A 55540-nucleotide genomic window follows, 5' to 3' on the forward strand; every position below is an offset into this window, starting at 1 on the left:
GCCGGCCCGCGGAGGATGCGTCGGCGATCATGGGCGGCGAGGACTTCGCCTATATGCTCGAGGCCTGCCCCGGCGCCTACATCATGGTCGGCAATGGCGACACGGCCGACGTCCACCACCCGCTCTATAACTTCAACGACGATGCGATCCCGTTCGGCTCCTCCTATTGGGTGGAACTGGTCGAGAGCCGCATGCCGGCAGGCTGAGCGGCGATGGCTCCGACGACGATCGGCAAGGGCCGCGAGACGTGGACGGTCGGGCCGGACCGGGTCGACCTCGCCGGTGGCCGGCCGCCGGCGCGCTGCGTTGCGCTCGCGGCGGAGCCGGTGGAGATCGCCTTCGATCCGGGCCGGAGTGCGATCGTCGTCGTCGACATGCAGAACGCCTTCTGCGCGCCGGGCGGCCTCGCTCATTCCCTCGGCGCCGACCTCGCGCCGGTGCGGGCGCCGATCGCGCCGCTGCGCCGGCTGCTGCCGATCGCGCGGCGCGCCGGCCTCCCGGTCGTCTGGGTGAACTGGGGGCTGCGCCCGGACCAGGCCGACCTGCCCCCCGCGACGCTCTACCCCTTCCTCTATGGCGGCCGCGGCCCCGGCCTCGGCGGCGCCCTGCCGGAAGGGCGCGGGCCGGTGCTGGAAAAGGGCAGCTGGTCGGCCGCGGTCGTCGACGAACTCGCCCCTCAGCCGCAGGACATCGCGGTCGACAAGGTGCGCGTCTCCGGCTTCTGGAACACGCCGCTCGACGCGATCCTGCGCAATCTCGACATCCGCACGCTGTTCTTCGCCGGCGTCAATGTCGACATCTGCGTCTACCACACGCTCGCCGACGCGAGCTTCCTCGGCTATGGCTGCGTGCTCCTCGCCGATGGCTGCGGCGCGACCTCGCCCGATTTCTGCGTCGAGGCGACGCTCTTCAACGTCAAGCGTGCCTTCGGTTTCGTGGCCGCAACGGAGGCGCTCGCCGGGGCGCTCGAGGGGCAGGCCAGCGCCTGAGAACGCCGCGCGCCGGCCATCGCCCGGACGCCCCTTGCGATCGGCGCTCATGGCGATCGTGTTCGTCGTCTATAATCGGCGGGCGCGGGGGGCAGCGAGGCGATTCATGGATCCGATCTACGACGTGGCCATCATCGGCATGGGCTTCGCCGGCACGGCGCTGGCGGTCCAGCTGATGGCGCGCCTTCCGCAGGGAAGCCGGCTCGCCCTCGTCAGTGGCGACGGCGCGATCGGCGAGGGTCTCGCCTACGCGACCCGCAATCCGCTGCACCTTCTCAACGTGCCGGTCTACCGGATCAGCATGATGCCCGACGATCCGCACCACTTCATCCGCTGGCTCTGGTCGCGGCAGGACGAAGGCGGCGACGGCACGATTCCGGCCGCCGGCTATTCCTATGTCGAGCGCAGCCTCTACGCCGCCTATGTCCGCAGCACCTTCGACCGGGCCGTCGCCGAACGGAGCGGACGGATCGCGGTCCGGCCGGTGATGGCGCGCGCGGAGCGGATCGACAGGAGCGAGGAGGGCCTTCACCGCATCCGCCTCGCCGACGGCCGGACGATCGACAGCCGCTTCGTCGCGCTCTGCCTCGGCAACGGCATCGGGCCGCTGCCCCTGCCACCCGACCGCGTCGCGGCCGAGGCGCGCGGCCGCATCATCGACGACCCCTTCCACGATGCGCGGCTCGCCGAGATCGGGCCTGAGGCGCGCGTGCTGCTGGTCGGCACGGGGCTCACCATGGTGGACACCGCGCTCACCCTTGCCGAGCGGGGCGTCGGCGCGCTGACCGCGCTGTCGCGCCACGGCCTGCTGCCACAGGCGCAGGTCGAACCGCGACCCACCCCGGTGCAGCCGGTCGAGATCGATTCTCCTGTGCCGCTCACCGCCCTCTTCGCGATGGTCCGCGGCGCGGCGCGGCGTCTGATGGCGGAAGGCGGCGACTGGCGTGCGGTGATCGACGGGCTGCGGCCGAAGACGCAGCGGCTCTGGCAGAGCCTCTCCGCCGCCGACCGGCGCCGGTTCCTGCGCCATCTCAACGCCTATTGGACCATCCACCGCCACCGCATGGCGCCGGCCGTGTTCGAGCGGCTCGCGGCTTTGAAGGACGCGGGGCGGCTGCGCGTCGTCGCCGGCCGGGTCGGCGCGATCGGCATGGCGGACGGCCGCCCGGCCGTCTCGCTGCGGCGGCGCGGCACCGACGTGGCGGAGACGATCGCCTTCGACTGGGTGATCAACTGCGCCGCCCTCGACCGCGGCAATCTCATCGGCGCGCAGCCGCTCGTCGCCGCGCTCTATGACGCGGGGGCGGCGCGTCCGGACCCGATCGGCCTCGGCATCGATGTCGACGCCGCGAGCCGCCTCCTCGACGCGCAGGGGCGGCCCGGCCCGGGTCTCTTCGCCCTCGGACCGCCGACCGTCGGACGCTTCTTCGAGATCACGGCGGTCGCCGAAATTCGCGCGCAAGCGGCCGCCGTTGCAACGGAGATCGCCGCCGAAATCGCGCGGGCGAACGGCTCCGCCGAGGACGCGCGGGCGTTGTAGAGCGCTCCATTCCGCCGATGACATAATCTTATTCCCAAGAAGAGGGGTCCCGTGGAAGATCATTCCCGAGGTCCGGATCGGATTCGCCAAGCCATATGTCGACCGGAGAGGCCGACTTTGCTCCGATCGGGACCAGGGGGCGCTTCAGCGCCTGACACCATGCGCGGAGGAAAAGAATGGTCGGGACGGTATTCACGGGTGTGCGAGGCGTCGATCGCCGGCGCATCCTGAAGGCGGCAGCCGCGGGTCTTGCGATGCCCTATGTGGCACGGCTCGGCGTCGGCTCGGCCTTTGCGCAGGACAAGGCCTTTGCGGGCCAGGAGGTCAGCCTGCTGATCATCCAGCCGCATGTCGTCACCGGCCAGAAGCTCGCTGCGGATTTCGAGGCGGCGACGGGGGCGAAGGTCAAGGTCACCGTCGTCCCCTACGACCAGGTGCAGGCGAAGGCGACGCTCGACGTGCAGTCGGGCGCCAACGAGTTCGACGTGCTCGATTATTGGTATCCGACGGTGGGCCAGCTCGCCGACGAAGGCACGCTCGAGGACGTCACCGACCTCATCGAACGCGACAAGGCGGCGATCCAGCCGGACGACTACATCCCGCTGATCTATGACGCCTACACGCTGCATGGCGGCCGCCGCTACGGCCTGCCCTATGACGGCGACAGCCATCTTCTCTTCTACAACAAGGAGATTCTCGACCGGAACGGGCTGAAGCCGCCGGCGACCTGGGCGGACTATGAGGCGGCGATCAAGACGATCACCGAAGCCGAATCGAAGAACGGCATCTATGGCGCGGCGGTGCTCGGCGGCAAGGCGCCGATCATCATCGGCTCCTCCTACGCCAACCGGCTGGCGGGTTTCGGCGGCGCCTTCCTGAAGGAGGACGGCAGCTCGGCGCTCGACAGCGAGGCGGCGGTCGCCGCGGCGAAGGCGCTGCTCGATTCCGCGCCCTATGCCCTGCCGACCCCGCTCGAGACCCGGTTCGAAGAGGGGCTGCCCGCCTTCCTCGGCGGCAAGGTGGCCTTCATCGAGTTCTGGAGCGATCTCGGCGTCTATGCGCAGGACCCGAGCGGCTCGAAGATCGTCGACAAATGGGGCGCGGTGCGGGTGCCGGTCGGCGGCTCGAACACGACGCCGCGGCTGGCGCTCAATGCCGGCTTCGCCTTCGGCATCTCCTCGGGCTCGCAGAAGAAGGAGCTCGCCTGGGAGCTGATCAAGTTCGCCACCAAGGCGTCCTATCAGAAGGAGCTGCTGCTCCTCACTGGCAGCGGCATCGATCCGGACCGCACCTCGCTCCTCTATTCCGAGGAGTACAAGGCGTTCGCTCCGGCCGTGCAGGCGGGCCTCGCCGGCGGCCTCGAACAGGCGCTCGCCTGGCCGACGACGGCGGTCTCGCCGCAGTTGCAGCAGACGCTCGCCGACGAGCTGGCGCTGGTGCTCGCCGGGTCGAAGACGCCCGAGCAGGCTATCGCCGATGCGCACACCGCCTGGACCGGCATCATCGCCGGCTGACCGCCCGCATCCGCCGAACGAGACGGGCCGCTCGCGCTTGCGCGGGCGGCCTTCCCTGTGAGAAGGGCTTCTCCCCATGCCGTCGACGTCTCTTCCGATCGCCTCGCCGGGTTACCCGGCGCCGTGCCGTCCGCTCCGGCGGAGCGTGGCATGAGCGCCGTCGCCGAAGCGGCGCCGTCGGGCGTCCAGTCGATCGGACAGCTGGCGGGGGGCGGCACGGATCGCCTCCTCCGCTTCCTCTGGGTGGCGCCGCTCGTCTTCGCGCTCGTCGTGACGACGCTCTATCCGACCGTCTTCCTCATTGCGCTGTCGCTCTCGAAGAGCACGCTCGGCAAGCCCTTCTCGGCCTTTGTCGGGCTCGCGCAGATCCTGCGCGTGCTCGGCGACCCGCAATTCCAGCTCGCGCTCGCCCGCAGCGTGCTCTTCGCCGTCGTCGTCTCGGCCCTGCAGCTGGTGCTCGGCTTCGCGATCGCGCTGCTCTTCTCGCGCCTCCTCAAGGCCGGCCGCTTCCTCGTCAGCCTCGTGCTCCTGCCGCTGATGACGCCGCCGGTCGCGGTCGGCGTCGCCTGGAAGCTGATCCTCGCGCCGGCCGGCGGGCTCCTCAATGGCGTGCTCGCCGATCTCGGCCTGACCGACGCACCGCTCTCCTTCCTCGCGACGCCGTTCCTCGCCTGGGTCTCGCTGATCCTCGCCGATGTCTGGCAGTGGACGCCCTTCGTCGTCATTCTCTGCTTCGCGGCGCTGACGACCATCCCGGAAAGCGTCAACGAGGCGGCGGCGATCGACGGCGCCTCGCGCTGGCAGCGGCTGCGCCACGTCACCCTGCCGCTCGTCGCGGCGCCGCTCTCGGCGATCTTCCTCCTCAAGATGATCATCGCCTTCAAGCTGTTCGACCTCGTCTATGTGCTCACCTTCGGCGGGCCGGGCTTCGCCACCACGACGGCCGGCTTCTCGATCTGGCGGATGGCGCTCGAGCGCTTCGACGTCGGCGGCGCGGCGGCGCAGACGCTCGTCTTCTCGATCGTCATCGGCCTCGTCACGCTGCCGGTCGTCCGCTTCAACAAGGCGATGGAGGCGCGCGAGCGATGAACCGTCTCCCCGCCCGAGCGGGCGCCGCCGGCCTCGTCGGCCTCACCGCCGTCTTCTTCCTGCTGCCGATCGCCTATCTCGTCTCGGTCTCCTTCAAGACCAAGGACGACGTGCTGACCGGCAGCTTCCTCCCTCACGGGCCGACGCTCGCCAACTGGCCGGGCGCCTTCTCGGCGGCGCCGCTCGTCGGCTTCATCGGCAATTCCGTCCTCGTCGCGACCCTGTCGGCGCTCGTCACCGTCGCGCTCACCCTGCCGGCCGCCTATGCGATGATCCGGCTCAAGGTCGCCGAGGGCTGGCTGCCGCAGGCGACGCTCGCGAGCTATATGGCGCCGCCGGTCGTGGCGCTGCTGCCGCTGTTCTTCCTCCTGAAGTTCACCGGCCTCCTCAACTCCCAGCTCGGCCTCGCGCTCGTCTATGCCTTCGGCAATGTGCCGGTCGCCTTCTGGCTGCTCGCGCCGTTCCTGCGCCGTGTGCCGCTCGAGATCGAGCAGGCGGCGGCGATCGACGGCGCCGGGCCGGTGCGCACCCTCGTCTCGGTGGTCGCGCCGATGGTCGCGCCGGGCATCGCGGCGACGGCGATCATCTGCGGCGTGCTCGCCTATAACGAATTCCTGCTCGCCTCCGCCTTCACGCTGTCGGGCGAGACGCGGACGCTGCCGGTCGGGCTGTCGCTCTTCCAGGGCGACCGGCTGGTCAATTTCGGCCAGATCGCCGCCGCCTCGCTGGCGGCGATAGCGCCCGTCTATCTCATCGCGCTATTCATGCAGCGCTTTCTCGTCGAGGGGCTGGCGCATGGCGGCGTCAAGTAAACCGGAAACCAACAACAGGGGCGTCTGAACGCCCCGGAGGACACGACATTGGACAAGGCGCAGGACGGCCATCCCGAGGGCTACCGGGTCCTCACCCATGACGACATCCCGGCCTATATCGCGGGCGTGCCGGCGATCGTGGCGCAGCTCGGCGGCGGCCCGGCGGACTGGACGGTGCGCGACGTCGCCGACGGCAATCTCAATGCCGTCTATCTCGTCGACGGCCCGGCGGGGGGCGTCTGCGTCAAGCAGGCCCTCCCCTATGTCCGCGTCCATCACGACTGGCCGCTCGCCGTCGAGCGCGCGCTCTTCGAGCACGCCTATATGGTCCGGCTCGACCCCTTCGTCGGACGCGGCGCGCCGCAGCTCTATCACTTCGACCCGACGCTCTTCACGATCGTGATGGAGAAGCTCGAACCGCACATCATCCTGCGCAAGGGGCTGATCGAGGGCCGCCACCTGCCGAAGGCCGCGCCCGACACCGCGACCTTCATCGCCAACGCCACCTTCAACACCTCCGACCTCGCCGCCCCGTTCGAGCGGAAATTCGAGGACATCGCGCATTTCGCCCGCAATCAGGCGCTGCTGCGCATCACCATGGACCTCGTGCTGACCGACCCCTATCGCGAGGTCTGGCGCAACCGCTATGTCCGGCCGCACATGGAGGGCTGGGCCGCGTCGTTCCGGTCCGACATCGAACTGAAGACCGCCGTCGCCCGCCACCGCATCGGCTTCCTCACCAACACCCAGGCGCTGATCCATGGCGACCTGCATTCCGGCTCGGTGATGGTGACGGAGGACGACACCCGCGTCATCGACGGCGAGTTCGCGAGCTACGGCCCGATCGGGCTCGACACCGGCGCCTTCATCGCCAATCTGATCATGTCCTGGTATGCGCACGGCGCCTATGACCGGCCGGAGGCCGACCGCCGCGCCTATCGCGACTGGATCCTCGAGCAGATCGCGATCTTCTGGGCGACCTTCCGGGACCGCTTCCTGACGCTGTGGGAGAACGCGACCGAGGCGGGCGACGCCTATCCGGCCGACTATTTCACCGACACCGCCGGCAAGGCGCGCCTCGCCACGATCCGCCGCGACTACCTCGACGGCATCTTCGCCGACACGGTCGCCTTCGCCGCGCTCAAGATGAACCGCCGGATCATCGGCTATGCGCAGATCGCCGACTATCTGGTGATCGAGGACCTGGAGCGGCGGGCCCGCGCGCAGGCGCCGGCGCTCGCGCTCGCCCGCGCCCTACTGACCCGGCCGGAGCGCTTCGCCGACATCGCCGCCATCCTCGACGCCATCCCCCGCTTCGAGCGCGCCGGGCTCGACCCCGATGCCGCCCGGCATCTCTGAGGCCCCGCTCGATGACCGACGCGCTCACCTTCTCCCCCGATGTGGTTCTCCTCGACATCGAGGGCACGATCAGCTCGCAGTCCTATGTCGTCGACGTGATGTACCCGTACGTCCGCGACCATCTGCCGGGCTATCTCGCCGCCCGCCGCGGCGACCCGGTGATCGAGCGGATCCTCGCCGATGCCGCGGCGCTCGCCGGGCCGGGGGCCGATCCGGTCGAGGCGATGCTCGGCTGGCTCGCCGAGGACAAGAAGGCCCCGCCGCTCAAGAAGGCGCAGGGCCTGATCTGGGAGGCCGGCTATGCCGAGGGCGCCTTTCGCGGCCACATCTATGAGGACGCGCACGCCGCGCTCGTCCGCTGGCGGGCGGCGGGCGTGCCGCTCTTCATCTTCTCGTCGGGCTCGGTGCAGGCACAGGTTCAGTTCTTCGAGAACAATGCGGCGGGCGACCTGCGCGGCCTGTTCTCCGGCCATTTCGACACCGATATCGGCGCCAAGGTGGAGACCGAATCCTATCGCCGCATCGCCGCGGCGATCGGCGTCGCGCCGGACCGGCTGCTCTTCTTCTCCGACAATCCGCGCGAGCTCGTCGCCGCGACGGCGGCCGGCCTGCCGGTCGTGCACGTGCTGCGCGAGGACGTCGCCTCCGATCCGCGCTTCCCGGAGATCCGCTCCTTCGAGGAGGTGACGCTCCGGACCGCGCCGGCGGCGGAATGACACCGGCCGGCCCGGTGCTCGACCGGGTACGGATGACGGCCGAGATCGCCGCCGACGACCGGTTCGACGTGGTGGTGGTCGGCGGCGGCATCACCGGCGCCGGCACGTTCCGCGACCTCGCGCTGCAGGGCCTGCGCGTGCTCCTCGTCGAGGCGGGCGATTTCGCGAGCGGGGCGAGCGGCGCCCTGTCGCGCGTCGCGCATGGCGGCTTCCGCTATCTCGAGCGGGGCGATATCGGCCTGGTGCGCGACGCGGTGCGCGAGCGCGACCGGCTGGTCGCCGCCGCGCCGCATGCGGTGCGGCCGATCCGGGTGGTCATTCCCCTCACCTCGCGCTTCGGCGGACTGCTCGCCGCGCCGCTCCGCTTCTTCCGGCTCGCCTCCGGCCGCGGCCTGCCCGGCGTCGCGCCGATGGCGCTCGGCGTCGCACTCTATGGCGCGCTGTCGGGCGGCAGCGGCGCCCTGCCGGGAGGGGGCGCCGCCGCCGGGACTGCGGCACGCCGCCGCTTCCCCTATCTCGGCCGCCGGTTCGCGGGTGCGGTCTGGACCCATGAAGGCCGGATCGAGGCGCCGGAGCGGATCGCGGTCGAACTGATCGAGGAGGGCGTCGCGGCGGGCGGCCGGGCCGCGGCGCTGAACTACTGCCGGCTCGTGGCGGTCGAACACGGCCGGCTGGTGCTCGAAGACCGCCTTGCCGGCCGGAGCTTCCGCGCCGCGGCAGAGGTGGTGGTGAACGCCGCCGGCGCCCATGCCGACCGGGTGGCGGGTCTCTTCGGGATCGAACAGCGGATGACGGGCGGCGTCGCCGGCGCCCATCTGATCCTCGAGGCCGGCACGCTCGCGGCCCGGCTCGGCGACGATCTCCTCTTCTTCGAGGACGGCGCGGCCGATCCGGCCAAGCGTCGGCTCTGCGTTCTCTACCGTCTCGGCGGCGACCGTCTGCTGCTCGGCACCACCGAGACGCGCTGCGACGCGCCGGAGGCGGCGGACGTCGGCGAGGCGGACCGCACCTATCTGCTCGCCGCCCTCGCCGGCCTGTTCCCGGATGAAGCGTCCGGGGCGCGCGTGGTCGGCCATATGGTCGGCGTGCGACCCCTCGTCCATTCCGACGAGGCCGATCTCGCCCACCGCAGCCGCGACCATGCCGTGTTCCGCCACCGCCCGGGCGGCCTGCCGCTCGTCACCATCGTCGGCGGCAAATGGACCACCTTCCGCAAGATGGCCGAGGACGCCGCCGATGCGGCGCTCGATGCGCTCGGCCGGTCGCGGCGCGTCTCGACGGCCGATCGCGCGATCGGCGGCGGCGCAAACTTCCGCGACCGTCGCGACGGCATTGAGGCGGACCTCATCGGCCTCGGCCTCCCGCCCGACCTCGCCCGCCGCCTCACGGCGACCTATGGCACGCGGGCGCCGCGCGTCGCCCGTTACGTCGCGGCAAAGGGCGGCGCCGCGCCGCTCTCCGACGACGGTCGGCTGACCCGCGGCGAGGTCCGCTTCTTCGCCACCGAGGAGATGGCGACCTCTGCCGAGGACGTGGTCCGCCGGCGCTCCGACCAGTTCTTCCGCGCCGCGCGGCTCGATACCGTCACGGCGCGGGTCGCCGCGGAACTCGGCGTGAAGGGCGGCCCGGCCTCCTGAAGAAGGCCGGGCGCGAGGCACTACAGCAGCGTCCCGTTCAGCACGACGAGGGCGATGCTGAAATAGATGACGAGGCCGGTGACATCGACGAGCGTCGCGACGAAGGGCGCCGAGGCGCTCGCCGGGTCGAAGCCGAGCCGCTTCAGCACGAAGGGCAGCATCGAGCCGGCGAACGAGCCGAAGGTCACGACGCCGACGAGGCCGGCGGCGACCGTGACGGCGATCAGCGGCCAGTGCACGCCATAGTCATAGACGCCGAGCGTCTGCCACAGCGCGATCCGCGCCATGCCGATGACACCGAGAATGGCGCCGAGCGTCATCCCGGTCGGCAGTTCGCGGAGCGCGACGCGCCACCAGTCGCGCAGCCGCAGCTGGCCGAGGGCGAGCGCGCGGATGAGGAGCGAGGTGGCCTGCGAGCCGGAATTGCCGCCCGACGACATGATGAGCGGGATGAAGAGCGTCAGCACGACCGCCCGGGCGAGCTCGTCCTCGAAATGCTGCATCGCGCTCGCGGTCAGCATTTCGCCGATGAAGAGCGCGCAGAGCCAGCCGGCCCGCTTGCCGATCATCCGGGGAAAGCCGATCGCCAGATAGGGCTCCGCCGTGCCCTCGACACCGCCGAAGCGCTGCACGTCCTCCGTGCTCTCGGCGAGGATCGCATCGATCACATCGTCGACCGTGACGATGCCGAGCACCTGCCGCCGCTCGTTGAGCACGGGCACGGCGAGCAGATCGTGGATCGAGATCAGCCGCGCCACCTCCTCGCGATCGGTCGCCGCATCGACGGCGATCGGCTCGCGGTCCGGCCCGACCGCCATGATGGAGATGGCGGGATCGGCCGAGATCAGCTGGCGCAGCGTGACGACGCGCAGCAGCTCGCGGCGCGGACCGAGCACATGGATCGCGTAGATCGTCTCGCGGCTGCTCTCGACCTCGCGCAGATGGCGCAGCGTCTCCGCCGCCGTATAGGTGATCGGCACATGGACGAACTCGGTCGTCATCAGGCTGCCCGCCGTGCCGGGCGGATAGGCGAGCAGGTGCTTGAGGCCGGCCGCCGTCTCGAAATCGAGGCGGACGAGCAGCGTCGTGCGGTCGGCCCCGTCGAGCGTGCGCAGCGCCGCGGCCGCGCGGTCGGCCGACATGCCGGCGAGCACACGGCCGGAAAGCTCCTCCGGCAGTTCGAGCAGCAGCTCGCCCGCCCGGGCGAGCTCGGGCCGATCGAACACCTCCACGGTGCGGTCGATCGGCAGCAGCTGCAGCGCGCCGGCGGCGCGTTCCAGAGGCTCGTCATTCAACCGCTCGACAATGTCGGCGACATGCTCGTCGATCAGCTCGGCGAACAGGATGGGGTCCGCGGTCACGGCCGCGGGATCGAGAAGGTCGTGCATGGCTCACCTCCGCTCCGCCGCCACGGGCGGAACGGGGCGAGCCGACCCAGCCGGGTCAGGCCACGTTCGGCCGCGACGGCGCGAGCAATCGACTGTGACTGTCGCTGGGCATGGGCTTTCGGGGGTCCTATGATGTCCGGACGAAACATCGCCGGACATCGCCAGATGATCCTGCGCGCAGGCCCTGTCAAGGCGCCGCCGCGGGCGGGCGAAACGGTCGCAGGGGCGGCCGTTTCGGGGCGGCAACCCTCAGTCGAAGGCCTTCATTTCGGTGAGCACCTCGTTCGCCGCCTTGAAGGCGTCGAGGCCCGCCGGAATGCCGCAATAGACGGTGGCGTGCAGCAGCACCTCGCGGATCTCCTCCGGCGTCACGCCATTGTTGATCGCGCCGCGGACGTGCAGCCGGATTTCGGCAGGGCGGTTCAGCGCCGTCAGCATGGCGAGGTTGAGCATGCTGCGGGTCTTCAGATCGAGCGTGTCGCGGCCCCAGGCATAGCCCCAGCACCAGGTGGTGGTGATCTCCTGGAAAGCCATCATGAAATCATTGGCGCCGCCGATCGAGCGGTCGACATAATCCGCGCCGAGCACCCGACGGCGCAGCGCCAGGCCCTCCTCGAACAGCGCCTCGACGGTCTTGTCGGAGGTGGTCATGGTTTCTCTCCTTGTTCCCTGTCATACAAACCGACAAAATGCCGGAAAGCGCCGAAGCTCGGCGTGCGTCGCGGCCGCGCCGCGAAGGGGGTTCCATGGCAGCGGGCGGAGCAGTGGCGGACGATCTTTCGCTCCGGGTGCAGAGCTTGCCGGGGCTGCGCGAACAGGTGACCGAGCGTCTGCGGACGGCGATCGCGACGGGCCGCTTCCCGCCCGGTGCGCGGCTCGTCGAGCGCGAACTGTGCGCGCTGCTCGGCGTCTCGCGCACCTCGCTCCGCGAGGCGCTGCGCGAATTGCAGGCCGACGGCCTCGTCACCCTGCAGCCCAACAAGGGTCTCAGCGTTGCGATCGTCACCGCCGAGATCGCCCGCTCGATCTATGAGGTGCGGGCCATGCTCGAAGGCCTCGCCGCCCGCCTCTTCGCCCGCAATGCCAGCGCGGCGCAGATCGCGGCGATCGGCGCGAGCGTCGAGCGGCTCGCCGACATCTACGCCGCGTTCGATGCGGAAGCCTTCATTGCCGCCAAGGCGGAGTTCTACGAGATCCTGCTCGAGGGCGCCGGCAATCCGGTCGCCGCCGACATGCTCCGCCGCGTCCACACCCGGGTGTCGCAGCTCCGCGTCGTCTCGGTATCGAGCCCGGAGCGGGCGGCGCAGTCGCTCGCCGAGCTGCGCGCCTTCGTCGCCGCGCTCGCGGCCCGCGACGAGCAGCGCGCGTGGCAGCTCTGTCTCGCCCATGTCAAGGCGGCCGCGGAGGCCGCGCTCAAAGTCATCCGCGCCGGGCAGGCGTGAGCGCGGGGGCCGTCTCACCGCCATCCCTTCAGCCCTCCCCGTCCGACCCGTCTGCAAGGAGGCCGCCCTCGGCTTGAATCGCTAGACCGTCGTATTGTATGACAATCGACCAAAGCGGAGGCCGGCGCAAGCCGCGTCTCCAGCGGCGCAGCCCGGTCGCGCCGGGCGGCAAGGCGGTCCAGGGCAGACGGGCATTCGATGAGCACAAGGGAGAGCGCGATGCGCATCGGTTTCATCGGTCTCGGCGCCATGGGCGAACCGATGGCCGCCCGTCTCGCCGGCGCCGGCTACGCGCTCGCGGTGCACGACGCCGATCCGGTCCGAACGGCCCGCATCGCCGCGGCGCTCGGCGCGCGCGCGGCGGCGACGCCCGCCGAGGCGGCCGCGGATTCGGATTGCCTCGTCACCATGCTGCCGAGCAGCGCCGTCGTGGCCGCCGTGCTCGAGGGACCGGCGGGCGTTCTCGCAGGTCTTCCGCCGGGCGCGCTGATCGTCGAGATGTCGAGCGGCGTGCCGGAGGAGACGCGCAAGCTCGCCGGGCTGTGTGCGGAGAAAAGCGTGACATTGATCGATGCGCCGGTCTCGGGCGGCGTGCCGCGGGCGCGCACCGGCACGCTCACCATCATGGCCGGCGGCGATGCGGCGGCGATCGACCGCGCCGAGCCGATGCTGAACGCGATGGGCAATGCGATCCAGCGCACCGGCCCGGTCGGCAGCGCCCATGCGATGAAGGCGCTCAACAACCTCGTCAGCGCCGGTGGCTTCCTGATCGGCATCGAGGCGCTGCTGATCGGCGCGCGCTTCGGTCTCGATCCGGCGCTGATGGTCGACGTACTCAACGCTTCGACGGGCATGAACAATTCGACGCAGAAGAAGTTCAGGCAGTTCGTGCTGTCGCGCCGCTTCGATTCCGGCTTCGGGCTCGACCTGATGGTGAAGGATCTCGGCATCGCGCTCGGCGTCGCCGACGCGACCGCGACCCCAGCCCCGTTCGCGAGCCTCTGCCGCGCGCTGTGGGCCGGCGCGCAGGTCCATCTCGGACCCGGCCAGGACCATACGGCGATGGCGAAGCTCAGCGAGCTGATGGCCGGCACGATCCTCGCCGATGCCGCGGATGGCGCCGACGAGGCCTGAGGCGCGGCGTCAGATCACCCGGTCATTGCCGCCGTCGACCGGGATCTGCGCGCCGGTGGTGCGCGGAAACGTGCCGTCGACGAGCGCCACGACGGCGCGCGCAACGTCGGCCGAACGGATCTCGGCGCGCAGCAGGTTGCGGGATTTGTATTCCGCGATCGTGATGCCGTAGCGCCGGGCGGAGGTTTCGAGCGCCTCCTCGGTCCACAGCCGGGTGTCGAACACGGCATCGGGGTGCACCGCGTTGACGGTGACGCCCTCCGGCGCCAGTTCGAGCGCCGCGACCCGCATCAGCTGGGTGAGACCGGCCTTCGAGACCGAGTAGGCGGCCGCCCCCGGCCCCGGCGCCGCGACATTGCGCGAACCGATAAACACAACGCCCGGATCGAAGCCGTGGCGCAGGAACGGCACGGCCCGCTTGAGCAGCTTGCGGTGCGCCGTCAGGTTGACGGCGAGCGCCTCGTCCCAGATGCCGTCGGCGAGCGCCTCGATCGGCGCTCCGGCGCGGAACACCCCGGCGTTCGAGACGAGCACGTCGAGCCCGCCATAGTCCCGAACGACGGCCTCGAGCGCCGCGGCGACGGCCGGCTCGTCGGTCAGGTCGGCGACGATGCCGTCATGGCCCGGCCGGTTCATGTGTTCGCGGATCGACGGGTCGCGGTCGATGCCGAGGACGACGGCGCCGCGTTCGCGCAGCAGCTCGGCGCAGGCCCGACCGATACCGGCGGCGGCGCCCGTCACCACCGCGACCTTGCCGGCGAGCGGCGGCGGCGCGCCCTGCGCCCGGAGCTTCGCCTGTTCGAGCTCCCAATATTCGAGATCGCGCAGATCCTTCTCGGAAAGCCCCTGCCAGCCGCCCAGCTTGCCGGCGATGCGCAGCGCCCGGACGGTCGCCCGCGCGACATCCGCCGAGACGCGGGCGCGGGCGAGCGTCGGCCCGAAGGTGAGCACCGCGCCGTCGGGCAGGATCGCCCAGTGCGGATGCGGCGGCAGCGGGATCAGACCGGGATCGTCCGCCCGCGCGACATAGGCCCGATAGGCCTCTGCGAACCGGTCGAGCCCCGGCTCGGGATCGTCGCCGACGACGGCCGGAAACGGCTTGTTGTGGATGACGTGTTCGGGCGTCAGCGTGCCGTGACCCGCCCGCGCGGCGACGCCCGTGATCTCCTCGGGCGGCAGGGCCGTCGCGGCGCGCGCGATCACCGGCCGGCCGGCGCGTCGGCTCACGGCGGCACGCAACCGTGCGATCGCCACCGGGTCGGTCGCCGGCATGGCGGGCTCCGACGGCGCAGGCGCATTGATGGTGAGCCAGATCTCCGCCTCGCTGCAGATCTCGACCATGCGGTCATAGCTCTCGCGCGCGGTCGCCCCCCAGGTGAAGACGCCGTGATGTTCGAGCAGGATCGCCTCGTAGCGGCCGATCTCGACGGAACCGAGCGCGGCGCGGATCTGCCGGGCGAGGTCGAAGCCGGGCTTCACGTAAGGCAGGATCAGGACCCGCCCGCCATAGACCCGGTCGAGGAGGGCGCGGCCGCCGGCATTCGACAGGGTGAGCACGCCGTCGGCGTGCGAATGATCGACATAGGGAAACGGGATCAGCGCATGCACCATCGCCTCGATCGAGGCCGCGGCCGCCGAGGGATCGAAGCGGGCGCGCTTCACCTCGGCGACCATGTCTGCGTCGGACAGCCGCTCCAGCTCGGCGAGCCGCAGCACGGCCGGCAGAGACAGCGCCGTGAAGCCCTCGGCGCCCATCGTGCCGAGATCGAAGCCGCTCGCCTTGACCCAGATCGCCGCCTGCTCCTCGCCGAACCGGTCGATGATCGTCCCCTTCAGCGAGGTGTTGCCGCCGCCGTGCAGGACGAGGGCCGGGTCGCTGCCGATCAGGCGCGAGGAATAGGCGCGCCGATCGAGTTCGGTCGCCGCCTTCGCCGCCTCGCCTTCATCCCAGAGGTTCCGCATCCCTTCCCTCCCCGCGGGCACGACGGCCCGAGCGGTCCGCCGCGACCGGCGGACCGTCTTCCTCTCTCGCGCCGAAACGGCTCAGGCCGCCTGGCGCCGTTCCAGATCGCGGAACATCGTATAGGCCTCGGCGCCGGTGCGGCCTTCGTGCACCACCGCCGCGAGTGCCGTCAGCATCGCTTCCGGATCGGTCGACTGGAAGACGTTCCGGCCCATATCGACACCGGCCGCGCCCTGGTCGACGGCGCGATAGGCCATTTCGAGCGCATCGCGTTCCGGCAGCTTCTTGCCGCCGGCAATCACGATCGGCACCGGGCAACCGAGCGTGATCCGCTCGAAGCCCTCGTCGACATAGTAGGACTTGACGAATTGCGCGCCGATCTCGGCGGCGATGCGGGTCGCGAGGCCGAAATAGCGCGCGTCGCGCGCCATGTCCTTGCCGACGCCGGTGACGGCCATGGTCGGGATGCCGTAGCGCGTGCCGGTGTCGATCAGCTTGACGACATTGGCGATCGATTTGTGCTCGTATTCGGCGCCGATATAGACCTGCGCCGCCATCGCCGCCGCGCCGAGCCGGATCGCGTCGTCGATCTCGACGCCGACCAGTTCGTTCGACAACTCCGTGAGCACCGAATTGCCGGCCGAGCAGCGCAGCACGACGGGCTTCTTCACCTCCGGCGGGATGGTCGAGCGCAGCGCGCCGCGCGTGCACATCAGCACGTCGGTGTGCGCGGCGAGCGGCGCGATCGTCAGGTCGATGCGCTCGAGCCCGGTCGTCGGCCCCTGGAAATAGCCGTGGTCGAAGGCGAGCATCACCGTCCGCCCGGTGTCGGGCCGGAAGATCTGGGCGAGCCGCGCCTTCATGCCCCAGTCGTGATGCGCCGCGCCCTTCAGGAAGAAGCGGCTCGTATCGGCCGGACGGTCGCGGCCCCAGTCCTTGCCGTCCTTGATGTCGTCGAGATCTGCCATCTGATCCTCCCGCCGCCGCTCAGGCGGCCACAAAGTCCCGCATCGCGCCGAGAATGATCGAGAGCGAGATCGCCCCCGGATCGGGGTGGCCGAGGCTGCGCTCGCCGAGGCTGCGCGCCTTGCCGGTCGTCGCCACCATGCCCTTCGTCGCCTCGACGCCTTCGAGCGCCCCGTTCGCCGCGGCGCGGATCGCGGCTGCGAGGTCCGGCGCGCCGGCCGCCGCCCGCGCGGCATGGGCGAGCGCGTCGAGCATCGTTTTCTGCCCCTCGGTGACGCCGCCGCGTCGGGCCACGGCGGCCTGCGCGTCGTCGAGGAAGCGGCGGAAGCTCGCCGCAGAGATTTCCGCCTCGCCGGCGAAGGCCTTCGCCCCTGCGGTGAAAACGGTGCCGAACACCGCGCCGGCGGCGCCGCCGGTGTTCGCCATGATCGCCATGCCGGTCGCGCGGAAGGCGCCATCGATACCCGGCGGCGGCGCGTCGAGCGCGACGAGCGCCGCCTCGAAGCCGCGCCGCATGCCAATGCCGTGATCGCCGTCGCCGATCGCGAGGTCGGCATCGGTCAGCCGGTCGGTGTTGGCGATGACGGCGTGCGCCACGGCGCGCAGCATCGCGGCGGCGGCGGCCGCATCCAGTCCGGTCGTCGCGAGCATCAGCGCGTCCCCCAATGGCTGAAACCGACCGAACGGCACGGCATGTCGAGATAGCGCTTCAGCTCGTCGTCGAGCCGCATCAGGGTGACCGAGAACCCGGCCATCTCCTGCACCGTCAGCCAGGTGCCGACATCGGTGCGGTGAACGGCGATGCCGCGCTCGGCGAGCGTCGCGCGGATCCGCCGATTGACGACGAGCATCTCCATCATGGTCGTGGCGCCCAGATTGTTGAGGAGCAGCGCCACCTCGTCGCCGGCCGAGAACGGCAGGTCGGGCAGGATGCGGCTCATCAGCTGGTCGGCGACCTCGTCGGCCGGGGCGAGCTTCTGCCGGGCGATGCCGGCCTCGCCATGGGCGCCCATCCCCACCTCGATCTCGTCGTCGGCGAGTTCGAAGGTCGGCTTGCCGGTCTCGGGGATCGAGCCGGCGGAGACCGCGACACCCATCGAACGAACGTTCGCGGCGGCCTTGCGCGCCACGCGCTCGACCTCGTCGAGGCTGTCGAGCGTCGCCGCCGCGGCGCCGGCGATCTTGATCATCAGCACGTCGCCCGCGATGCCGCGGCGGTCCTCCATCCGCTCCGGCGGCGCCGCGGCGACGTCGTCACGGACCCGCACGGTGCGCACGTCGATGCCTTCGTCGGTCAGCATCTCGGCGGCGATGTCGAAGTTCATGTTGTCGCCGGCGTAGTTGCCATAGAGGAACAGGATCCCCTTGCCGCGATGCACCGCCTTTGCCGTCTCGTAGATGATGTGCGGCGCCGGCGCGGCGAAGAACTGGCCGCAGGCCGCGCCGTCGCCGAGATTGTCGCCGACGAGGCCGTGGAAGATCGGCTCGTGGCCGGAGCCGCCGCCGATCAGGAGCGCCACCTTGTCGTCCGGGATCTCGGTCTTGACGATCGCATCGAGCCCGTCGAGCCGGCGGGTGCGCCCGTCGCTCGCGAGCACGAGGCCATCGATCATCTGGCTCACCGCGCGGCGCGGATCGTTCAGGATTTTCTTCGCTGCTTTAGCCATGGGTCTCCTCCTCCCCAGGACGACGGTCCGGTATGTGATCCAGGATCATGAACAGGACCACGCCGCACAGTAGGACCGGAAAGCCCCAGACGAACAGTTCGTGCGTCAGCGGCTGGCAGAGCATGACGAATCCGAGAATGATCAGCCCGCTCGCGATGCGGTAGGCGTTGCTCATGCCCGCTCCCCCTGATGCGAGACACGCGCGCCGGAGGTGGCGTCGAACAGGAAGCCGGCGCCCTCTCCGATGCGGACGCGGATCGTGTCGCCCTGCCCGACCGGCCGGCGGCCTTCGAGCACCTTGCGGAACGAGCCGGCCGGCGTCTCGATCTGGATCGCCACCTCGTAGCCGCGATTGTCGACGGCATAGACGCGGCCGGGCTCGCCTTCCTCGCCGACCACGATGTCCTCCGGCCAGACGCCGAGCGTGACCGGCCCGTTCGCGGCGGCGAGCCGGCCGAAGCGCGACAGCGCGAGCGGCGCGCCGAACCCCTTTACGAGGAGCCCGCCGTCGCGCAGCTCCGCCTCGAAAAAGGCCATGGACGGGCTGCCGACCAGCCGTCCGACGAAGGCCTCGGCCGGCCGGGCATAGATCGCCTCGATCGTCCCGGTCTGCAGGATCCGCCCCTCGTCGATGATCGCGATGCGGTCGGCGATGGCGATCGCGCCGTGATAGTCGTGCGTCGCGTAAAGCATGGTGGTGCCGTGCTCGCGGTGGATCTGGCGCAGCTCCGCCCGCAGCCCCTCGCGCAGCTTCAGGTCGAGCGCGGAGAGCGGCTCGTCGAGCAGATAGAGGAGCGGCCGGCGGACGAGCGCGCGGGCGATCGAGACCCGCTGCCGCTCGCCGCCCGACAGCGTGCCGGTGTCGCGGTCGAGCAGATGCGCGATCCGCAGCAGTTCGGCCGTCCGCCCGACGCGGCGGGCGATCTCGGCCTCGGCCTCGCGGTATTTCGGCGAGCGGAGCGCGAAGGCGATGTTGTCCCGGACGTTGAGCACGGGCAGCAGGTTGAAGCCCTCGAAGACGATCGAGACGTCGCGGCTCGAAGCCTCTGCGCCCGTCACGTCGCGCCCGGCGAGCCGGATCGTGCCGGCGTCCGGCTCGACGAGGCCCGCGGCGGCGAGAAGCGTCGAGCTCTTGCCGGCGCCGGTCGGCCCGAGCAGGGCCAGGATCTCGTGCTCCTCGACCGCCAGATCGATGCCGCGCAGCGCCGCCTTGCGGCGATAGGCCTTCTTCAGGCCGCGTATGTCGAGCATCGCGCTCATGCCGGCCTCCCGCCGCCCGCGATGCGCAGGCCGCTCTCCGCGTCGAAGAACATCAGCCCCTCCGGCACGAAGCGCACGCGCCCCTCCCCTCCCCCGGCACGGCGATGGTCGGTGCCCTGTAGGATCGCCTCGCCGATGCGGAAGGTGAAGAAGCGCTCGCGACCGACCGCGAAGGTGTCGTCGACCGCGAGCGCATGGCCCTCGCCGTCGACGAGGCGCAGGTCGCGCGGCCGCACGCCGAGCCGCACCGGACGGCCGTGCCCGGCGATGCCCGACGGGAGCTCCGCCGCGCCGAGCACCACCGTGCTGTCGCCGAGGCGCAGCCCGCCCGCGACGGGCACGAGATCGACGAGGTTCATCGACGGCGAGCCGATGAACTGCCCCGCGAAAACGCTCGCCGGCTCGAAGAAGATGCGGTCCGGTTCGGCGACCTGGACGATCTTCGAGTGGTTCATCAGCACGATGCGGTCGGCGAGCGACATCGCCTCGCGCTGGTCGTGGGTGACGTAGATCGTCGTCACGCCGAGCTCGCGTTGCAGATGGCCGAGTTCCCAGCGCATCTCCTCGCGGAACTGCTCGTCGATCGCCGAGAGCGGCTCGTCGAGGAGGAGCACCGCCGGATCGCGGATCACGGCCCGGGCGAGCGCCACCTTCTGGCGCGCGCCGGGCGGCAGGGCGCCGGGATACCGGCGCAGCTCGTCGCCGAGCCGGAACACGCCGGTCACCCAGTCGAGCTTGCGGGCGATCTCGGCCCGCGCGACACCGCGCGCCCGGAGCGGGAAGACGATGTTCTCGGCGATCGTCAGATGCGGATAGAGCGAGACGAACTGGAACACCATGGCGATGTTGCGCTCGCTCGGCCGCAGTTCGTTGACCCGCCTTCCGTCGAACAGGATGTCGCCGGAGGTGGCGTCGACGAGACCGGCGATCGCCCGCAGCGTCGTCGTCTTGCCGCAGCCGGACGGCCCCAGATAGACGACGAACTCGCCGTCGCCGATCGACAGATTGACGTCGTCCACGGCCTTGAAGGCGCCGAACCGGATCGACAGATTGCGCAGCTCGATCCGGGCCATCAGTGCCGCGCCCCCATGTTCGAGAGGTGGCGGACGAGGATCATCGCGAGCCCCATGATGATGCAGAGCAGGATCACCGCCAGCGCCGACGCCTCGCCGGTGTAGAAATAGCTGAAGGCGGTCTTGGCGACGGCGAAGGAGACGGTCTCGGTCGAGGAGCCCGGCCCGCCGCCGGTCAGGGCGACGAAGAGGTCGTACTGCTTGAAGCTGTCGATCAGGCGCAGGATCAGCGCGATGAACAGCACCGGCGCCGACATCGGCAGGGTGATGCGGAAGAAGACATAGGCGGCGCTCGCCCCGTCGACCTCGGCCGCCTCGTAGATCGTCTCGGGAATGCCGCGGAAGGCGGCGGTGGCGAGGAGGATGATGAAGGGCGTCCACATCCAGGTGTCGACGACGGCCGCAGCCCACAGGGCCGGTCCGGCCTGGCCGAGCCAGTCGACCTTCGCGAAGCCGAACAGGCTGACGAGGAAGTTCACGACGCCCCATTCCGAATTGAGCATGTAGCGCCACAGGAAGCCGGCCACCACGGGCGACAGCATCATCGGCAGCATCAGCGCCGTGAAGAGCAGGTCCCGGCCGCGAAACGTCTTCTGCAGGCGGTAGCCGACGAAGATGCCGAGGATCATCTGCATCGTCACGCAGAGGAAGACGAACTTGCCCGTAAAGACGAAGCGCTTCCAGATGCCGCTGTCGGAGAGCAGATATTCGTAGTTCGACAGGCCGGCCCAATCCATGCCCTTGTCGGGATTGAGGGCGGAAAAATTGTAGAAGCTGTAGTGGACGAGCGAGAAGATCGGGTAGGCGACCATGAAGAGCAGCAGGAGGACGGTCGGCGACAGGAAGCCGACGATCATCAGGCGGCCGGTCGAGCGGGGCTTGAGCGCGGTATCCATTGCTCACCTCCGTCCCAGCACGCCGAACGTCATCCCCATCAGGAGATGGCGGCGGATCAGATAGAAGAAGACGAGCACCGGGATGATCAGCACGACGCCGGCGGCGCAGATCTGCGTCCACTCGATGCCGGTGGCACCCGATGCGGTCGAGATCTTGACCGGCAGGGTTTTCGCGCGGGTCGTCGTCAGGATCGAGGCGAAGGCGAACTCGTTCCAGGCGAAGATGAAGCAGAAGCCGGCCGTCGCCGCGATGCCGCCCTTCACCATCGGCAGCACGAGCCGCAGGAAGGCGTAGATCCGGCTATAGCCGTTGACGATCGCGATCTGCTCGACCTCCTTCGGCACGCCGTCGAAGAAGCCCTTCATGATCCAGGTGGCGAGACCGACATTGACGAAGACGGCGATCAGCACGAGCCCGAGCCAGGTATCGGCGAGGCCGAGGCGGGCGAACATCATGTGATAGAAGACGAGCACGGCGACCGGCGGCAGCATGCGGGTCGACAGGACGAAGAACATGAAGTCGCCCTTGCCGCGGAATTCGAAGCGCGAGCAGACATAGCCGGCGAGCGTGCCGAGGAAGACGGCGACCGTTGTGCCGACCGTCGACACGAAGACGCTCGTCATGAGCGAGTCGAATACGCCGACCGAGGAGGCGCTGTCGCGCGCCGCGCCGACACCGAAGACGCTCTGATAGCCGCTGAAATCCGGCTCGAAGACGAGTTTGGGCGGCATGGCGAAGAGATCGGCGCGGCTCTTCAGCGACGAGATCATCAGCCAGAGGATCGGGCCGAGATTGTAGATCGTGTAGAGACCGAGCAGCACGAGCAGGATCCACCGGCTCAGATGCGCATAGGCCTGGTTGCGCGTTGCGGTCATGGCGTCCTCGGAGACGGAGGAACGGGGCCGCCGCGGGCGGCCCCGTCGCGATGGCGGCGTCAGCCGTTGACCGGCACGATGGCGTCCTGGCCGACCGGCGAGATCACCGTGTCGGGCACGTCCGGCGCATCGCCCTTGTGCTCGATCGTGTAGCCGGCGCGCTCGAGCGTCCGCTCCTGGCGCTTGGCGGCGTCGCCGAGCGCTTCCTCGACGGTCTTCGAGCCGGAGATGGCGTTCGACACCTCCTCCTGCAGGATGTCGAGCAGAACCGGGTATTCCGGCAGGTGCCAATAGTCGTTCAGATACTGCAGCGCGTTGGCGAACTGCGCATTGTAGCTGTTGAGGCCCTGCCAGTCGGGGCTCTCGAGCACGGCGCGCAGGCCGGTCTGGCAGACGGCGGCATAGCGCTTCTGCTGCTCGGGCTGGAAATACCACTCCATGAACTTGACGAGCTCGGGCAGCTTCTTCGAATACTTGTTGATGCCCATGCCCTGACCGCCGACCGAGAACTGGCGGCGGAACTTGCCGTCACGTCCCACCGCACCCGGCAGGATGCCGAAGCCGGTGACGCCGGCGAATTTGTTCACCTTCGGGTCGGCATTCGAGCCGTTGAAGTAGAACCACTGCATCGCCATGGCGAGCTGGCCCTGCTGGAACGAGGCGTTGACCTCGTCGAAGCCCCAATTGCCGCTGCCCGGCGGGCCGAACTTGAACATGTCGACATAGGCCTGGACGCCGTCGATCGAGGCGGGCGAGTTGAGATAGCCCGCGATCTCGTTGGTCTTCGGGTTGTAGAGCTCGCCGCCGAACGACCACAGGAAGCTGTTCGAGGCGGTGGTCGCGAAATCATAGTCGCGGCCGCCCATCTGGCCCCAGCCATAGAGCCCCTTGTCCGGCCGGGTGAAGAACTCCGCGACCTCCTTCGCCTCCTGATAGGTCTCCGGCACGCGCAGCTCACGGCCGTATTTCGCCTTGAAGGCGGCCTTCTCCTCGGCGCTCTCGAACAGGTCCTTGCGGTACATCAGGCCGTAGGCGTCCTGGTTCGCCGGCAGGCCGTAGAACTGGCCGGAACCGTCGGGATACTCGCCGTACTGCGACAGCGAGGCCGGCGGAAACAGGTCGGCCTTCAGGTAGCTCGACTGCGCGAAGATGTCGTTCATCTTCACGACGTGGCCACCGCCCGCGAACTCGGCGGTCGACTGGCTGTCCCACATGGCGAAGTCGAAGGCGTCACCCTTGATCGCGAACTCGGAGGCGATCTTGTTGTGCCACTCCGGGCCATAGGGGACGAGCGCCGGGACGATCTTCACCGACTTGTCGGGATAGTCCTTGGCGATGCCGACCAGCGCGTCGGCGCAGGTGCCGGCGTGCCAGACGAATGTCAGCGTCGTCTCCGCCGCGGCGACCGAGGCCGCGCCGAGAAACCCGGCGAGCGTGGCCGACGCCAGAAGCGTGCTCCGAAACTTCATGTCTCTCCTCCCTGGACGTGGGCGAAGGACCCCTCTCCGGTCGACCGCCCCGAGGCCCAGACTTAACGCCAGCCTGTCACATCAATCAAGAAAAATGTTATAACTATCAGAAAAGATGTCACAGGCGCAGCGCCGCAACCGGAGCGACACGAATGCACCGCAGCAGGAAAGCGGCAGCAGGAAGCGGGATTTCGTAGGCTTTCCGGCGAGTTGGTCGTGATTTTGGCGCTGCAGCGAGAGCGCCAGCGATGTTAAGATCGCGCTGGACTTATCAATCGCGATCGTGCTTCAATGCACAAAATGTTACGTTTCACAGCGAGTCCGGCGATGGATTCCAACATTCCCGACGACGGCGAGTCGCTCTCCAAGTCGGAGCGGCGGCGGACGCGGATCCTGCAGATGCTGATGAGCGGGGCGACGGCGCAGATCCGCGACCTCGCCGAGGCGCTCGGCGTCAGCCTGATGACGGTGCACCGCGATCTCGCCGCGCTCGAGAAGGAGGGCCTCGTGCGGCGGCTGCGCGGCGCCGTGTCCGCGGAGAAGTCCCTGCTCTTCGAGAGCAGCTACAATTACCGCGGCCGCAAGCAGGTCGAGGAGAAGCGGCGCCTCGCCCGCGCCGCGGTCGCGCGGCTCGAGCCCGGCAATGCCGTCGTCTGCGACGACAGCACGACGACCTATTACATCTGCGACTTCATCGAGGAGATGACGCCGCTCACCGTCATCACCAACGCCGTGCCGATCCTCGAGCGGCTGAAGACCGTTCCGGAGATCGACCTGATCGCCGCCGGCGGGCGCTACCATGCGGGCTATAACGGCTATTTCGGCGCCGTCTGCGAGCGCACGCTGCGCTCCTTCCATGTCGACGTGGCGATCATGTCGACCACCACCATCCAGGGCCTGTCCCTGTTCACGCCGGACGAGATCGTCGTCCGCGCCAAGCAGGCGATGATGGAGATCGCGCGGCGCAAGATCCTGCTCGCCGACGCGACCAAGTTCCAGTTCACCGCGCTCAACTATGTGGCGCAGATCACCGATTTCGACCTCGTCCTGCTCACCGGCGACGTGCCGGCGGCCAATCTCGAGCAGTTGCGCAAGGCCGGAGTGGCATTCGAACTGGTCTGACGCAACGGACGCCGGACCACACAGGGAGGAAAGAATGACGGCAATCGGCAAAGCGCGCCGCATGGCTCGGCTGTTTCGCAAATCGTCGGGGCGCATGCTGTGCCTGCCGATCGACCACGGCATGATGGTCGGTCCGATCCCCGGCCTCGCCGATCCCGGGCCGGTGCTCGACGCGATGGAGGCGGCCGGCGTCGACGCCGTGATCGTCAATCCGGGCATGCTGATGCGCCATCACAAGCGCTTCGAGGGCGGGCCGGCGATCATCCTGCGCCTCGATCAGACGACGATGTGGCGGACCGGCTCGGCGACCGGCTATCCCGATACCCACACGCGCCAGCTGGTGACGGTCGAAGAGGCGGTGCAGCTCGGCGCCGAGGCGGTGATCACCTATCTCTTCACCTGCAACAACGATCCCGCGCAGGAGACGGAGTGCTTCCGGATCTGCGCCGATGTGGCGCGCGAGGCGCGGCGATTCGGCATCGTCCACTTCATGGAGGCGATGGCGGCGAAGGGCGGCTTCGCGAATGCCGAGGATCCGGAAATCGTCGCCCTCAACTGCCGCATGGCGGGCGAACTCGGCGCCGACGTGCTGAAGACGGACTGGTGCGGCGCGGAAGGTTTCGCAAAGGTCGCCGCGCAATCGCTCGCGCCGGTGGCGGTCGCGGGCGGGGCGAGTTCGGGCGACGAGGCGGCGCTCTTCGCTTTCGCCGGGGAAGCGGTGGCGGCCGGTGCCGCCGGCCTGATGTTCGGGCGGAACGTCTTCCAGCGCGCCGACATCACCGGCACGCTGAAGGAACTCGTCTCGATCGTCCACCGCTGAGCGGCGGGCCGGCGGCCTCCCACCGCCGGCCTCCCTTTCGAATCCGGCATGCGGTGCTCGCGACCGGCCCCGTGAGCCCCCTGCCCGATCGACCCCGACCGCCTCAGGCGGTTTCGCCCTCGATGATGTCGTAGCCGGTGTCGCGAATCACCGGTCGGGCGTCGGCGCCGCGCGGCTCGAGGATCATCTCTGCGGCCGTGCGCCCGATCAGGAAGCGGTGCGAGCGGAGCGTCGACAAGGGCTGCGGCAGCGCCTGACCGATATCGAGCCCGTTGAAGCCGAACAGCGCGAGCTCGTCACGGAGCCGGATCCCGGCGGCGAAGCAGTGGAACGCGCCGCCGACCGCCATGTCGTCGTTCGAGAACACCACCACGTCGAGATCGCGATGCGCGGCGAGCAACTGGCCGAGCAGTTCGCGGCCGGCCGAGGTCGAGCTCGGCGCCGCGGCGGCGATCTCGCCTTCGAGCGACAGGCCGGCCTCGGCGAGCCCCTGGCGCAGCCCCTCATAGCGTCGCGCGGCGCGCAGGTCGCGGCTGCGGTCATGGCCGACATAGCCGAATCGCCGGTAACCGCGGCCGTGGAGATAGCGGGCGGTGTCGATGCCCGCCCGATGATGCGACATGCCGACCGCGATATCGAGCGGCGTCGCGTCGATGTCCATCAGCTCCGCGATCCGCACCCCGGCGCGGCGCAGCATCTCGACGGTGTAGGATGTGTGATGCAGGCCGGAGAGGATCATCGCCGCCGGCTGCCAGGAGAGGAGCGAGGCGACGAGCTGCTCCTCGATCTCCTGGTCGTAATCGGTAACGCCGACCACCGGCTGGTAGCCCGAGGGCGCGAGCGCGGCATGAATGCCGCGCAGCACGTCGGGAAACACGATGTTCGACAGCGACGGCAGGACGACGCCGACGAGGTTCGAGCCCGACGAGGCGAGCGTGCCGGCGACGCGGTTCGGCACGTAACCCATCTCGCGGACCACGGCGAGCACGCGCTCGCGCGTCTTCTCCGCCACCGACGCCTTGTTGCGCAGCACCCGCGAGACCGTGATCTCGCTGACGCCCGCCCGTGTCGCCACGTCGGCCAGTGTGTAGGAGATCCGCGCCGTCACCGTTCGAGCCTTTCCCGTCCCGAGCCCCCCGGCGAGGCCGGACCGGGCTCAGTATCACGGATTCCGGCCGTCCCGTCTGCCGGCCCGCTCAGGTCCAGCCGGCGTCCGCGACATAGGCCTGATTGGTGCAGACGCCCGATTCGTCGGAGGCGAAGAAGAGGATGACGCGGGCGATGTCGGCCGGCTGGATCTTCCGCTTCAGGCACTGCCGCTCATAGATCGTCTTCTCCACCTCGGGCGTCACCCAGAGATCGAGCTGGCGCTTCGTCATCACGAAGCCGGGCATGACGCAATTGACGCGGATGCCGTGCACGCCGAGTTCGCGCGCCAGACCGCGGGTGAGGCCGATCACGCCGGACTTCGCCGCCAGATAGGGCGTCAGGTTCTCGACGCCCGCGACATAGGCGAAGGAGCCGATGTTGACGATCGAGCCGGCGCCGCGCGCCACCATGTCCTTGTAGACCGCCTGGGCGCAGAAGAACTGGTGCTTGAGGTTCACCGCCTGACGCGAATCCCAGAACTCCGGCGTCACGTCGTCGATCGAGGCCCGCTCGTCATGCGCCGCGTTGTTGATCAGGACGGCGATCGGGCCGATCGCAGCCCGGATGCGCTCGATCGCGCCGCGCGTCGCCTCGATATCGGTGAGGTCGGCGCGCTCGAACACCACCTCGTGCCCCTCCGCCCGCATCTCCGCCACCAGAGCCCGCGACGGCTCCTCGATGATGTCGATGAAGGCGGTCCGGGCGCCCTGGCGCGCGAAACTGCGGACGATCTCCTCGCCGATGCCGCTGCCGCCGCCGGTGATCAGCACGGTGGTGCCGGCGAGGCTCGGATAGACCGCGCCGTGGCGCGGCGTATAGGCGGGGGCGGAACTCATACGGTCGGTCCTTTCAGGCTGTTCCGATTCGCGGCCGCGATCCTCAACCGCCCTGCGCCCGTTCCACGGTGCGGATGTTCTGCACGTAGACGTTGACGATCAGGGCGGCGAGCAGGATCAGGCCGCGGATCAGGATCTTGAGGAAGCTGTCGATCTGGATGTGGTCGAGGCCGTTGTTGAGCACGCCGAGCACGCACAGGCCGACGATCGTGTTGCCGATGCCGCCACGGCCGCCGAACAGGCTGGTGCCGCCGACGACCACCGCGGCGATCGCGTCGAGCAGATAGCCGTCGAACTCGTTCTGCTGCGCGCTGCCGAAATGCGCCACGCCGAGCATGCCGGCGACGCCCGAGCAGACGGCGCAGATGACGAGCGCCGCACCGAGCACGACCTTGACGTTGACGCCGGAGTATTCCGCCGCCTCACGGTTGCCGCCGACCATGAAGATGTAACGGCCGAAGCGCGTGTAGCGCAGCGTGACATGGCCGACGACGAGGAAGGCGATGAGCACGAGGCCGATCGTCGGGAAGCCGTAGATGCGGCCGGCGCCGAGCGTGTTGACGAGATCGGGCACCGCATAGGCGATCTGGCCGCGCACGAGCAGCGCGCAGATGCCGGCGCCGATCTGCATCATGGCGAGCGTCATGATGAAGGACGGAATGCCGACCACCGTCGTCCCGACCGCGTTGACGAGACCGAGCGCCAGGCAGGAGGCGAGCGCGAGCACGATCGCCAGCCAGCCGGGAAGCGGCACGTTGGCGATGTTCACATAGGCTTCCTGCATCGTGAAGAAGGCGACGACGATGCCGGTCGCATTGGCGACCGAGGCGACCGAGAGATCGATCTCGCCGCACAGGATGACGAAGGTGAGCCCGACCGCCATGATCCCGGCGACCGAGATCTGGGTCAGGATGTTCGCCGCATTGTCGATCGTGGCGAAGGACGGGCTCGCGAAGCTGAAGAAGACGATGAGCAGGATCAGCGTCGCGAAGGGCGCGATGTTGCGCATCTGGCTCCGCAGAAAGACGCCGGTCCGCGGCATGGCGGCGGCATTGCTTTGCTGAAGCGTCATGTCGGGTCCTCTTCAGGCGGCGGCCAAGAGCCGGTCCTTGCTGATCGTCTCATTGGCGAATTCGTGCACGATCCGCCCCTTCTTCATCACGAGCACACGGTCGGCGAGCGACAGCACGGTCTCGGGCTCCGCCGAGACGACGACGACGGCGAGCCCCTCGTCGGCGAGCGCCCGCACGATCTTGACGACGTCGTCCTTGGCGCCGACGTCCATGCCGCGCGTCGGCTCGCTCAGCACCAGCACCTTCGGCCGGTGGGTCAACCATTTGGCGAGCGCGACCTTCTGCTGATTGCCGCCCGACAGCGCGCCGAGCGCGACGTCCGCCCGCGGCGGCCGGATGTGCAGGCTCTCGACATGGCGGCGGGCGATCTCGCGCTCCTTCTCGGGCCTCAGCCAGAGCCGCGAGATGCGGGCGAGAATGCTGATCGAGACGTTCTTGTAGACCGGCTGCTCGTAAAAGAGCATCGAGCGTCGGTTCTCGGGCACGAAGGCGATGCCCGCCTCGCGCGCCTGCGTCGTGTTGCGCAGCCGCCGCCGGCGCCCGGCGATCGACAGCCCGCCGCGATCCGGCCGGAGCTTGCCGAACAGGGTCCGGGCGAGCTCGATCTGGCCGCAGCCCATGAAGCCGTAGATGCCGAGGATCTCGCCCGCCTTCGCCTCGAAGGAGATGTCGGCATAGGCGCGACCATAGGTCAGCCCTTCGGCGGCGAGCACGACCGGCGCGTCCGGCTTCGAGGCGAGCGCGATGTTGCCGAGATAGCTCTCCTCGAGATCCTCGTGGCCGGCACCGATCATCTTGTCGATCAGCCAGCCCTTGTCGATGCCCTCGACGCCGTGCGTCACGACGAGCCGGCCGTTGCGGAACACGGTGACCGTGTCGGAGATCGACAGGATGTCGTCGAGGAAATGCGAGATGAAGACGATGCTGCGGCCGCTTGCGCGGACGCCCTTCAGCACGTCGAAGAGGAGCTGCACCTCCGGCGGCGACAGCGCCGAGGTCGGCTCGTCGAGAATGATGATGCGGGCACCCGAGAAGAGCACGCGCGCGAGCTCGATCAGCTGCTGCAGGCCGATCGGCAGGTCGCCCATCCGCGTCTTCGGATCGACATCGATGCCGAGGCTCTTCAACTGCGCGCGGGCGCCGGTCGTCATCGCCGGCCAGTCGACGAGCCCCGCGGCGTTCACCGGCTGCTTGCCGAGATAGACGTTTTCCGCGACCGTCAGGTCGGGCATGATGCTCAGTTCCTGATGCACCATGCCGATGCCGGCGGCGAGCGCGTCGCGCGCCGAGCGGAAATGCACCTCGCGGCCGTCGATCAGCATCCGGCCCTCATAGCCGGTGTGCACGCCCGCGATGATCTTCATCATCGTCGATTTGCCGGCGCCGTTCTCGCCGACGAGGCCGTGGATCTCCCCGGCGCGCAGCGTGAAATCGACATCGCGCAGCGCCGCGACGCCGCCGAACGACTTCGAGATTCCGCGCATCTGCAGGCGCGGCGTATCGCTCGCCGGAGCGGGGTTTTCGGACGTCATGACGGTCACCGGTGGGACGGTAGAAAACAGCCCCCTCACCCGCCGACGACCGTCCCGGGGAGCGGATGGGCCGCACCCCCGGAACGGACGCCGCGCAGGACGCGCGGGGCGTGATGCGCCGGATCAGATGAGGAAGTGATCCTGCATCCACTGCATGCCGGCAGCATTGTCCTTCGTCACGACCGGCCCGTCGGTGACGACGTTCTTCGGAATGCCGGCGCCGCTCTTCTCGCCCGACACCACCGCGGCCACGCCGGCGACGATGGCGCCGCCGTGGATGCGGGAGGACGGGTTGCGGACGGTCGCGAACATCCGGCCGTCGGCGACCGCCGCGATCGCCGGGGGCATGGCGTCGACGCCGCCGATCAGGATGTCGGTGCGGCCGCGCGACTTCATGACGTTGTAGGCGGCGAGCGCCATGTCGTCATTGTGGAAGAAGGCCGCATCGATCTGCGGATATTTGGTCAGATAGGTGTCCCACAGGCGCGAGGCCTTGGTGACGTCCCAGTCCGCCGGCTGGTCGTCGAGCACTTCCATGCCCGGATTGGCGTCGATCACCGACTTGAAGCCGCGCGCACGGCCCTGGGCGCCGGTATGGCCGAGCGCACCCTGCGTCATGATGATCTTGCCCTTGCCGCCGAGCTTGGCGACGAGCGCCTGGGTCACCGCGGCGCCCATGAACTCGTTGTCGGGGGCGAGGAAGGAGTGCACGTTGATCTTGTCGAGCGGCGCGATCAGCGTGTCCATGTCGATCACCGGAATGCCGGCGTCGATCATCTTCTGCACCGGCTGGATCAGCGTGCCGATGCCGAAGGCCTGGATCGCCACGAAGTCCCAGGACTGCGAGGCCATGTTGTCGATCGCGGCGCGCTGCTTGACCGCGTCGAGCTGACCGTCGAACCAGGTCACCTCGACGTTGAACAGCTTGCCCCAATACTCGGCCGCCTGCTTGCCCTGGGCGCACCAGGTCGCCTGCAGGCCGGCATTCGAGAACGCCGCCTTGAGCGGCTTCTCGGAGCGGCCGGCAGCGGCCATCTCCTGGGCCAGCGCAGGGCTGACGCCGAAGCCGCCGAGCATGGCCGCCGCGCCGCCGGCCGCAGACAGGCTGGCGACGCGCAGAAAGTCGCGGCGGGACCGCGACTGCATGTCTTCCGTCATGATTTCCTCCCTCACGGCCCGTCGGAACGCGAGCCTTGACCGGACTATGACAGCGCTGTCAAATTAGTCAAGGCGAGGTGGACAGGGAGGATTGCCCATCGATTGGCGCTTGACGGCGCTATTCATCACACCATAGCGTAGGAGCCGTCGCGTGTGAGTGTTCGGAGGGGGAGCATGGCGTCGGATCGCGGCAGGGTGGAAACTTAGCACGATCATACGCTTGCGAATGTATGGCCGCATTATACTCGTTTCCGCGAGTATTTGCTTCGTACTTTCTTTCGACATATCGGGTTGCCGGAACGGCAGATCGGCTGTCCGGGACTCGAGGACGACGCGCCGTCGGCGTCCGAACACGGATCGACAGTCATTTGCATTCGGACCCGCCGGCATCGGGGAGATGTCTCCGCCGGGCCCGATGGAATGATCTCATCAACGAGAACAACTTTGGCGAGGAACCCCACATGAAGAGCTTCACCAGGCGCAGCCTGATCATCGCGTCGTCGGCGATCGCCATGGCGCTGACCGCGGCCCATCCGTCCTTCGCACAGGACAAGAAGACGCTCGCCTTCGTGGTGAACGTCCCGGCCGATTTCTGGACGATCGCCCGCCGCGGCACCGAGAAGGCCCAGGCCGAGCTGCCGAACTACAACATCGAGTTCTACATCCCCGGCGAAATGTCGGCCGCGGCGCAGAAGAAGATCCTCGAGGATCTGCTCGCCAAGGGCGTCGCGGGCGTCGCGATCAGCCCGGTCAACCCGGACGATTCGACCGCCATCCTCAACGAGGTCGCCTCGAAGGCGGTTCTCATCACCCACGACGCCGACGCGCCGAAGTCCAACCGTCTGATGTATATCGGCACGGACAACGTCGCCGCCGGCCGTCAGGCGGGCGAGCTGATGAAGAAGGCGCTGCCGAATGGCGGCAAGGCCATGCTCTTCGTCGGCACGATGGATGCGGCGAACGCCCGCGAGCGCACGCAGGGCATCCGCGAGGCGATCGAAGGCACCAAGATCGAGATCATCGACATCCGCACCGACGGCGGCGATCAGGCGAAGGCGAAGGCGAACGTCGAGGACACGCTGACCAAATATCCGGACATCGACCTCCTCGTCGGCCTCTGGGCCTACAACACGCCGCAGATCTACAATGCCGTGAAGGCGCTCGGTAAGGCCGGCTCGGTCAAGATCGTCGGCTTCGACGAGGACCAGCAGACCCTGAAGGGCATCGCCGACGGCACGATCGACGGCACCGTCGTGCAGCAGCCCTACGAGTTCGGCTATCAGTCGATGATCAAGATGGCGAAGCTGATCGAGGGCGACAAGTCCGTCATCCCCGAGAACAAGCTCGACATCGTCTCGACCCAGATCGTCGACGCCTCGAACGTCGAGGACTTCGCGAAGAAGATCAAGGAACTGCTCGCGAAGTGAGCCGCCGAAGCGGCGCGGGGTCCTCGGGCTCCCGCCGCCCAGAGCAGTCCGAGACGAAGCCGGAGCGCCCCTCGCGCTCCGGCGATTTTCCGCGGGCGAGATGACCGATACCCTCCTCGAACTGAAGAAGATCTCCAAGACCTATCCCGGCGTCACCGCGCTCGACGGCGTCGACCTTTCGGTCGGCCGCGGCGAGGTGATCGGGCTGATCGGAGAGAACGGCGCCGGCAAATCGACGCTGATGAAGGTTCTCGGCGGCGTCGTCGCCCCGAGCGCCGGCACGATCGTCATCGACGGCGTCGAGCACGGCGAGCTGACCGTCAAGAGCTCGACCAAGGCGGGTATCGCCTTCGTCCATCAGGAGCTCAACCTCTTCGAGAATCTCGACGTCGCGAGCAATGTGTTCATCGGGCGCGAGCCCCGCTTCGGCGGGTTCATGAACCTGATCGACCAGGCGACGCTGCGGGCGCGGGTCAAACCCCTGCTCGACCGGCTGGGCGTCGATTTCGGGCCGAACGACCTCGTCGAGGACCTGTCGATCGCGCAGCGCCAGATGGTCGAGATCGCCAAGGCCCTCTCGATCGACGCGCGCGTCATCATCATGGACGAGCCGACCTCGAGCCTCACCATCACCGAGACCGAGCGGCTGCTCGCCGTGATCGCCGAGCTGCGGCGCTCCGGCGTCAGCGTCATCTACATCTCGCACCGCCTGTCCGAGGTGATCGCCTGCGCCGACCGCGTCGTGGTGCTGCGCGACGGCAAGCGGGTCGGCGAACTCGCCAAGGGCGCGATCACCCATGACGCGATGATCCGGCTGATGATCGGCCGCGATCTGAAGGCGCTCTACATCCCGCCGCAGGCGCCGCCGCAACAGGGCGGCCTGCGCGTCGAGGACCTCGTCACCACCGCCTTCCCCGACCGCAAGGTGTCGTTCGAGATCCGCCGCGGCGAGATCGTCGGCCTCGCCGGGCTGGTCGGCTGCGGCCGCACCTCGGTGGCGCAGGCCGTGTTCGGCGTCGACCCGCCGATCGCCGGCCGCGTCCTGATCGACGGCCGTTCGATCCGCACCGGCAGCGTCGGCGCGGCGATCGACGAGGGCATCTATCTGGCGCCGGAGGACCGCAAGAAGTCCGGCCTCGTGCTCGACCTGCCGATCGTCGAGAACATCACCCTCGCCAATCTCGTCCACTATGCGCGCGGCGGCCTCGTCAATGCGGGCGCCGAGAAGGTGGCGGCCGAGGAGCAGCGGCGGAAGCTCTCGATCAAGGCGCCCTCGGTCGACACCATCGCGGTGACGCTGTCGGGCGGCAACCAGCAGAAGATCGTGCTCGGCAAATGGATGTCGATGCGGCCGAACATCGTCATCTTCGACGAGCCGACCCGCGGCATCGACGTCGGCGCGAAGAGCGAGATCTACGCCCTGATGCGCAAGCTCGCCGATGCCGGCGTCGCGATCCTGATGATCTCGAGCGACATGGAAGAGGTGCTCGGCGTCAGCGACCGCATCATCGTCATGCACGAGGGCGCGGTGTCGGGCCTGCTCGAGCGCGCCCAATTCTCCGAACACAACGTGCTGACCCTCGCCGTCGGCGGCACGATCCCTGAGAAAGCCCACGCCCATGCTTAAAAAGGAACTCGGCCTCTTCGTGCTGATCATCGTGATCGGCACGATCACGGCGGCGATCAACCCGCAGTTCATCTCGATCATCAACCTCTCGAACCTCGCCAACCAGATCGGCCTGTTCGGCCTGTTCGCGCTCGGCCTCGGCTTCGTGATCATCACCGGCGGCATCGAGCTGTCGGTCGGCTCGATGCTGGCGCTGCTCGGCATCATCTTCCTCGACATGCTCGTCAATCACGAGTGGTCCTGGCCGATCGCGCTGATCGTCACCGTCGCCGGCGGCACGGCGCTCGGCACGATCCACGGCCTGCTCGTCACGCAGCTGCGGCTGCAGCCCTTCGTGGTGACGCTCTGCGGCCTGCTGATCTATCGCGGCGTGGCGCGCTACTACACGGCCGATTCGACCATGGGCTTCGGCTATGGCAGCGGCTACGAGACGCTCGAATGGCTCGTCTCGGGCCGCACCGGCATCGTGCCGAACACCTTCATCTTCTTCGTCGCGGTGTCGATCGTGATGGCGATCATCCTGCACAAATCGGTGTTCGGCCGTTACCTCTATGCGGTCGGCAAGAACGAGGAGGCGGCGCGCTATTCGGGCATCCCGACCAAGCTCGTCATCACCGCGGCCTATTCGATCGCCGGCTTCCTGACCGGCCTGTCGGCGATCTATTTCGTGTTCTACACCCAGTCGGTCTCGCCCTCGGCGCACGGCAATTTCTACGAGCTCTACGCGATCGCCGCGGCGGTGCTCGGCGGCTGTTCGCTGCGCGGCGGCGAAGGCTCGATCGTCGGCATCTTCCTCGGCACGGTGCTGCTGCAGGTGCTGCAGAACCTCGTCAACATGCTCGGCATTCCGAGCTCGCTCAACTTCGCCGTGATGGGCGCGGTGATCCTGTTCGGCGTGATCGCCGACCGCGAGTTCCAGCGCCGCCGCATGCGCAAGATCATGATCGCCACCCGCACCCCGACGAAGCCCGCGCAGGCGGTCCCCGCCGGGTAGGCGGCCCATCGGGGGTCAGGAGAGCAAGCCGGCGGGCGGCCGATCGCCCGCCGGCTTTTTTGTGTGGCGATGCTTCAGTGACGCAACCCGAGGCGATGGCCGAGCCCGTTGTGCGACCTTGGGAAAGCTCCCGAACCCCTCTCTTCACGCCGCGCGCGAAAGACGCCGGCGGCTTCGACAACCGCACCCGAAGGTTAGTCTTCGTCGGTTGCCTTAGCGCCTTGTCCCATTGTCACGAAGACCGGGAGTCTGACCTTGCTTGGGGAGGGCGCGTCCAGAACCTCTATATCGGTTCTCTCGCCGCCTTCGAGGTCCCGGCCGAGGACCTGTTCGAGGAGGGCCTTGATCAGTCCGTAGAGGACGAGGTGAATGTGCTTGTTCGCATTCCGGACGTCATCGAAAACGCGCTGGGACCCGTCAGTGACCAGCTCCTCATAAGTGGCCTCCGCCTTTGCGCCTGCCTCCCGCGCGATCATGGCGAACAGACTTCTGAACACGACCGCCGAGCCCACAAAGTAGAGAGAATTGGCGGGATGATCTGCGAGATAGACGTGGTTCTCGCCATCGCCAAGGTTGCCAATCGCCTGCTGGAGATCGAGGCCCCCATAGTGAAAGGCGGTGGTATCCCGGACCAGCTTGATCGGGCTGCGCCGGTGATTTTTCTCACCGAAGTAGGATCGCAGCCAGGCTAGGCTGTCGGAGTGTTCCGCGGAAAGACCGGCAACGATCGCCTCGGGCGGCTTTCGCGAAACGATGCGATCCTTCACAATCAGCCAGGTCTCGAACAACTTGCCGGCGAGGATCTGGAGGAGGAGCCACATCTGGACGTCATCAGCGTGATTGTAATGCGCTCCCTTACCAGTCTCGTTCTTGCTGAAGAGAAGAAGCCGATTGACAACGCTCAGTTCGTTGTGAGCATGCATGCACCCGATCAGCTGGTTGCGCGAGCACGCATCGAGCTTGGCGAGCAGAGCAGGATCGATGGTGAGATCGACGATCTTCATGAGAGTTACTCGAGAGCCGGATTGCTCACCCGCGAGCGTAATCGCTCTTAGACGAGTTCGACCCGCAGGGTGCGCCCTACGGCCGCCGCGGCGCGCCGCAGAGTCATCAGGGTGACGGAGGAATAACCGGGGTCGAGCAACCGGTCGAGCTGGCGCCGGCTGGTCTTCATCCGCGCCGCCATGTCGGTCTTTGAGAGCCCTTCCGTCTGCATCGCCGCCTTGATCTGGTCGGCGATGACTTGCTTCAGAGCAGCCTCCTCAGTCTCGGCGAGGATGCCCTCGGAGGCGAGGAATTCGTCGAAGGTCTCGCTGCGGTCGACACGGCCTTTCTTGTGTTCCATCATTCCACCTCTCGTTTACGCCTGAGCGCGATGTCGATCTCCCGGTCCGGCGTCTTCTGCGTCTTCTTCTCGAAGGCATGCAGGAGCACCATCTCCCCGTCCTTGATAAAGAAGATCACACGGGCGATGCGGCCACTGGTGAGGTCGCTCCGCACTTCCCACAGCTCGTGCCCCAAGGGACGGCAATAGGGCATGCCCAGCGGCCAGCCGAACTCGACCTTCTGAATGTCTCGCCCGACCAGGCGACGGTCATCGTCGGAGAGGTCGACTATCCACTCCCTTACGGGACGTCGCCCGCTCGGCGCTTCGTAGAACCGCGCGGCTAATTTTTTCAGACGCTCGATCATGGAGGAGGCATCCGTGCCAAAATTGGCACGCCTCGTCAAGGCAAAAAGCCCGCCGCGAGCGGGTACTAAGCGAACCCGATCCTATGCCATCCATGCGCCGTCCACGGTACATGGAACGTTTCGGAACCCTCGGGAACGGCTGACAGATTCCGCTAAGACACCGATCTAGATACGGACTCTATGAAGCACGATGGGAGCCGGGGGCAAGACATGAAAAAGCCCGCCAAACCGAAGCCTAGGCTCTAGTTTGGCGGGCTATTTTGGTTGCGGGAAGAGGATTTGAACCTCTGACCTTCAGGTTATGAGCCTGACGAGCTACCGGGCTGCTCCATCCCGCGTCAAGCGCGTCGGCCGTGGCCGTCGCGCAGTCGTCATATAGACGCCCACCCTCCGGATGAGAAGCCCTGCGGGCGATTATTTTCAGTCATCCACAGGCTTCGTCATGCGGAAGGCCGCCGTCCCGCCCCCGCTATTGCGGCGGGTTGAGGCGGATGTGCAGCTCGCGGAGCTGCTTCGGCGTCGGGTCGGAGGGCGCGCCCATCAGGAGGTCCTGTGCCTGCTGGTTCATCGGGAACAGCGTGATCTCGCGCAGGTTCTCGGCGCCGCACAGCAGCATGACGACGCGGTCGATGCCGGCCGCCATGCCGCCATGCGGCGGCGCGCCATACTGGAAGGCGCGATACATGCCGCCGAAGCGCTCCTCGACATCGGCCTGCGACAGGCCGACCAGCTCGAAGGCCTTCACCATCGTCTCCGGCTTCTGGTTACGGATCGAACCCGAGGCGATCTCGTAGCCGTTGCAGACGGCGTCGTACTGGAAGGCCTTGATGGTGAGCGGGTCCTCGTTCTCGAGCGCCTCGAGGCCGCCCTGCGGCATCGAGAAGGGGTTGTGCGCGAAGTCGAGCTTCTTCTCCTCCTCGCTCCACTCATAGAAGGGGAAGTCGACGATCCAGCAGAGCGCGAAGCGGTCCTTGTCGACGAGGCCGAGCTCGGAGCCGACGCGGTTCCGCGCCTCGCCGGCGAATCTGTAGAACTTCGCCGGATCGCCGGCGACGAAGAAGACGGCGTCGCCCTCGGCGAGGCCGAGCTGGGTGCGGATCGCCTCGGTGCGGTCCTCGCCGATGTTCTTGGCGAGCGGGCCGGCGCCTTCGAGCGCGCCGTTCTCGGCGCGCCAGAAGATATAGCCGAGGCCCGGCTGGCCCTGGCTCTGCGCCCAGGCGTTCATCCGGTCGCAGAAGGCGCGGGAACCGCCCGTCTTCGCCGGGATCGCCCAGATCTCGGCCTTCGGATCGGCTTCGATCATCCGGGCGAACACCTTGAAGCCCGAACCGGCGAAATGCCCGGTGACGGCCTGCATCTCGATCGGGTTGCGGAGGTCCGGCTTGTCCGAGCCGTAGGTGCGGATCGCCGTGTCGTAGGGGATGCGCGGGAAGCGCTGCGTCACCGGCTTGCCGTCGGCGAACTCCTCGAACACGCCGCGGATCACCGGCTCCATCGTGTCCCAGACGTCCTCCTGGGTGACGAAGCTCATTTCGAGGTCGAGCTGGTAGAACTCGCCGGGCAGACGGTCGGCGCGCGGGTCCTCGTCGCGGAAGCAGGGCGCGATCTGGAAATAGCGGTCGAAGCCGGCGACCATCAGCAACTGCTTGAACTGCTGCGGCGCCTGCGGCAGGGCGTAGAACTTGCCGGGATGGATGCGCGAGGGAACGAGGAAGTCGCGCGCGCCCTCGGGCGAGGAGGCGGTGAGGATCGGCGTCGTGTATTCGGAGAAGCCGATCTCGGTCATACGCCGCCGCATCGAGGCGATGATCCGCGTCCGCTTGACGATGTTGGCGTGCAGCGTCTCGCGGCGCAGGTCGAGGAAGCGGTATTTGAGGCGGGTGTCCTCGGGATAGTCCGGCTCGCCGAAAACCGGCAGCGGCAGTTCCTTCGCCGCGCCGAGCACCTCGATCTCCTGCGCGAACACCTCCACGCCACCGGTCGGGATGTTGGCGTTCACCGTCTCGGGCGTCCGCTTCTTCACCACGCCGTCGATCCGCACGCACCATTCGGCGCGCAGCGTCTCGGCCGTCTTGAAGGCCGGAGAATCCGGATCGGCGACGATCTGGGTCAGGCCGTAATGGTCGCGCAGGTCGATGAACAGGAGGCCGCCGTGATCGCGCACGCGATTGACCCACCCCGACAGACGAACGGTCTCGCCGGCATGGGTGTCACGGAGTTCGCCGCAGGTGTGGGAGCGATAGCGGTGCATGGCCGGTTCCGGGAACGAATGTTGCTCGATGTCGATTTTCGCGTGCGACAACGCCGTACACGATGGACACGCGGTCGGAAAGCGCATGGGCCGGACACCTTGTCAAGAACGGCCCGGATGGTCGCCTTCGCGCGCGACAAGCCTGCTCGTCCTGCGCTAGAACGGGTGCCATGACGCATATCATTACGACCACCGAAGACCTTGCCGCCGCCTGCGATCGCCTCGCCCGCTTCGACTGGATCACCATCGATACGGAGTTCATGCGCGAGACCACCTATTGGCCGAAGCTCTGCGTGATCCAGCTCGCCAGTCCGGACGAGGCGGTGGTGGTCGACGCCGAGGCGCCGGGTCTCGATCTCGCACCCTTCTTCGCGCTGATGGCGAACGAGCGGGTTCTGAAGGTCTTTCACGCCGCGCGGCAGGACATCGAGATCATCTGGCATCTCGGCGGCACGATCCCGCATCCGGTCTTCGACAGCCAGGTCGCGGCGATGGTGTGCGGCTTCGGCGAGTCGATCAGCTATGACCAGTTGGTCTCGCGCATCACCGGTCACGGCATCGACAAATCCTCCCGCTTCACCGATTGGAGCCGGCGCCCCCTCACCCCGCAGCAGGTCGAATACGCCGTCGCCGACGTGACGCATCTGCGCGACGTCTACCGTTTCCTGCAGGAGCACATCGACAGGAAGGGCCGCGGCGACTGGGTCGCCGAGGAGATGACGGTGCTGACCTCGGTCTCGACCTACAAGGTCGAGCCGGAGGATGCCTGGAAGCGGCTGAAGATGCGGATCCGCAAGCCCATCCAGCTCGCCGTGCTCGCCGAGATCGCCGCCTGGCGCGAGCGCGAGGCGCAGGAGCGCGACGTGCCGCGCGGCCGCGTCGTCAAGGACGAGGCGCTCTACGAGATCGCCGAGCAGCAGCCGGCCTCCGCCGAGGCGCTCGCCCGGCTGCGCACCATCCCGAAGGGCTTCGAGCGCTCGCGGGCCGGAGAGGAGCTCGTCGCGGCCGTCAAGCGCGCCCTCGCCATTCCGAAGGACCAGTTGCCGAAGCTCCCGAAGCACAAGCCGATGGCCGAGAATACCGGCGCCGCGGTCGACCTGCTCAAGGTGCTGCTCAAGATGGCGAGCGAGGAGCACGGCGTCGCGCCGCGGCTGATCGCGACCATCGACGACCTCGAGGCGATCGCCGCCGACGACCGCGCCGATGTGCCGGCGCTCTGCGGCTGGCGGCGCGAGCTGTTCGGGGCGCTCGCGCTCCGCCTCAAGCACGGCGAGGTCGCGCTGCGGCTCGAGGGCCGCCGGGTTGCGCTGGTCGAGTCGGCTCCGGCCGAGACCGCGGCCGTCGCCTGAGGCGGGCCGCGCGCTACTCGATCACCACCACCGGCTCCAGGCCGCCGAGCTTTGCGAAGGCGCCGAGCCGGCGCATCAGCCGCGTGCCGCCGAGATCGGCGAGATCGGCCGGCAGCACGAGCCGCATCGCGCGCTCGCGCGTCTCGATCCGGGTACGCGGCAGCACGCCGGGCATCGCGCCCGTGATCAGATAGGCGACGCGGAGCGCCGCGCCGAGCGCCCTCGCCCGCTCCATCAGCCGCGTCGTGGCGAGCTCGCGGATGCGCGAGGAGAGATTCTCCTCGCCGATGCCCTCGTGCCGGTAATAGTTCGACAGCGCGAGATAGGCGCGGCTCGGATGGTCGATTCCGATGAAGGCGCCGTGCGCGATCAGATTGAGGCTCTGCTCGCCGCGATAGTCGGGATGGCCGCGCCAGCCGATATCGGCGAGCAGGCAGGCGGCGATCCGCAGCCGCTGCTCCTCGGGCGTCTCCTCGAGCCCGAGCGCGGCGATCGCCTGGCCGGTCCAGGGCCCCAGTTCGCGGACGTGGCGCGGCGAGCGGGAGCGCAGCGTCGCGAGCTCCTCGGCCGCGGCGATCAGGGGGTCCTGGCGGCGCGTCTCCCTGTCGAGCAGGTCGTAGAGCAGCCCCTCGCGGACGCCGAGCGCCGAGACGACGATCGCGGAGGGCCGCGCGATGCGGATCAGCTCGCCGAGCACGATCGCGCCATAGGGCAGCAGTGTCCGGCGGTTGCGCGACACCGCCTCGATCGAATCGAGCGAGTCCGCGTCGCGCCGGGCGACCATGCGGCAGAACTCGAGCGCCTCATCGGCCGGGATGGCGTATTCGTGCATGATGTGCAGCGGATAGGCCTTCTGCCGCATGTGCAGCCGGGCGAGCGAACGCCATGTACCGCCGATCGCATAGAAGGGCCGGCCGGCGCCGCGGCGCAGCACCGCCGAGGCGGCGAGCACATCGGCGGCGATCTTCTCGGCCTTCTTGACGCTCTTCTCCGCCGTCTCCTCGAGTCGCAGGCCGCCGAGGGGGAAGGTCTCGCCGATACCGATCTTCTGGCCCTTGACGTCGACCACTTCGAGGCTGCCGCCGCCGAGATCGCCGGCGATGCCGTTCGGCAGATGGATGCCCGACATGACGCCGAGCGCCGACAGCCGCGCCTCTTCCGGACCGCTGAGCAGTCGCGTCTCGACCCCGGTCAGCGCCTCGACGGCGGCGAGGAAATCCGCCCCGTTCGTGGCCTCGCGCGCCGCCGCCGTGGCGAGCACGTGCACCGCCGTCACCCGCGCCTGCCGGCACAGCGCCATGAAGCGGCGGATCGAGGCGAGCGAGGTGGCGATCGCCTCGTCGCTCAGCCGCCCGGTCGAGCCGACGCCGCGGCCGAGGCCGGCGAGCTCCTTTTCGTTGAAGAGCGGCATGGGCGAGCGGCTGTTGCGCTCATAGATGACGAGACGGACCGAGTTCGATCCGATGTCGATGATCGCGACCGGCCCCGAGCCGTTCAGCCGGCCCGGGGCGTAGTCTTCGGCCTCGGATGGGTTCACGCGCTGCGGCTCACCGCTTCGGGGAGCGGCTGCCGATCGACCGCGGGGAGTTCTTCTTGAGGGATTTGCCACGCCCTGAAAGGCTCGGATTGGTCATGAAATATTGATGGGCGTTGAACGGTTCGACGCCCTTGGCCGGAACGATCCTGCGCGACGTACCGTCGGGCAGGACCTCCCAGCTCTGCTGGTTGTCCATCAGGTTCGCGACCATGATCTGGTCGAGCACCTGCTCGTGGACCGTCGGATTGAGCATCGGAACGAGTGCTTCCACCCGGCGGTCGAGATTGCGCGGCATCATGTCCGCCGAGCCGATATAGACGATGGCCTGCGGCGAAGGAAGGCCATGGCCGTTGCCGAAGCAGAAGATGCGGGCGTGTTCGAGGAACCGGCCGACGATCGACTTGACCTTGATGTTCTCCGACAGCCCGGGAACGCCCGGCCGCAGGCAGCATATGCCGCGCGCCACGACATTGACCATCACGCCCGCGCGGCTCGCGTCATAGAGCGCGTCGATGATCTGGGCGTCGACGAGGGCGTTGCACTTGATCCAGATCGAACCCGGCTTGCCGGCCTTCACGTGGTCGATCTCGGCATAGATGAGATCGAGGATGCGCTTGCGCATGAAATGCGGCGAGGTGGCGAGCTTTTCGAGATCGGTCGGCTCGGAATAGCCGGTGATGTAGTTGAACACCCGCGCCACGTCGCGGGCGATCGCCGGGTCGGCCGAGAAGAAGGAGAGGTCGGTATAGATCCGCGCGGTGATCGGGTGGTAATTGCCCGTGCCGATATGGACATAGGTGGTCAGCCCGCCATTCTCGCGGCGGACGACGAGCGACAGCTTGGCGTGCGTCTTCAGCTCGATGAAGCCGTAGACGACCTGGACGCCGGCACGTTCCAGATTGCGCGCCCATTTGATGTTCGCTTCCTCGTCGAAGCGCGCCTTCAGTTCGACGAGCGCCGTCACCGACTTGCCGGCCTCCGCCGCCTCGGCGAGGGCGTGCACGATCGGGCTGTCCTTCGAGGTGCGGTAGAGCGTCTGCTTGATCGCGACCACATCGGGGTCGAGCGCCGCCTGCCGCAGATACTGCACCACCACGTCGAAGGACTCATACGGGTGGTGGACGAGCAGGTCCTTCTGGCGGATCGCCGCGAAGCAGTCGCCGCCATTCTCGCGGATGCGCTCGGGGAAGCGTGCGGAATAGGGCTGGAATTTCAGCGCCGGCCGGTCGAGCCCGACGAGCTGGTTCAGATCGTTGAGCGCGAGCATGCCGTCGACGAGGAAGGTCTCCTCCGGCAGCACGCCGAGTGCGGCGGCGACGAAGGCGCGCAGCGGCTCGGGCGTCGCGCTCTCGATCTCGAGCCGGATCACCGAGCCGCGGCGGCGGCGCTTCAGGGCCGTCTCGAAGAACTGGACGAGGTCCTCCGCCTCTTCCTCGACCTCGATGTCCGAGTCGCGGATGATCCGGAACGAGCCCTGCGCCTCGACCGAATAGCCGGGGAAGAGATGGCCGGTAAAGAGCGAGACGGCCTGTTCGAGGCCGATGAAGCGGGCGGCGCTCGTCTCGTCCGCCGGCAGGCGGATGAAGCGGTCGAGCGTCATCGGCACGCGCAGAAGCGCCGTCATGGCCGCGCCCGTGCTCTTGCGCACCAGCGACAGGGCGAGGCTGAAGCCGAGATTGGGAATGAAGGGGAAGGGATGCGCCGGATCGATTGCGAGCGGCGTCAGGACGGGAAAGATCGAATCGAGGAAATAGGCCTCGAGCCAGGCGAACTCCGCCTTGGTCAGACGACCGCCGTCGACGATGACGATGTCGTTCGCGCCGAGTTCCTCGCGCAGCTCCACCCAGCGCAGCTGCTGCTCGCTCGCCAGCCGCGACACCGCCTCGCCGATCCGGACGAGCTGCTCGGTGGCGGACAGCCCGTCGTCGCTGTGCATGCTGACGCCCTGCCGCTGCTGTCCCCGCAGGCCGGCGACGCGGACCATGAAGAACTCGTCGAGATTGTTCGCCGAGATCGACAGGAAGCGCAGCCGCTCGAGCAGCGGATGGTTCGGATTGCCCGACTCCTCCAGCACGCGGCGATTGAAGTCGAGCCAGGAGATCTCCCGGTTGATGAACCGGCTCGGGGAGTGGCGCAGATCCTCCTCACCCCTGTTCACGCTCTCGACGGCGATCACCGCCGCACTGTCCGGGTTCTTCTGGTCCATGGCCCTGCTTCGCTTCGTTCCGCGCGCCAGATTAGCCATGGATTGTGACAATCTCTCTCATTTCACGCACTATTCTTTGTGATCCGGCATCGGATCGTCGGGCACGGACGTGTCGTCCCGCAGCGCCTCGGCGGCGAGCGCGCGACTGACCGGCCGATGGGCGGCGAGCGCGGTCCGGTCGAGCCGCTCGACGAGCGCCACGGCCGCACCGAGCGACCGCTCCATACGCCGGGTGAGGAAGTCGACCACGGCCGGGTCGACGGTGAGCTGGCGGTCGGCGAAGAGCTTGGTCAGCACCCGTTCGAGGAGCGCGTCGTCCGGCTCGGCCAGCGCGACGGGCTGCGCGGCGCGCAGGCGGGACAGAAGGTCGGCCAGGCCGATGCCGAGCACCGCAGGCATCACCCGGCTCGTCATCAGCACGGCCGCGTTCGCTTCGCGCGCGATATTGAGGAGGTGAAAGAGCGCCGTCTCGTCGCGCCCCGGCGCGTGGAGATCCTCGATGAGCACCGCCCCGGCGGCGACGAGCCGTTCGAGATCGGCGGTGCCGAGCCGGTCGGCGCGACACTCCGCGGCATGGCTCGCCGTCGCCCAGGCACGGCCGAGATGGCTCTTGCCGGAGCCCGGCGGCCCGACGAGCAGCACCGTGCGGCTCGGCCAGTCAGGCCAGGCGTCGACGAGCGCCGCGGCCTCGCCATTCGCCGCGCCGACGATGAAATCGGCGCGCGTCATCGCCGGCTCGTGCGGCAGATCGAGCGGCAGTTGCGAAGGCTCCGGAACCAGGGAGGCCGTCTCAGATGTCGTCATCGGGCTCGTCGTGGACGCCGCGATAGATCGCGCTCGTCAGATATTTGGTCATGCCGAACCGCATCACGACGCCGATGGCCGCCGCCGCCGGCACGGCGATCAGCAGGCCGACGAAGCCGAACAGCACGCCGAAAGCGAACAGGGCGAACATCAGCCAGACCGGATGCAGCCCGACGCTCGCCCCGACGAGCTTGGGCTGCAGGATGTTGCCCTCGATGAACTGGCCGAGCGCAAAGATGATCACCGTCGCGACGATCCAGATCCAGTCCGGCCAGAACTGGACGAGCGCGACGCCGACCGAGACGACGAAGCCGATCGTCGAGCCGACATAGGGGATGAAGGAAAGCACACCGGCGCCGAAGCCGATCAGGAAGCCGAAATTGAGTCCGATCGCGCCGAGCAGCAGCGCATAGAAGAGGCCGAGCACGACGCAGACGAGCCCCTGCCCCCGCACGAAGCCGGCGACCGCGGCGTCGATATCGCGAGCGATCGCACGGATGTCCTCGACATGGTTGCGCGGCAGCCAGGAATCGACCCGCGCCACCATCCGGTCCCAGTCGAGCAGCATGTAGAAGGCGACGACGGGCGTGATGACGAAGAGCGACAGGATGCTCAGAAGCGTCTGGCCGCCGCTCCAGATCGATTGCAGGAGGCTCGTCAGCCAGCTCGCGCCCTCGCTCATCAGCTGGCCCATCGAGCCGCGCAGCGCCTCGGTATCGATCTCGAGGAATTTCATCACCCGGCTGCCGAGCATCGTCGTCGCGAGGAACTGCAGCCGCTCGACATAGCCGGGCAGCCGCTCGATGAAGCCGGCGAGCTGGTTGGCGAGCACCGGCACGACGAGGATCAGTGCGAGCACGAAGATCAGCACGAACAGGACGAGGATGGTGAGCGAGGCCATCAGCCGGCTCATGCCGCGCCGCTCGAACCAGTCGGCGATCGGATCGAGCCCGTAGGCGACGGCCATGCCGGCGACGAAGGGCAGCAGAATGCTGCTGAACAAGAGCAGGAAGACGAGGAACACCACGAGCGCGGCGAGCCAGAAGCCGATCTGACGCTGGAGAGTCACGTCCGCCGCCTTCCCTTGGCCACTCGTATCATTCGACGAGATAGGACCGCCGCCGCGCTGCCGTCAAGAAAACGGCAGCGGCGCTTTCGTTCCGGCGACTTGCAATCCCCAATGTTTGCCGTTAGCGAGCGGCGAAACGCGAGGATCCCGATGAGCGAGCACGCGGCGGCGAAGAACGGCCTCTCCTATGCCGATGCGGGCGTCGACATCGACGCCGGCAACCGGCTGGTCGAGATGATCAAGCCGCTGGTGCGGGCGACCCGCCGGCCGGGCGCCGACGCCGAGATCGGCGGCTTCGGCGGCGTGTTCGATCTCGCCCGGCTCGGCTATCGCGATCCGCTCCTCGTCGCCGCCAATGACGGCGTCGGCACCAAGCTGCGGGTGGCGATCGAGACGGGGCTCCATGCGACCGTCGGCATCGATCTCGTCGCGATGTGCGTCAACGATCTCGTCGTGCAGGGCGCCGAGCCGCTCTTCTTCCTCGACTATTTCGCGACCGGCAAGCTCGCGCCCGAAGAGGCGGCGACGGTGATCGGCGGCATCGCGGAAGGCTGCCGGCAGGCCGGCGCGGCGCTGATCGGCGGCGAGACCGCCGAGATGCCGGGCATGTATGCCGAGGGCGATTACGATCTCGCCGGCTTCGCGGTCGGGATCGTCGAGCGCACCCGGCTGCTGCCGCGCGGCGACGTGGCGGAGGGCGACGTCCTTCTCGGCCTCGCCTCCTCGGGCGTCCATTCGAACGGCTTCTCGCTCGTCCGCCGCATCGTCGCGGCGAGCGGGCTCGCTTACGAGGACGCCGCCCCCTTCGCGCCGGAGACGCCGCTCGGCGCCGCGCTGCTCGCCCCGACGCGCATCTATGTGAAGCCGCTCCTCGCCGCGCTCGCCGGCTCGGATGGCATCAAGGCGATGGCGCACATCACCGGCGGCGGCTTCGTCGACAACATCCCGCGCGTCCTTCCCGACGCCGTCGCGGCCACCGTCGATCTCGACCGGATCGCGGTCCCGCCGGTGTTCGGCTGGCTCGCCCGCGCGGGCGGCGTCGCCGAGCGCGAGATGCTGCGGACCTTCAACTGCGGCATCGGCATGGTGCTCGTCGTCGATCCCGCCGGCGAGGCCGCCGTGACCGAGGCGCTCGTCGGGGCCGGCGAGACGGTGACGCCGCTCGGCCGCATCGTGCCGCGGACCGGCGAGCCGGTCGTCTTCACCGGGGCGCTCGCGCTGTGAGCGCCAAGCTCAGGGTCGCCGTCCTGATCTCCGGCCGCGGTTCGAACATGGCCGCGCTGATCGAGGCGGCGGCCGATCCCGATTATCCGGCCGAGATCGGCCTCGTCCTGTCGAACCGGCCGGACGCCGCCGGCCTCGCCCGGGCGGCGGAAGCCGGCCTCGCCACCGCGGTGGTCGATCATCGCGCCTATGCCGACCGCGCGGCCTTCGAGGCGGCGCTCGACGCCCGCCTCGTGGAAGCCGGCATCGAATTCGTCTGCCTCGCCGGCTTCATGCGGCTGCTGACCGACGGCTTCGTCGAACGCTGGCGCGACCGGATGATCAACATCCACCCCTCGCTGCTGCCGTCCTTCCCGGGCCTCCACACCCATGAGCGGGCGATCGCGGCCGGCGTCAAGCTGCACGGCTGCACGGTGCATTTCGTCCGCACCGAGATGGATTCCGGCCCGATCATCGCGCAGGCGGCGGTGCCCGTCGCGCCCGGCGATACACCCGACACGCTCGGCGCCCGGGTGCTGAAGGCCGAGCACGGCCTCTACCCGCTCGCCCTCGCCCTCGTCGCCGGCGGTCTGGTCGAAGTCCGTGGCGACGTCACAACGGTGATCGAGGGCCTGCCGGTCGCGACCGAGGAGATCCTCGTCGCGCCGACGATCGACCTGCGCGGCTGACGGGTCAGAGGCCGCGTTCGGCCCGGCTTTCGCCGCGCTGCAGCGCGCGGGAGAGCGGCACGATCTGCCAGAGCGCCGAAAGCCCGACCAGGATGTAGACCACCCGGGAGAGCGCGCTCGTCTGTCCGCCGAAGATCGCCGCGACGAGATCGAACTGGAAGAGGCCGACGAGGCCCCAGTTGAGTCCGCCGACGATCAGGAGGACGAGCGTGATGATGTTGAGCGCGTGCATGAGCATCCGGTTCCGGTTGGCGATGGCCCCGAACCGGCGGATGCCGCGCTTGTTCCACAGCCGGCCCGGCGAAGACCGCCGGTCCTCACGCCTTTTCGAGCCACACCTTGTTGTCGTGGAAGGCGGCGCCGCCGAAGGGGGCGGCCGGATCGGCGCCGGTCAGCACGTTGATGCCCTCGCCGTCGACGAAGGCGTCGTTCGCCCACAGGCCTTCGGCGACGAGCACGCCGCGTCTGAGCCCGTCGAAGAGCCGGGCGTGCAGACGGACCGTGCCGCGTCGATTGCCGATCCGCACCAGATCGCCCGCCGCGACGCCCGCCGTGGCGGCGTCCTCCGGATGGATCATCACCTCGGGCCGGCCGCCCTCCTTGGCGCGCGAGGACGGCGTCTCGTTGAAGCTCGAATTCAGGAAGGAGCGCGCCGGCGAGGTGGCGAGCCGGAACGGATGCGCCGCATCGGCCGCCTCGATGACCGACCACTGATCGGGAAACTCGGGCATGTCCGGCCACGGGCCCATCGGCCCGTTATTGCCGACCGGCACGCGCGGCCAGTCGGGCGCGAAGCGGTATTTGCCGTCGGGCCAGGCGAAGCCGGAGAGGAAATGCGCCGTCTCGAATTCCGGCTGCAGGTCGACCCAGCGTCCAGCCTCGACGGACGCGAAGCTGCCATAGCCGGCGCGGGCGAACATCCAGTCGATGTGCTCGCGCTCGGTCATCGCGAAGCCCGGATGCTCGAAGCCGAGCCGCTGTGCGAGGCCGGCATGGACCTGATGGTTGGTGCGGCATTCGCCCGGCGGGTCGACGAGCTTCGGCCCGACCATCAGATATTGGTGGCCGCCGCCCTTGTAGACGTCGTCGTGCTCGAGGAACATCGTGGCGGGGAGCACGATATCGGCGAGCCGGGCGGTGTCGGTCATCACCTGCTCGTGCACGGTGAGGAAGAGGTCCGGCCTGAGGAAGCCCTCGCGCACCCGCCGCTGGTCGGGCGCCACCGAGGCCGGATTGGTGTTCTGGATCAGCATCGCCGTGACCGGCGGGCCGCCGAACAGCGCCTCGCGGTCGCCCGCGAGGATCGCGCCGATCCGCGACTGGTCGAGCTGGCGGATCGACGGGTCGCGCAGGCTGTGACCCTCGATCATCGCCTTGTCGAGCCGGAAGATGCCACTGTTGCTGTGGAAGGCACCGCCGCCCTCATACTGCCAGGCGCCGGTGACGGCCGGGATCGAGGCGGCCGCATGCATCGCCACCGCGCCGTTCCGCTGGCGCGAGAAGCCGTAGCCGAGCCGGAAGAAGCTGCGTTTGGTGCGGCCGATCAGGCCCGCGAAAGCCTCGATCTCGGCCGCGGACAGGCCGGTGATCGCCGCCGCCCATTCGGGTGTGCGGCTCTTCAGATGCGCTTCGAGATCGGCCGGCCGGTCGGTGTAGCGGTCGAGATAGGCGCGGTCGGCATGACCGTCGCGGAAGAGCACGTGCATGATCGCGCAGGCGAGCGCGGCGTCGGTGCCGGGCTTCAGGCAGAGCGCGATGTCGGCCTGTTCCATCGTCGCGGTGCGATAGACGTCGACGACCGCGATCTTGGCGCCGCGCTCCTTCCGCGCCCGCACCGCGTGCGTCATCACGTTCACCTGCGTCGCCACCGCATTGGTGCCCCAGATGACGACGAGGTCGGATTTCGCCATCTCGCGCGGGTCGGCGCCGGCGAGCCGGCCGGTGCCGGCGATCCAGCCGGTCCAGGCCATGTTGGTGCAGATCGTGTCGTAGAAGCCGGAGTAGCGGCCGGCATGGCGCAGCCGGTTGATGCCGTCGCGCTGCACGAGGCCCATCGTGCCGGCGTAGTAGTAGGGCCAGACCGCCTCCGAGCCGTGCCGCGCCGTCTCGCGGACGAAGGCCTCGGCGATCGCGTCGAGCGCATCGTCCCACGAGATCGGCTCCCATTCGCCGGAGCCCTTCTCGCCCTTCCGCCGCAGCGGATGCAGCAGCCGGTTCGGATTGTGCACCCGCTCGGCATAACGCGCGACCTTGGCGCAGATCACGCCCGCCGTGTAATCGTTCTCCCTCGCGCCGCGCACCCGGCCGATCGTCCGCCCGTCGAGGATCTCGATATCGAGCGCGCAGGTGGACGGGCAGTCGTGCGGACAGGCGGAATGTCCGATGCGCGGGGAGACGGGAGCGTTCATGGCGGGCCTCGTGGTGCCGGTCCGTTATCGCGCCGGGCCGGCGCGGCGTAAAGCGCCGCCATTGCGGGCTTGCCAGCGGCGCGCCGCGGTGGCACCGCCTTCGTCATGAACTATCGTCACGCCTATCACGCCGGCAATTTCGCCGATGTCATGAAGCACGCCGTGCTCGCCCGCATCGTCGAGCACCTGAAGGCGAAGGAGAAGCCGTTCCGGGTGATCGACACCCATGCCGGCGTCGGCCTCTACGATCTTTCCGCCGGCGAGGCGCTGAAGACCGGCGAGTGGCGGGACGGGATCGGCCGGCTGCTCGACGCCCGGGGCCGCGCGAAGCCCCTGCCCGCCCCGCTCGCTGCGCTGCTCTCGCCCTATCTCGAGGCGGTCGCGGCGGCGAATGGCGGCGGCCGGCTCGCCGCCTATCCGGGCTCGCCCTCGATCGTGCGCCATCTGCTGCGCCGTACCGACCGGCTGACGGCGGTCGAACTGCACCCGCAGGACCATGCGGCGCTCGCCGCGCTCTTCGCCGGCGATATCCAGACCAAGGCGATCGCGCTCGACGGCTGGCTGGCGCTCGGCTCCTTCGTGCCGCCGAAGGAGCGGCGCGGCCTCGTCCTCGTCGACCCGCCCTTCGAGGAGCGCGACGAGTTCGAGCGGCTGGCCGACGGCTTCCTCGGCGCCTACAGAAAATGGCCGACCGGCCTCTATGCGCTCTGGTATCCGATCAAGAACACGGCGGCCGTCGCCGCCTTCCGCCGCCGGCTGCGCGATTCGGGCGTCCAGAAGCTCCTCGCCGCCGAGCTCTGGGTGCGCGACCGCACGACGCCGGACCGCTTCAACGGCTCGGGCCTCGTGCTCTGCAATCCGCCCTATCAGCTCGAGGCCGAGCTGCGCGCCCTCCTCCCCGGCCTCCTCCCCCTCCTCGCCGACGCGCCGGGCGCCGGCTGGGCGGTCGACTGGCTGCGCGGCGAATCCTGACCGCGACCGGCCGGCGGGCGGCTTGACCGCGGCGAGGCGCCGCAGCATCGTCGGCGCCGCCCGGGGGCCTTCGTGGAGAACAGCGATGAAGCGCGTGCTGACGGCTCTCTTCCTCTCCCTTGGTACACTCGGCGCCGCCGAGGCGGCTCCCTTCGATCGAGGCGTCCCGTTCTGCGACGCGCCGGGCGTGCTGTCGCGGGTCGCCGATCGCTTCGCCTATGCGAGCAACGGCGCCTACGGCACCTTCGTCGCGATCGAGGGGATCGAGCGGGTCCGCGAATCGGCGTTCCGCCCGGGCTATCCCGGCCTGATCGAGCGGCGCTACTGCCGCGCCGACGCCTTCCTCTCGGACGGCAGCCGGTCGGCCGTCTACTATCTGATCGAAGCGGAACAGGGCTTCGCCTCGATCGGCGCCAATGTCGAGTTCTGCCTGCCGGGCCATGACCGCTGGAGGGTCCATGACGCCTGGTGCCGGACCGTCCGGCCCTGATCGGCGATGGCCGGCCGTCTCCTCCGCGTCGCGCTCGCCGCCGCGACCCTCTTCGCCGCGGCGCTGCTCGTCCCGCCGGCGGGCGGCGCGCGCGCGGACACGGCCGGCCTGTTCGATTTCTACGTCCTGTCGCTGTCCTGGTCGCCGAGCTATTGCGCCTCCCGCCGCGACGGCGACCCGCTGCAATGTGGTGCCGGCCGCCCCTTCGCGTTCATCGTGCACGGCCTCTGGCCGCAATATGAGCGCGGCTATCCGCAATCCTGCGCCACCGGGGGGCGGGCCGCGCCTTCGCGCCGCGAGATCGACGGCATGCTCGACATCATGCCGAGCCGCGCCCTCGTCCGCCATCAATGGCGCAAGCACGGCAGCTGCTCCGGCCTCGATCCGGCCGGCTATTTCGCTCTGACGCGCAAGGCGCGCGAGCGGATCGCCATTCCCGACGGCTTCGAGCGGCTCGACGAAGACCGGTCGGTCGCGCCGGTCGCGGTCGAGGCGGCCTTCGTCGCCGCCAATCCGGGACTTCCCGCCGAGGCGATCGCCGTCACGTGCAGCGACCGGCGCCTCGCCGAGGTGCGCGTCTGCCTCACCCGCGATCTCGCCGCCTTCCGCCCCTGCCCCGAGGTCGACCGGCGCGCCTGCCGCGCCGCCTCGGTCGCCATGCCCCCTGTTCGCCGCTAACCTCCGAAAGCCCCGCAATGCTCGTCCTGCACAGTTCCCCGGCCTCGCCCTTCGGCCGGAAGGTGAAGATCGCCGCCGCCTTTCTCGGCCTCTCCGACCGAATTGAAGTCGTCACCGCCGACACCGGCAACCCGGCCGATCCGATCCGCCAGGTGAACCCGCTCGGCAAGATCCCGGCGCTGGTTCTGGAAGATGGTTCCGTGCTTTTCGATTCCCGCGTGATCGTCGAATGGCTCGACCACGAGGCCGGCGGCGGCCGGATCGTCCCGGCCGAGCCGGCCGCCCGCTTCGCCGCCCTGCGGCTGCAGGCGCTCGCCGACGGCATGACCGACGCGGCGCTGCTGCAGGTCTATGAGGGCCGCTGGCGCGAGGCGGACCAGCGCAGCGACGCCTGGCTCGGCCATCAGCGCGGCAAGGTCGAGCGGGCGCTCGCCGCGCTCGAGGCGAGCCCGCCCGGCGGGGCCGTGACGGTCGGCACCATCGCGCTCGCCTGCGGACTCGGCTATCTCGATCTCCGCTTCGAAGGGCGCTGGCGGGCGGATCATCCCCGTCTGGTCGCCTGGCTCGACCGCTTCGCAGACGCCGTGCCGGCCTTCGCCACCACGCGGCCGCAGACCTGAGGAATGCCGATGACCTTCACCAACGCCCAGGCGCACACGCTCCTCGATCTGATGCGGGAAGCCGCCCGCACCGAAATCATGCCGCGCTTCCGCAAGCTCGGCCCCGGCATGGTGCGCGCCAAAACCTCGGCCGAGGACCTCGTGACGGATGCCGACGAGGCAGCCGAGCGGCGCATCACGGCCGGCCTCGAACGCGCCTTCCCGGGCGTGCTCGTCATCGGCGAGGAGGCGGTCGCCGCCGACCCGGCCCTCCTCGACAGGCTCGACGGCGCCGATCTCGCGATCGCGCTCGATCCGGTCGACGGCACCAAGAATTTCGCGGCCGGCCTGCCGCTCTTCGGCGTGATGGCGGCGGTGATCGCCCGCGGCGAGATCGTCGCCGGCCTCATCTACGATCCGGTCGGCGACGACACCGCGATCGCGCTGCGCGGCGAAGGCGCCTGGATGGAGGCGGCCGACGGCACCACCTCCGACCTCAAGGTCGCGGCGCCGGCGCCGGTCGACCAGATGTCCGGCATGATCTCGTGGAGCTATCTCGACGAGCCGGTGCGCTCGACCGTCACGGGCAATTTCTGGCGGCTCGGCTCGGGCGCGGCGCTCCGCAACGCGGCGCACGAATACCGCCTCGCCGCCGCGGGCCACTGCCATTTCGTCATGTATGCGAAACTCGCCGTCTGGGACCACGCGCCCGGCTGGCTGATCCATCGCGAGGCCGGCGGCTATTCGGCGCGCTTCGACGGCTCCGCCTACTCGCCGCTCCACCGCGACGGCGGCCTTCTCTGCGCGCCGGACGAGACGAGCTGGCACGCGGTGCGCGACGCGCTCTTCGCCCCGCGCCGCTGAGCCGGTCGAGAAAAAGCGAGGCCGCCGGGGATCGCTCCGCCGGCGGCCGCGCGAGGCCCGGTCCCTCCAGGACCAGGACCGGGTCGATCAGAACTTCAGGCCGATGCCGGCGCGGATCGAATGGGTGCTGTAGTCCACATCGGTCGCCGTCGTCAGGTCGTAGGTCTCTTTGCCGTAGTCCTGGTACTGGTACTCGATCTTGGCGATCACGTTGTTGGTGATCGCCGCCTCGGCGCCGGCGCCGACGACCCAGCCGACATGCGTGTTGCTGTCGGAGGCGCCGAGATCGTCCTCGACCTTGGCGTGCGACACCGCGAGACCGCCGGTGCCGTAGAACATATAGCGGTCGACCGCATAGCCGGCGCGGGCGCGCAGCGTCGAGTTGAAGTCCTCTTCCGCCTTGCCGTCCGAGGGATCGCCCTCGACGCCCGACCACAGGATGTCGCCCTCGACGCCGAGCACGACCTGATTGCCGAGGTCCATGTTGTAGCCGCCATAGACGCCGGCCTGGAAGCCGTCGACGTCGACGTCACCGGGCGTGGCATCGGCGTCGACCGTGCCGGAGCCATAGCCGATCACCGCGCCCATATAGGGGCCGGTCCAGCTGAAGCCGGCAGCCGGGGCATAGGCGTTGCTGGCGGCCGGCGGCGCCTCATAGGTGAGGTCGGCGGCGAAGGCCGGCGCGGCGAAGGCGAGCGCCGCGGAGGACAGAAGAAGGGCGCGGAAGGCGTTCATGGCGTGCTCCTGGATACGCGGAACGGAACTGTCTGGAAGACGGAACCAGCCGTCTTTCGATGATCCGGATTTCATCCCCCCATTGCGGCGGAAGAAGACAGGAATCGTGGCGAGGGCGTGGAGGGATCGACTGTTGCGCCGAAGTCGCGCCCGTCGCACAACGGCTTGGTGCCGCTACGCTTTTTCACGGGTCCGATGATCCGCCCGCGATCGCCCGCCGAACATTCGCCAAAGGCCTTAGCGCCGGTTTACCATGATGGATGCCCGAGCGCCGATCTTTCCGGCGCGATGGCCGCGAACTACATTCGAAGGGGGCCATGGGGACGAGGCGGATGAAGACGCTGAAACTGCGGGACGCGGAGACGCGCCTCTCCGACGTGATCGACGACGCGCTGGCCGGAGAACCCTCGCTGATCACCCGGGACGGCAGGCCGGAGGCCGTCGTCGTATCGGTGGAGGTCTGGGA

53 protein-coding genes, 1 tRNA gene and 1 pseudogene (2 of these 55 only partly in view) are annotated in these 55540 nt (G+C 68.8%); 26 read left to right on the top strand and 29 right to left on the bottom strand.

Annotated features, from left to right (window positions below):
* The 9 genes from GGQ63_RS02295 to GGQ63_RS02335 form a co-directional block, all read left to right on the top strand.
* On the top strand, window positions 1–206 hold the 3' portion of the coding sequence (locus GGQ63_RS02295) for a M20 aminoacylase family protein (RefSeq protein ID WP_183852053.1). 961 nt of this gene lie to the left of the window's left edge; 206 of the gene's 1167 nt are visible here — the last part of the coding sequence; its start codon lies beyond the left edge, outside the window; the stop codon is at window positions 204–206.
* A 6-nt stretch (window positions 207–212) separates the two neighbouring features.
* Window positions 213–989, top strand: coding sequence for a cysteine hydrolase family protein (locus GGQ63_RS02300; RefSeq protein WP_183852055.1), 777 nt, complete (start codon window positions 213–215; stop codon window positions 987–989).
* Window positions 990–1095: 106 nt separating this feature from the next.
* The gene (locus GGQ63_RS02305) at window positions 1096–2529 is read left to right on the top strand and encodes an FAD/NAD(P)-binding protein (RefSeq protein WP_183852056.1); all 1434 of its coding nucleotides are present in this window, start codon (window positions 1096–1098) and stop codon (window positions 2527–2529) included.
* Between the two features lie 176 nt (window positions 2530–2705).
* Window positions 2706–4043 (top strand): ABC transporter substrate-binding protein, encoded by a 1338-nt coding sequence (locus GGQ63_RS02310; protein ID WP_183852058.1) that lies wholly within the window; start codon window positions 2706–2708, stop codon window positions 4041–4043.
* Window positions 4044–4193: 150 nt separating this feature from the next.
* Window positions 4194–5132, top strand: a complete 939-nt coding sequence (locus tag GGQ63_RS02315) for a carbohydrate ABC transporter permease (RefSeq protein ID WP_246429561.1) — start codon at window positions 4194–4196, stop codon at window positions 5130–5132.
* On the top strand, window positions 5129–5944 hold the full coding sequence (locus GGQ63_RS02320; protein WP_183852060.1) for a carbohydrate ABC transporter permease: 816 nt from the start codon (window positions 5129–5131) through the stop codon (window positions 5942–5944). The genes GGQ63_RS02315 and GGQ63_RS02320 overlap by 4 nt, the downstream gene beginning before the upstream one ends.
* Before the next feature lie 48 nt (window positions 5945–5992).
* A complete protein-coding gene (gene mtnK, locus GGQ63_RS02325) occupies window positions 5993–7303 on the top strand; it encodes an S-methyl-5-thioribose kinase (protein ID WP_183852062.1) in 1311 nt (436 codons plus the stop codon).
* Window positions 7304–7314: 11 nt separating this feature from the next.
* Window positions 7315–8019, top strand: coding sequence for an acireductone synthase (gene mtnC, locus GGQ63_RS02330; protein WP_183852064.1), 705 nt, complete (start codon window positions 7315–7317; stop codon window positions 8017–8019).
* Window positions 8016–9656: an FAD-dependent oxidoreductase gene (locus GGQ63_RS02335; RefSeq protein WP_183852066.1), complete on the top strand. Its 1641-nt coding sequence runs from the start codon at window positions 8016–8018 to the stop codon at window positions 9654–9656. The genes mtnC and GGQ63_RS02335 overlap by 4 nt, the downstream gene beginning before the upstream one ends.
* Window positions 9657–9676: 20 nt before the next feature.
* Here GGQ63_RS02335 and mgtE read toward each other — a convergent pair whose 3' ends face one another.
* Both mgtE and GGQ63_RS02345 read right to left on the bottom strand, forming a co-directional pair.
* Window positions 9677–11044, bottom strand: coding sequence for a magnesium transporter (gene mgtE, locus GGQ63_RS02340; protein WP_183852068.1), 1368 nt, complete (start codon window positions 11042–11044; stop codon window positions 9677–9679).
* A 249-nt stretch (window positions 11045–11293) separates the two neighbouring features.
* On the bottom strand, window positions 11294–11695 hold the full coding sequence (locus tag GGQ63_RS02345) for a carboxymuconolactone decarboxylase family protein (protein WP_183852071.1): 402 nt from the start codon (window positions 11693–11695) through the stop codon (window positions 11294–11296).
* A gap of 95 nt (window positions 11696–11790) precedes the next feature.
* On the opposite strand from GGQ63_RS02345, the gene GGQ63_RS02350 reads away from it, so the two are divergent.
* The 3 genes and pseudogenes from GGQ63_RS02350 to GGQ63_RS22300 all read left to right on the top strand — a co-directional run bounded on the left by GGQ63_RS02350 (window position 11791) and on the right by GGQ63_RS22300 (window position 13620).
* A complete protein-coding gene (locus GGQ63_RS02350; protein WP_183852074.1) occupies window positions 11791–12486 on the top strand; it encodes a GntR family transcriptional regulator in 696 nt (231 codons plus the stop codon).
* Window positions 12487–12654: 168 nt separating this feature from the next.
* Window positions 12655–13170: pseudogene (locus GGQ63_RS22295) on the top strand (NAD(P)-dependent oxidoreductase); the annotation flags it as partial.
* A complete protein-coding gene (locus GGQ63_RS22300) occupies window positions 13165–13620 on the top strand; it encodes an NAD-binding protein (protein ID WP_343061069.1) in 456 nt (151 codons plus the stop codon). The pseudogene GGQ63_RS22295 and the gene GGQ63_RS22300, both read left to right, overlap by 6 nt.
* A 9-nt stretch (window positions 13621–13629) precedes the next feature.
* Here GGQ63_RS22300 and GGQ63_RS02360 read toward each other — a convergent pair whose 3' ends face one another.
* From GGQ63_RS02360 to GGQ63_RS02405, 10 genes are all read right to left on the bottom strand, one after another.
* Window positions 13630–15582: an SDR family oxidoreductase gene (locus tag GGQ63_RS02360; protein WP_183852078.1), complete on the bottom strand. Its 1953-nt coding sequence runs from the start codon at window positions 15580–15582 to the stop codon at window positions 13630–13632.
* Window positions 15583–15663: 81 nt separating this feature from the next.
* Window positions 15664–16551 (bottom strand): 3-hydroxy-5-phosphonooxypentane-2,4-dione thiolase, encoded by an 888-nt coding sequence (gene lsrF / locus GGQ63_RS02365; RefSeq protein WP_183852080.1) that lies wholly within the window; start codon window positions 16549–16551, stop codon window positions 15664–15666.
* Between the two features lie 19 nt (window positions 16552–16570).
* A complete protein-coding gene (gene dhaL / locus GGQ63_RS02370) occupies window positions 16571–17200 on the bottom strand; it encodes a dihydroxyacetone kinase subunit DhaL (protein ID WP_183852082.1) in 630 nt (209 codons plus the stop codon).
* Window positions 17200–18216, bottom strand: coding sequence for a dihydroxyacetone kinase subunit DhaK (locus tag GGQ63_RS02375; protein ID WP_183852084.1), 1017 nt, complete (start codon window positions 18214–18216; stop codon window positions 17200–17202). Before GGQ63_RS02375 ends, dhaL begins: the two co-directional genes overlap by 1 nt.
* Window positions 18209–18391: a hypothetical protein gene (locus tag GGQ63_RS02380; RefSeq protein ID WP_183852087.1), complete on the bottom strand. Its 183-nt coding sequence runs from the start codon at window positions 18389–18391 to the stop codon at window positions 18209–18211. Before GGQ63_RS02380 ends, GGQ63_RS02375 begins: the two co-directional genes overlap by 8 nt.
* Window positions 18388–19476 carry an ABC transporter ATP-binding protein gene (locus tag GGQ63_RS02385; protein WP_183852089.1) on the bottom strand — a complete coding sequence of 363 codons (1089 nt, stop codon included), beginning with the start codon at window positions 19474–19476 and terminating at the stop codon, window positions 18388–18390. The genes GGQ63_RS02380 and GGQ63_RS02385 overlap by 4 nt, the downstream gene beginning before the upstream one ends.
* Window positions 19473–20549, bottom strand: coding sequence for an ABC transporter ATP-binding protein (locus tag GGQ63_RS02390; RefSeq protein ID WP_183852091.1), 1077 nt, complete (start codon window positions 20547–20549; stop codon window positions 19473–19475). Before GGQ63_RS02390 ends, GGQ63_RS02385 begins: the two co-directional genes overlap by 4 nt.
* Window positions 20549–21445 carry a carbohydrate ABC transporter permease gene (locus GGQ63_RS02395; protein ID WP_183852093.1) on the bottom strand — a complete coding sequence of 299 codons (897 nt, stop codon included), beginning with the start codon at window positions 21443–21445 and terminating at the stop codon, window positions 20549–20551. The genes GGQ63_RS02390 and GGQ63_RS02395 overlap by 1 nt, the downstream gene beginning before the upstream one ends.
* A gap of 3 nt (window positions 21446–21448) precedes the next feature.
* On the bottom strand, window positions 21449–22321 hold the full coding sequence (locus GGQ63_RS02400) for a carbohydrate ABC transporter permease (protein ID WP_183852095.1): 873 nt from the start codon (window positions 22319–22321) through the stop codon (window positions 21449–21451).
* Window positions 22322–22380: 59 nt separating this feature from the next.
* Window positions 22381–23790, bottom strand: coding sequence for an ABC transporter substrate-binding protein (locus GGQ63_RS02405; protein ID WP_183852097.1), 1410 nt, complete (start codon window positions 23788–23790; stop codon window positions 22381–22383).
* Between the two features lie 327 nt (window positions 23791–24117).
* Here GGQ63_RS02405 and GGQ63_RS02410 point away from each other — a divergent pair, with 327 nt between their 5' ends.
* Both GGQ63_RS02410 and GGQ63_RS02415 read left to right on the top strand, forming a co-directional pair.
* Window positions 24118–24912, top strand: a complete 795-nt coding sequence (locus tag GGQ63_RS02410) for a DeoR/GlpR family DNA-binding transcription regulator (RefSeq protein ID WP_183852099.1) — start codon at window positions 24118–24120, stop codon at window positions 24910–24912.
* Window positions 24913–24946: 34 nt separating this feature from the next.
* Entirely contained in the window at window positions 24947–25732 is a 786-nt protein-coding gene (locus tag GGQ63_RS02415) for a class I fructose-bisphosphate aldolase (protein WP_183852101.1), read from the top strand.
* A 103-nt stretch (window positions 25733–25835) separates the two neighbouring features.
* On the opposite strand, the gene GGQ63_RS02420 is transcribed toward GGQ63_RS02415, so the two are convergent.
* The 5 genes from GGQ63_RS02420 to GGQ63_RS02440 form a co-directional block, all read right to left on the bottom strand.
* Window positions 25836–26840 carry a LacI family DNA-binding transcriptional regulator gene (locus GGQ63_RS02420; RefSeq protein ID WP_183852103.1) on the bottom strand — a complete coding sequence of 335 codons (1005 nt, stop codon included), beginning with the start codon at window positions 26838–26840 and terminating at the stop codon, window positions 25836–25838.
* Window positions 26841–26928: 88 nt separating this feature from the next.
* The gene (locus GGQ63_RS02425) at window positions 26929–27717 is read right to left on the bottom strand and encodes an SDR family NAD(P)-dependent oxidoreductase (RefSeq protein WP_183852105.1); all 789 of its coding nucleotides are present in this window, start codon (window positions 27715–27717) and stop codon (window positions 26929–26931) included.
* Between the two features lie 43 nt (window positions 27718–27760).
* On the bottom strand, window positions 27761–28789 hold the full coding sequence (locus GGQ63_RS02430) for an ABC transporter permease (protein ID WP_183852107.1): 1029 nt from the start codon (window positions 28787–28789) through the stop codon (window positions 27761–27763).
* A gap of 12 nt (window positions 28790–28801) precedes the next feature.
* Window positions 28802–30322: a sugar ABC transporter ATP-binding protein gene (locus GGQ63_RS02435; RefSeq protein ID WP_246429563.1), complete on the bottom strand. Its 1521-nt coding sequence runs from the start codon at window positions 30320–30322 to the stop codon at window positions 28802–28804.
* Between the two features lie 123 nt (window positions 30323–30445).
* On the bottom strand, window positions 30446–31480 hold the full coding sequence (locus GGQ63_RS02440; protein WP_183852109.1) for a sugar ABC transporter substrate-binding protein: 1035 nt from the start codon (window positions 31478–31480) through the stop codon (window positions 30446–30448).
* 461 nt (window positions 31481–31941) lie between these two features.
* On the opposite strand from GGQ63_RS02440, the gene GGQ63_RS02445 reads away from it, so the two are divergent.
* The 3 genes from GGQ63_RS02445 to GGQ63_RS02455 all read left to right on the top strand — a co-directional run bounded on the left by GGQ63_RS02445 (window position 31942) and on the right by GGQ63_RS02455 (window position 35528).
* The gene (locus tag GGQ63_RS02445) at window positions 31942–32907 is read left to right on the top strand and encodes a sugar-binding protein (RefSeq protein ID WP_183852111.1); all 966 of its coding nucleotides are present in this window, start codon (window positions 31942–31944) and stop codon (window positions 32905–32907) included.
* 100 nt (window positions 32908–33007) lie between these two features.
* Window positions 33008–34534: a sugar ABC transporter ATP-binding protein gene (locus tag GGQ63_RS02450; RefSeq protein ID WP_183852114.1), complete on the top strand. Its 1527-nt coding sequence runs from the start codon at window positions 33008–33010 to the stop codon at window positions 34532–34534.
* Window positions 34527–35528, top strand: a complete 1002-nt coding sequence (locus GGQ63_RS02455) for an ABC transporter permease (protein ID WP_183852116.1) — start codon at window positions 34527–34529, stop codon at window positions 35526–35528. The genes GGQ63_RS02450 and GGQ63_RS02455 overlap by 8 nt, the downstream gene beginning before the upstream one ends.
* Window positions 35529–35722: 194 nt before the next feature.
* Here GGQ63_RS02455 and GGQ63_RS02460 read toward each other — a convergent pair whose 3' ends face one another.
* The 5 genes from GGQ63_RS02460 to aspS all read right to left on the bottom strand — a co-directional run bounded on the left by GGQ63_RS02460 (window position 35723) and on the right by aspS (window position 39471).
* A complete protein-coding gene (locus GGQ63_RS02460; RefSeq protein ID WP_183852118.1) occupies window positions 35723–36532 on the bottom strand; it encodes a hypothetical protein in 810 nt (269 codons plus the stop codon).
* Window positions 36533–36579: 47 nt separating this feature from the next.
* A complete protein-coding gene (locus tag GGQ63_RS02465; RefSeq protein WP_183852120.1) occupies window positions 36580–36876 on the bottom strand; it encodes a helix-turn-helix domain-containing protein in 297 nt (98 codons plus the stop codon).
* On the bottom strand, window positions 36873–37220 hold the full coding sequence (locus GGQ63_RS02470) for a type II toxin-antitoxin system RelE/ParE family toxin (RefSeq protein ID WP_183852122.1): 348 nt from the start codon (window positions 37218–37220) through the stop codon (window positions 36873–36875). The genes GGQ63_RS02465 and GGQ63_RS02470 overlap by 4 nt, the downstream gene beginning before the upstream one ends.
* A gap of 261 nt (window positions 37221–37481) precedes the next feature.
* A tRNA-Met gene (locus tag GGQ63_RS02475) sits at window positions 37482–37558 on the bottom strand.
* A gap of 131 nt (window positions 37559–37689) precedes the next feature.
* Window positions 37690–39471 carry an aspartate--tRNA ligase gene (gene aspS / locus GGQ63_RS02480; RefSeq protein WP_183852124.1) on the bottom strand — a complete coding sequence of 594 codons (1782 nt, stop codon included), beginning with the start codon at window positions 39469–39471 and terminating at the stop codon, window positions 37690–37692.
* 179 nt (window positions 39472–39650) lie between these two features.
* Here aspS and rnd point away from each other — a divergent pair, with 179 nt between their 5' ends.
* Window positions 39651–40820 carry a ribonuclease D gene (gene rnd, locus GGQ63_RS02485; RefSeq protein WP_183852625.1) on the top strand — a complete coding sequence of 390 codons (1170 nt, stop codon included), beginning with the start codon at window positions 39651–39653 and terminating at the stop codon, window positions 40818–40820.
* 13 nt (window positions 40821–40833) lie between these two features.
* Here rnd and ppx read toward each other — a convergent pair whose 3' ends face one another.
* The 4 genes from ppx to GGQ63_RS02505 form a co-directional block, all read right to left on the bottom strand.
* Window positions 40834–42357 carry an exopolyphosphatase gene (gene ppx / locus GGQ63_RS02490; RefSeq protein WP_183852126.1) on the bottom strand — a complete coding sequence of 508 codons (1524 nt, stop codon included), beginning with the start codon at window positions 42355–42357 and terminating at the stop codon, window positions 40834–40836.
* A gap of 10 nt (window positions 42358–42367) precedes the next feature.
* Complete coding sequence (locus GGQ63_RS02495) at window positions 42368–44563, bottom strand: RNA degradosome polyphosphate kinase (protein WP_183852129.1); 2196 nt, start codon at window positions 44561–44563, stop codon at window positions 42368–42370.
* 69 nt (window positions 44564–44632) lie between these two features.
* Complete coding sequence (locus GGQ63_RS02500; protein WP_183852131.1) at window positions 44633–45367, bottom strand: HdaA/DnaA family protein; 735 nt, start codon at window positions 45365–45367, stop codon at window positions 44633–44635.
* On the bottom strand, window positions 45354–46436 hold the full coding sequence (locus tag GGQ63_RS02505; RefSeq protein WP_183852134.1) for an AI-2E family transporter: 1083 nt from the start codon (window positions 46434–46436) through the stop codon (window positions 45354–45356). The genes GGQ63_RS02500 and GGQ63_RS02505 overlap by 14 nt, the downstream gene beginning before the upstream one ends.
* A gap of 144 nt (window positions 46437–46580) precedes the next feature.
* On the opposite strand from GGQ63_RS02505, the gene purM reads away from it, so the two are divergent.
* The gene (gene purM / locus GGQ63_RS02510; RefSeq protein ID WP_425502049.1) at window positions 46581–47660 is read left to right on the top strand and encodes a phosphoribosylformylglycinamidine cyclo-ligase; all 1080 of its coding nucleotides are present in this window, start codon (window positions 46581–46583) and stop codon (window positions 47658–47660) included.
* The gene (gene purN / locus GGQ63_RS02515; protein ID WP_183852139.1) at window positions 47657–48328 is read left to right on the top strand and encodes a phosphoribosylglycinamide formyltransferase; all 672 of its coding nucleotides are present in this window, start codon (window positions 47657–47659) and stop codon (window positions 48326–48328) included. The genes purM and purN overlap by 4 nt, the downstream gene beginning before the upstream one ends.
* A gap of 4 nt (window positions 48329–48332) precedes the next feature.
* On the opposite strand, the gene GGQ63_RS02520 is transcribed toward purN, so the two are convergent.
* Together GGQ63_RS02520 and GGQ63_RS02525 are read right to left on the bottom strand one after the other, a co-directional pair.
* Entirely contained in the window at window positions 48333–48560 is a 228-nt protein-coding gene (locus GGQ63_RS02520; protein ID WP_183852627.1) for a DUF378 domain-containing protein, read from the bottom strand.
* An 85-nt stretch (window positions 48561–48645) separates the two neighbouring features.
* Window positions 48646–50736 (bottom strand): molybdopterin-containing oxidoreductase family protein, encoded by a 2091-nt coding sequence (locus tag GGQ63_RS02525; protein WP_183852141.1) that lies wholly within the window; start codon window positions 50734–50736, stop codon window positions 48646–48648.
* Window positions 50737–50841: 105 nt separating this feature from the next.
* Between GGQ63_RS02525 and GGQ63_RS02530 the strand changes: the two genes are divergently transcribed.
* The 5 genes from GGQ63_RS02530 to GGQ63_RS02550 all read left to right on the top strand — a co-directional run bounded on the left by GGQ63_RS02530 (window position 50842) and on the right by GGQ63_RS02550 (window position 54339).
* The gene (locus GGQ63_RS02530) at window positions 50842–51708 is read left to right on the top strand and encodes a 23S rRNA (adenine(2030)-N(6))-methyltransferase RlmJ (protein WP_183852143.1); all 867 of its coding nucleotides are present in this window, start codon (window positions 50842–50844) and stop codon (window positions 51706–51708) included.
* An 85-nt stretch (window positions 51709–51793) separates the two neighbouring features.
* The gene (locus GGQ63_RS02535) at window positions 51794–52198 is read left to right on the top strand and encodes a cytoplasmic protein (RefSeq protein ID WP_183852144.1); all 405 of its coding nucleotides are present in this window, start codon (window positions 51794–51796) and stop codon (window positions 52196–52198) included.
* Window positions 52199–52204: 6 nt separating this feature from the next.
* Window positions 52205–52876: a ribonuclease T2 family protein gene (locus GGQ63_RS02540; protein WP_183852146.1), complete on the top strand. Its 672-nt coding sequence runs from the start codon at window positions 52205–52207 to the stop codon at window positions 52874–52876.
* 17 nt (window positions 52877–52893) lie between these two features.
* On the top strand, window positions 52894–53496 hold the full coding sequence (locus GGQ63_RS02545) for a glutathione S-transferase family protein (protein WP_183852148.1): 603 nt from the start codon (window positions 52894–52896) through the stop codon (window positions 53494–53496).
* Window positions 53497–53505: 9 nt separating this feature from the next.
* Window positions 53506–54339 (top strand): inositol monophosphatase family protein, encoded by an 834-nt coding sequence (locus GGQ63_RS02550; RefSeq protein WP_183852150.1) that lies wholly within the window; start codon window positions 53506–53508, stop codon window positions 54337–54339.
* 87 nt (window positions 54340–54426) lie between these two features.
* Here the strand turns inward: GGQ63_RS02550 and GGQ63_RS02555 are convergent, their stop codons facing one another.
* Window positions 54427–55074, bottom strand: a complete 648-nt coding sequence (locus GGQ63_RS02555) for an outer membrane protein (RefSeq protein WP_183852152.1) — start codon at window positions 55072–55074, stop codon at window positions 54427–54429.
* Window positions 55075–55406: 332 nt separating this feature from the next.
* On the opposite strand from GGQ63_RS02555, the gene GGQ63_RS02560 reads away from it, so the two are divergent.
* Window positions 55407–55540, top strand: the 5' portion of a protein-coding gene (locus tag GGQ63_RS02560; protein WP_183852154.1) for a type II toxin-antitoxin system Phd/YefM family antitoxin. The gene runs 109 nt beyond the window's last position; only the first 134 of its 243 coding nucleotides appear in the window; its start codon is at window positions 55407–55409; the stop codon falls past the right edge of the window.

The organism is Prosthecomicrobium pneumaticum (genome assembly GCF_014199915.1).
GTDB classification, from domain to species: Bacteria; Pseudomonadota; Alphaproteobacteria; order Rhizobiales; family Kaistiaceae; genus Prosthecomicrobium; species Prosthecomicrobium pneumaticum.

Coding starts and splice junctions, on each gene's coding strand:
- GGQ63_RS02375 (WP_183852084.1), bottom strand. CDS start 18,216: ATGGCTAAAGCAGCGAAGAAAATCCTGAACGATCCGCGCCGCGCGGTG.
- GGQ63_RS02415 (WP_183852101.1), top strand. CDS start 24,947: ATGACGGCAATCGGCAAAGCGCGCCGCATGGCTCGGCTGTTTCGCAAA.
- GGQ63_RS02470 (WP_183852122.1), bottom strand. CDS start 37,220: ATGATCGAGCGTCTGAAAAAATTAGCCGCGCGGTTCTACGAAGCGCCG.
- GGQ63_RS02550 (WP_183852150.1), top strand. CDS start 53,506: ATGACCTTCACCAACGCCCAGGCGCACACGCTCCTCGATCTGATGCGG.
- GGQ63_RS02460 (WP_183852118.1), bottom strand. CDS start 36,532: ATGAAGATCGTCGATCTCACCATCGATCCTGCTCTGCTCGCCAAGCTC.
- GGQ63_RS02530 (WP_183852143.1), top strand. CDS start 50,842: ATGAACTATCGTCACGCCTATCACGCCGGCAATTTCGCCGATGTCATG.
- GGQ63_RS02300 (WP_183852055.1), top strand. CDS start 213: ATGGCTCCGACGACGATCGGCAAGGGCCGCGAGACGTGGACGGTCGGG.
- GGQ63_RS02520 (WP_183852627.1), bottom strand. CDS start 48,560: ATGCACGCGCTCAACATCATCACGCTCGTCCTCCTGATCGTCGGCGGA.
- GGQ63_RS02525 (WP_183852141.1), bottom strand. CDS start 50,736: ATGAACGCTCCCGTCTCCCCGCGCATCGGACATTCCGCCTGTCCGCAC.
- GGQ63_RS02320 (WP_183852060.1), top strand. CDS start 5,129: ATGAACCGTCTCCCCGCCCGAGCGGGCGCCGCCGGCCTCGTCGGCCTC.
- GGQ63_RS02455 (WP_183852116.1), top strand. CDS start 34,527: ATGCTTAAAAAGGAACTCGGCCTCTTCGTGCTGATCATCGTGATCGGC.
- GGQ63_RS02360 (WP_183852078.1), bottom strand. CDS start 15,582: ATGCGGAACCTCTGGGATGAAGGCGAGGCGGCGAAGGCGGCGACCGAA.
- GGQ63_RS02435 (WP_246429563.1), bottom strand. CDS start 30,322: ATGACGTCCGAAAACCCCGCTCCGGCGAGCGATACGCCGCGCCTGCAG.
- aspS (WP_183852124.1), bottom strand. CDS start 39,471: ATGCACCGCTATCGCTCCCACACCTGCGGCGAACTCCGTGACACCCAT.
- GGQ63_RS02385 (WP_183852089.1), bottom strand. CDS start 19,476: ATGAGCGCGATGCTCGACATACGCGGCCTGAAGAAGGCCTATCGCCGC.
- mgtE (WP_183852068.1), bottom strand. CDS start 11,044: ATGCACGACCTTCTCGATCCCGCGGCCGTGACCGCGGACCCCATCCTG.
- GGQ63_RS02315 (WP_246429561.1), top strand. CDS start 4,194: ATGAGCGCCGTCGCCGAAGCGGCGCCGTCGGGCGTCCAGTCGATCGGA.
- mtnC (WP_183852064.1), top strand. CDS start 7,315: ATGACCGACGCGCTCACCTTCTCCCCCGATGTGGTTCTCCTCGACATC.
- dhaL (WP_183852082.1), bottom strand. CDS start 17,200: ATGCTCGCGACGACCGGACTGGATGCGGCCGCCGCCGCCGCGATGCTG.
- GGQ63_RS02350 (WP_183852074.1), top strand. CDS start 11,791: ATGGCAGCGGGCGGAGCAGTGGCGGACGATCTTTCGCTCCGGGTGCAG.
- GGQ63_RS02305 (WP_183852056.1), top strand. CDS start 1,096: ATGGATCCGATCTACGACGTGGCCATCATCGGCATGGGCTTCGCCGGC.
- GGQ63_RS02430 (WP_183852107.1), bottom strand. CDS start 28,789: ATGACGCTTCAGCAAAGCAATGCCGCCGCCATGCCGCGGACCGGCGTC.
- GGQ63_RS02380 (WP_183852087.1), bottom strand. CDS start 18,391: ATGAGCAACGCCTACCGCATCGCGAGCGGGCTGATCATTCTCGGATTC.
- GGQ63_RS02390 (WP_183852091.1), bottom strand. CDS start 20,549: ATGGCCCGGATCGAGCTGCGCAATCTGTCGATCCGGTTCGGCGCCTTC.
- GGQ63_RS02465 (WP_183852120.1), bottom strand. CDS start 36,876: ATGATGGAACACAAGAAAGGCCGTGTCGACCGCAGCGAGACCTTCGAC.
- GGQ63_RS02310 (WP_183852058.1), top strand. CDS start 2,706: ATGGTCGGGACGGTATTCACGGGTGTGCGAGGCGTCGATCGCCGGCGC.
- GGQ63_RS02495 (WP_183852129.1), bottom strand. CDS start 44,563: ATGGACCAGAAGAACCCGGACAGTGCGGCGGTGATCGCCGTCGAGAGC.
- GGQ63_RS02535 (WP_183852144.1), top strand. CDS start 51,794: ATGAAGCGCGTGCTGACGGCTCTCTTCCTCTCCCTTGGTACACTCGGC.
- GGQ63_RS02555 (WP_183852152.1), bottom strand. CDS start 55,074: ATGAACGCCTTCCGCGCCCTTCTTCTGTCCTCCGCGGCGCTCGCCTTC.
- GGQ63_RS02345 (WP_183852071.1), bottom strand. CDS start 11,695: ATGACCACCTCCGACAAGACCGTCGAGGCGCTGTTCGAGGAGGGCCTG.
- GGQ63_RS02545 (WP_183852148.1), top strand. CDS start 52,894: ATGCTCGTCCTGCACAGTTCCCCGGCCTCGCCCTTCGGCCGGAAGGTG.
- GGQ63_RS22300 (WP_343061069.1), top strand. CDS start 13,165: ATGGGCAATGCGATCCAGCGCACCGGCCCGGTCGGCAGCGCCCATGCG.
- GGQ63_RS02500 (WP_183852131.1), bottom strand. CDS start 45,367: ATGACGACATCTGAGACGGCCTCCCTGGTTCCGGAGCCTTCGCAACTG.
- GGQ63_RS02400 (WP_183852095.1), bottom strand. CDS start 22,321: ATGACCGCAACGCGCAACCAGGCCTATGCGCATCTGAGCCGGTGGATC.
- GGQ63_RS02540 (WP_183852146.1), top strand. CDS start 52,205: ATGGCCGGCCGTCTCCTCCGCGTCGCGCTCGCCGCCGCGACCCTCTTC.
- GGQ63_RS02450 (WP_183852114.1), top strand. CDS start 33,008: ATGACCGATACCCTCCTCGAACTGAAGAAGATCTCCAAGACCTATCCC.
- GGQ63_RS02405 (WP_183852097.1), bottom strand. CDS start 23,790: ATGAAGTTTCGGAGCACGCTTCTGGCGTCGGCCACGCTCGCCGGGTTT.
- lsrF (WP_183852080.1), bottom strand. CDS start 16,551: ATGGCAGATCTCGACGACATCAAGGACGGCAAGGACTGGGGCCGCGAC.
- GGQ63_RS02335 (WP_183852066.1), top strand. CDS start 8,016: ATGACACCGGCCGGCCCGGTGCTCGACCGGGTACGGATGACGGCCGAG.
- GGQ63_RS02440 (WP_183852109.1), bottom strand. CDS start 31,480: ATGACGGAAGACATGCAGTCGCGGTCCCGCCGCGACTTTCTGCGCGTC.
- GGQ63_RS02395 (WP_183852093.1), bottom strand. CDS start 21,445: ATGGATACCGCGCTCAAGCCCCGCTCGACCGGCCGCCTGATGATCGTC.
- GGQ63_RS02410 (WP_183852099.1), top strand. CDS start 24,118: ATGGATTCCAACATTCCCGACGACGGCGAGTCGCTCTCCAAGTCGGAG.
- GGQ63_RS02445 (WP_183852111.1), top strand. CDS start 31,942: ATGAAGAGCTTCACCAGGCGCAGCCTGATCATCGCGTCGTCGGCGATC.
- GGQ63_RS02425 (WP_183852105.1), bottom strand. CDS start 27,717: ATGAGTTCCGCCCCCGCCTATACGCCGCGCCACGGCGCGGTCTATCCG.